Origin of the sequence: Herbaspirillum sp. 1173 (assembly GCF_031455335.1) — a bacterium.
In the GTDB taxonomy this organism is placed as follows: domain Bacteria; phylum Pseudomonadota; class Gammaproteobacteria; order Burkholderiales; family Burkholderiaceae_D; genus Herbaspirillum; species Herbaspirillum huttiense.
In genome coordinates, this window is sequence record NZ_JAVDSP010000010.1 from 114,403 (window position 1) to 170,133 (window position 55,731).

General features: G+C 62.2%; 53 protein-coding genes (2 of these 53 cut by a window edge). 26 read left to right on the plus strand and 27 right to left on the minus strand.

The annotated features are described in order from the left end of the window. Window positions 1-2,427: the 5' portion of an alpha-ketoglutarate dehydrogenase gene (gene mdeB / locus J2X56_RS23640; RefSeq protein ID WP_310163185.1), read on the minus strand. Its footprint begins 255 nt before the window's first position; only the first 2,427 of its 2,682 coding nucleotides appear in the window; the start codon lies at window positions 2,425-2,427; its stop codon lies beyond the left edge, outside the window. Window positions 2,428-2,734: 307 nt separating this feature from the next. Between mdeB and J2X56_RS23645 the strand changes: the two genes are divergently transcribed. Then, window positions 2,735-3,214, plus strand: a complete 480-nt coding sequence (locus J2X56_RS23645; RefSeq protein WP_006461679.1) for an Lrp/AsnC family transcriptional regulator — start codon at window positions 2,735-2,737, stop codon at window positions 3,212-3,214. Between the two features lie 96 nt (window positions 3,215-3,310). Here the strand turns inward: J2X56_RS23645 and J2X56_RS23650 are convergent, their stop codons facing one another. Then, on the minus strand, window positions 3,311-3,832 hold the full coding sequence (locus J2X56_RS23650) for a response regulator (protein ID WP_121045780.1): 522 nt from the start codon (window positions 3,830-3,832) through the stop codon (window positions 3,311-3,313). Window positions 3,833-4,068: 236 nt separating this feature from the next. Here J2X56_RS23650 and J2X56_RS23655 point away from each other — a divergent pair, with 236 nt between their 5' ends. Beyond that, entirely contained in the window at window positions 4,069-4,500 is a 432-nt protein-coding gene (locus J2X56_RS23655; protein ID WP_134134428.1) for a hypothetical protein, read from the plus strand. A gap of 26 nt (window positions 4,501-4,526) precedes the next feature. Here the strand turns inward: J2X56_RS23655 and J2X56_RS23660 are convergent, their stop codons facing one another. Beyond that, window positions 4,527-5,405 carry a GyrI-like domain-containing protein gene (locus J2X56_RS23660; protein WP_134134430.1) on the minus strand — a complete coding sequence of 293 codons (879 nt, stop codon included), beginning with the start codon at window positions 5,403-5,405 and terminating at the stop codon, window positions 4,527-4,529. A 145-nt stretch (window positions 5,406-5,550) separates the two neighbouring features. Between J2X56_RS23660 and J2X56_RS23665 the strand changes: the two genes are divergently transcribed. Further along, window positions 5,551-6,411, plus strand: a complete 861-nt coding sequence (locus J2X56_RS23665) for a CPBP family intramembrane glutamic endopeptidase (protein ID WP_310163192.1) — start codon at window positions 5,551-5,553, stop codon at window positions 6,409-6,411. A 12-nt stretch (window positions 6,412-6,423) separates the two neighbouring features. Here the strand turns inward: J2X56_RS23665 and J2X56_RS23670 are convergent, their stop codons facing one another. Beyond that, window positions 6,424-7,002, minus strand: coding sequence for a pyridoxamine 5'-phosphate oxidase family protein (locus J2X56_RS23670; RefSeq protein WP_227022555.1), 579 nt, complete (start codon window positions 7,000-7,002; stop codon window positions 6,424-6,426). Between the two features lie 216 nt (window positions 7,003-7,218). Between J2X56_RS23670 and J2X56_RS23675 the strand changes: the two genes are divergently transcribed. Next, window positions 7,219-7,539: a hypothetical protein gene (locus J2X56_RS23675; RefSeq protein WP_310163197.1), complete on the plus strand. Its 321-nt coding sequence runs from the start codon at window positions 7,219-7,221 to the stop codon at window positions 7,537-7,539. Window positions 7,540-7,594: 55 nt separating this feature from the next. Here J2X56_RS23675 and J2X56_RS23680 read toward each other — a convergent pair whose 3' ends face one another. Next, window positions 7,595-8,761, minus strand: coding sequence for a 4-hydroxybenzoate 3-monooxygenase (locus tag J2X56_RS23680; RefSeq protein WP_134134432.1), 1,167 nt, complete (start codon window positions 8,759-8,761; stop codon window positions 7,595-7,597). Window positions 8,762-8,980: 219 nt separating this feature from the next. On the opposite strand from J2X56_RS23680, the gene J2X56_RS23685 reads away from it, so the two are divergent. Further along, window positions 8,981-9,892, plus strand: coding sequence for a helix-turn-helix domain-containing protein (locus J2X56_RS23685; RefSeq protein WP_121045774.1), 912 nt, complete (start codon window positions 8,981-8,983; stop codon window positions 9,890-9,892). 75 nt (window positions 9,893-9,967) lie between these two features. Here the strand turns inward: J2X56_RS23685 and J2X56_RS23690 are convergent, their stop codons facing one another. Beyond that, window positions 9,968-10,765, minus strand: coding sequence for an IclR family transcriptional regulator C-terminal domain-containing protein (locus J2X56_RS23690; RefSeq protein ID WP_121045773.1), 798 nt, complete (start codon window positions 10,763-10,765; stop codon window positions 9,968-9,970). A 250-nt stretch (window positions 10,766-11,015) separates the two neighbouring features. Here J2X56_RS23690 and pcaH point away from each other — a divergent pair, with 250 nt between their 5' ends. From pcaH to pcaD, 4 genes are all read left to right on the plus strand, one after another. Continuing rightward, entirely contained in the window at window positions 11,016-11,708 is a 693-nt protein-coding gene (gene pcaH, locus J2X56_RS23695; RefSeq protein WP_034336159.1) for a protocatechuate 3,4-dioxygenase subunit beta, read from the plus strand. A 19-nt stretch (window positions 11,709-11,727) separates the two neighbouring features. Next, on the plus strand, window positions 11,728-12,240 hold the full coding sequence (locus J2X56_RS23700) for a protocatechuate 3,4-dioxygenase (RefSeq protein ID WP_209569256.1): 513 nt from the start codon (window positions 11,728-11,730) through the stop codon (window positions 12,238-12,240). A 100-nt stretch (window positions 12,241-12,340) separates the two neighbouring features. Further along, window positions 12,341-13,708 (plus strand): 3-carboxy-cis,cis-muconate cycloisomerase, encoded by a 1,368-nt coding sequence (gene pcaB, locus J2X56_RS23705; protein ID WP_252697557.1) that lies wholly within the window; start codon window positions 12,341-12,343, stop codon window positions 13,706-13,708. Between the two features lie 52 nt (window positions 13,709-13,760). Further along, complete coding sequence (pcaD, locus tag J2X56_RS23710; protein WP_204727114.1) at window positions 13,761-15,023, plus strand: 3-oxoadipate enol-lactonase; 1,263 nt, start codon at window positions 13,761-13,763, stop codon at window positions 15,021-15,023. Between the two features lie 352 nt (window positions 15,024-15,375). On the opposite strand, the gene J2X56_RS23715 is transcribed toward pcaD, so the two are convergent. The 4 genes from J2X56_RS23715 to J2X56_RS23730 form a co-directional block, all read right to left on the minus strand. Further along, complete coding sequence (locus J2X56_RS23715) at window positions 15,376-15,993, minus strand: hypothetical protein (RefSeq protein ID WP_310163206.1); 618 nt, start codon at window positions 15,991-15,993, stop codon at window positions 15,376-15,378. A 772-nt stretch (window positions 15,994-16,765) separates the two neighbouring features. Continuing rightward, a complete protein-coding gene (locus J2X56_RS23720) occupies window positions 16,766-17,953 on the minus strand; it encodes an ABC transporter substrate-binding protein (protein WP_409025226.1) in 1,188 nt (395 codons plus the stop codon). 62 nt (window positions 17,954-18,015) lie between these two features. Then, the gene (locus tag J2X56_RS23725) at window positions 18,016-18,972 is read right to left on the minus strand and encodes a PDR/VanB family oxidoreductase (protein ID WP_310163209.1); all 957 of its coding nucleotides are present in this window, start codon (window positions 18,970-18,972) and stop codon (window positions 18,016-18,018) included. A gap of 9 nt (window positions 18,973-18,981) precedes the next feature. After that, the gene (locus tag J2X56_RS23730; protein ID WP_310163212.1) at window positions 18,982-20,031 is read right to left on the minus strand and encodes an aromatic ring-hydroxylating dioxygenase subunit alpha; all 1,050 of its coding nucleotides are present in this window, start codon (window positions 20,029-20,031) and stop codon (window positions 18,982-18,984) included. 326 nt (window positions 20,032-20,357) lie between these two features. On the opposite strand from J2X56_RS23730, the gene J2X56_RS23735 reads away from it, so the two are divergent. Next, on the plus strand, window positions 20,358-20,867 hold the full coding sequence (locus J2X56_RS23735) for a MarR family transcriptional regulator (RefSeq protein ID WP_310163216.1): 510 nt from the start codon (window positions 20,358-20,360) through the stop codon (window positions 20,865-20,867). Between the two features lie 3 nt (window positions 20,868-20,870). Here the strand turns inward: J2X56_RS23735 and J2X56_RS23740 are convergent, their stop codons facing one another. The 7 genes from J2X56_RS23740 to J2X56_RS23770 form a co-directional block, all read right to left on the minus strand. After that, window positions 20,871-21,572 (minus strand): ABC transporter ATP-binding protein, encoded by a 702-nt coding sequence (locus J2X56_RS23740; RefSeq protein WP_310163219.1) that lies wholly within the window; start codon window positions 21,570-21,572, stop codon window positions 20,871-20,873. Then, entirely contained in the window at window positions 21,565-22,332 is a 768-nt protein-coding gene (locus J2X56_RS23745; protein WP_310163223.1) for an ABC transporter ATP-binding protein, read from the minus strand. The genes J2X56_RS23740 and J2X56_RS23745 overlap by 8 nt, the downstream gene beginning before the upstream one ends. Further along, the gene (locus J2X56_RS23750) at window positions 22,329-23,336 is read right to left on the minus strand and encodes a branched-chain amino acid ABC transporter permease (protein ID WP_310163226.1); all 1,008 of its coding nucleotides are present in this window, start codon (window positions 23,334-23,336) and stop codon (window positions 22,329-22,331) included. Before J2X56_RS23750 ends, J2X56_RS23745 begins: the two co-directional genes overlap by 4 nt. Next, on the minus strand, window positions 23,333-24,199 hold the full coding sequence (locus J2X56_RS23755; RefSeq protein WP_310163229.1) for a branched-chain amino acid ABC transporter permease: 867 nt from the start codon (window positions 24,197-24,199) through the stop codon (window positions 23,333-23,335). The genes J2X56_RS23750 and J2X56_RS23755 overlap by 4 nt, the downstream gene beginning before the upstream one ends. A gap of 253 nt (window positions 24,200-24,452) precedes the next feature. Beyond that, on the minus strand, window positions 24,453-25,655 hold the full coding sequence (pcaF, locus tag J2X56_RS23760; RefSeq protein WP_034336216.1) for a 3-oxoadipyl-CoA thiolase: 1,203 nt from the start codon (window positions 25,653-25,655) through the stop codon (window positions 24,453-24,455). Between the two features lie 40 nt (window positions 25,656-25,695). Continuing rightward, window positions 25,696-26,337, minus strand: coding sequence for a CoA transferase subunit B (locus tag J2X56_RS23765; protein ID WP_088756063.1), 642 nt, complete (start codon window positions 26,335-26,337; stop codon window positions 25,696-25,698). Further along, the gene (locus J2X56_RS23770) at window positions 26,334-27,008 is read right to left on the minus strand and encodes a 3-oxoacid CoA-transferase subunit A (protein WP_310163236.1); all 675 of its coding nucleotides are present in this window, start codon (window positions 27,006-27,008) and stop codon (window positions 26,334-26,336) included. Before J2X56_RS23770 ends, J2X56_RS23765 begins: the two co-directional genes overlap by 4 nt. 360 nt (window positions 27,009-27,368) lie before the next feature. Here J2X56_RS23770 and J2X56_RS23775 point away from each other — a divergent pair, with 360 nt between their 5' ends. Then, complete coding sequence (locus J2X56_RS23775) at window positions 27,369-28,310, plus strand: IclR family transcriptional regulator C-terminal domain-containing protein (protein ID WP_252696387.1); 942 nt, start codon at window positions 27,369-27,371, stop codon at window positions 28,308-28,310. A gap of 142 nt (window positions 28,311-28,452) precedes the next feature. On the opposite strand, the gene J2X56_RS23780 is transcribed toward J2X56_RS23775, so the two are convergent. After that, window positions 28,453-29,568, minus strand: a complete 1,116-nt coding sequence (locus J2X56_RS23780; RefSeq protein WP_121045760.1) for a porin — start codon at window positions 29,566-29,568, stop codon at window positions 28,453-28,455. Between the two features lie 32 nt (window positions 29,569-29,600). On the opposite strand from J2X56_RS23780, the gene J2X56_RS23785 reads away from it, so the two are divergent. The 14 genes from J2X56_RS23785 (at window position 29,601) to J2X56_RS23850 (ending at window position 44,664) form a co-directional block, all read left to right on the plus strand. Next, window positions 29,601-29,858, plus strand: coding sequence for a hypothetical protein (locus J2X56_RS23785; RefSeq protein ID WP_310163242.1), 258 nt, complete (start codon window positions 29,601-29,603; stop codon window positions 29,856-29,858). 271 nt (window positions 29,859-30,129) lie between these two features. Then, window positions 30,130-31,305: an ABC transporter substrate-binding protein gene (locus J2X56_RS23790; RefSeq protein WP_310163244.1), complete on the plus strand. Its 1,176-nt coding sequence runs from the start codon at window positions 30,130-30,132 to the stop codon at window positions 31,303-31,305. 304 nt (window positions 31,306-31,609) lie between these two features. Continuing rightward, window positions 31,610-32,389 (plus strand): crotonase/enoyl-CoA hydratase family protein, encoded by a 780-nt coding sequence (locus tag J2X56_RS23795; protein WP_121045758.1) that lies wholly within the window; start codon window positions 31,610-31,612, stop codon window positions 32,387-32,389. 154 nt (window positions 32,390-32,543) lie between these two features. Continuing rightward, window positions 32,544-34,406, plus strand: a complete 1,863-nt coding sequence (locus tag J2X56_RS23800; RefSeq protein ID WP_121045757.1) for a feruloyl-CoA synthase — start codon at window positions 32,544-32,546, stop codon at window positions 34,404-34,406. A 13-nt stretch (window positions 34,407-34,419) separates the two neighbouring features. After that, complete coding sequence (locus tag J2X56_RS23805) at window positions 34,420-35,673, plus strand: thiolase family protein (protein WP_310163248.1); 1,254 nt, start codon at window positions 34,420-34,422, stop codon at window positions 35,671-35,673. 27 nt (window positions 35,674-35,700) lie between these two features. After that, entirely contained in the window at window positions 35,701-36,465 is a 765-nt protein-coding gene (locus tag J2X56_RS23810) for an SDR family NAD(P)-dependent oxidoreductase (RefSeq protein ID WP_310163253.1), read from the plus strand. A gap of 16 nt (window positions 36,466-36,481) precedes the next feature. Continuing rightward, window positions 36,482-36,901: a thioesterase family protein gene (locus tag J2X56_RS23815; protein ID WP_039783928.1), complete on the plus strand. Its 420-nt coding sequence runs from the start codon at window positions 36,482-36,484 to the stop codon at window positions 36,899-36,901. 84 nt (window positions 36,902-36,985) lie between these two features. After that, window positions 36,986-38,131 carry an ABC transporter substrate-binding protein gene (locus tag J2X56_RS23820; protein ID WP_121045754.1) on the plus strand — a complete coding sequence of 382 codons (1,146 nt, stop codon included), beginning with the start codon at window positions 36,986-36,988 and terminating at the stop codon, window positions 38,129-38,131. 88 nt (window positions 38,132-38,219) lie between these two features. Next, window positions 38,220-39,260, plus strand: a complete 1,041-nt coding sequence (locus J2X56_RS23825) for a branched-chain amino acid ABC transporter permease (RefSeq protein WP_034334616.1) — start codon at window positions 38,220-38,222, stop codon at window positions 39,258-39,260. Further along, complete coding sequence (locus J2X56_RS23830; protein WP_121045752.1) at window positions 39,257-41,050, plus strand: ATP-binding cassette domain-containing protein; 1,794 nt, start codon at window positions 39,257-39,259, stop codon at window positions 41,048-41,050. Before J2X56_RS23825 ends, J2X56_RS23830 begins: the two co-directional genes overlap by 4 nt. Continuing rightward, complete coding sequence (locus tag J2X56_RS23835) at window positions 41,047-41,802, plus strand: ABC transporter ATP-binding protein (RefSeq protein WP_121045751.1); 756 nt, start codon at window positions 41,047-41,049, stop codon at window positions 41,800-41,802. The genes J2X56_RS23830 and J2X56_RS23835 overlap by 4 nt, the downstream gene beginning before the upstream one ends. A gap of 57 nt (window positions 41,803-41,859) precedes the next feature. Continuing rightward, complete coding sequence (locus J2X56_RS23840; RefSeq protein WP_121045750.1) at window positions 41,860-42,411, plus strand: DUF3237 domain-containing protein; 552 nt, start codon at window positions 41,860-41,862, stop codon at window positions 42,409-42,411. Between the two features lie 14 nt (window positions 42,412-42,425). Continuing rightward, entirely contained in the window at window positions 42,426-44,201 is a 1,776-nt protein-coding gene (locus J2X56_RS23845; protein ID WP_310163265.1) for an acyl-CoA dehydrogenase family protein, read from the plus strand. Continuing rightward, window positions 44,179-44,664 carry a MarR family winged helix-turn-helix transcriptional regulator gene (locus tag J2X56_RS23850; protein ID WP_034334628.1) on the plus strand — a complete coding sequence of 162 codons (486 nt, stop codon included), beginning with the start codon at window positions 44,179-44,181 and terminating at the stop codon, window positions 44,662-44,664. The genes J2X56_RS23845 and J2X56_RS23850 overlap by 23 nt, the downstream gene beginning before the upstream one ends. Window positions 44,665-44,685: 21 nt before the next feature. On the opposite strand, the gene J2X56_RS23855 is transcribed toward J2X56_RS23850, so the two are convergent. Beyond that, window positions 44,686-44,949: a DUF4148 domain-containing protein gene (locus tag J2X56_RS23855; RefSeq protein ID WP_204727124.1), complete on the minus strand. Its 264-nt coding sequence runs from the start codon at window positions 44,947-44,949 to the stop codon at window positions 44,686-44,688. Window positions 44,950-45,235: 286 nt separating this feature from the next. Between J2X56_RS23855 and J2X56_RS23860 the strand changes: the two genes are divergently transcribed. Then, on the plus strand, window positions 45,236-46,759 hold the full coding sequence (locus J2X56_RS23860) for a methyl-accepting chemotaxis protein (protein WP_121045747.1): 1,524 nt from the start codon (window positions 45,236-45,238) through the stop codon (window positions 46,757-46,759). Between the two features lie 93 nt (window positions 46,760-46,852). On the opposite strand, the gene J2X56_RS23865 is transcribed toward J2X56_RS23860, so the two are convergent. The 8 genes from J2X56_RS23865 to J2X56_RS23900 all read right to left on the minus strand — a co-directional run. Further along, entirely contained in the window at window positions 46,853-49,018 is a 2,166-nt protein-coding gene (locus tag J2X56_RS23865) for a DUF2235 domain-containing protein (RefSeq protein WP_121045746.1), read from the minus strand. Window positions 49,019-49,034: 16 nt separating this feature from the next. Then, window positions 49,035-49,523 (minus strand): DUF3304 domain-containing protein, encoded by a 489-nt coding sequence (locus tag J2X56_RS23870; RefSeq protein WP_121045745.1) that lies wholly within the window; start codon window positions 49,521-49,523, stop codon window positions 49,035-49,037. Between the two features lie 63 nt (window positions 49,524-49,586). Next, on the minus strand, window positions 49,587-50,030 hold the full coding sequence (locus J2X56_RS23875; RefSeq protein WP_121045850.1) for a hypothetical protein: 444 nt from the start codon (window positions 50,028-50,030) through the stop codon (window positions 49,587-49,589). Then, complete coding sequence (locus J2X56_RS23880) at window positions 50,020-50,949, minus strand: DUF4123 domain-containing protein (protein WP_209569275.1); 930 nt, start codon at window positions 50,947-50,949, stop codon at window positions 50,020-50,022. Before J2X56_RS23880 ends, J2X56_RS23875 begins: the two co-directional genes overlap by 11 nt. Window positions 50,950-50,960: 11 nt before the next feature. Beyond that, window positions 50,961-53,201, minus strand: a complete 2,241-nt coding sequence (locus tag J2X56_RS23885; protein ID WP_245202293.1) for a DUF2235 domain-containing protein — start codon at window positions 53,199-53,201, stop codon at window positions 50,961-50,963. After that, window positions 53,198-54,046: a hypothetical protein gene (locus J2X56_RS23890; protein WP_310163282.1), complete on the minus strand. Its 849-nt coding sequence runs from the start codon at window positions 54,044-54,046 to the stop codon at window positions 53,198-53,200. The genes J2X56_RS23885 and J2X56_RS23890 overlap by 4 nt, the downstream gene beginning before the upstream one ends. Before the next feature lie 24 nt (window positions 54,047-54,070). Beyond that, window positions 54,071-54,838, minus strand: coding sequence for a hypothetical protein (locus tag J2X56_RS23895; protein ID WP_209569277.1), 768 nt, complete (start codon window positions 54,836-54,838; stop codon window positions 54,071-54,073). After that, a protein-coding gene (locus J2X56_RS23900; RefSeq protein WP_121045741.1) for a DUF4123 domain-containing protein crosses the window boundary here: on the minus strand, window positions 54,835-55,731 show its 3' portion. It continues 54 nt past the right edge of the window; the window shows 897 of its 951 coding nt (coding positions 55-951); its start codon lies beyond the right edge, outside the window — the gene reads right to left on this strand; its stop codon occupies window positions 54,835-54,837. The genes J2X56_RS23895 and J2X56_RS23900 overlap by 4 nt, the downstream gene beginning before the upstream one ends.

Below are 55,731 nucleotides of genomic sequence, written 5' to 3' on the forward strand. Positions count from 1 at the left end.
AATCACGGGCGCCACACTGCCCTGCAATTGCGCTGTGACATAGGGCTGGCCATCGCTGCCCGACAAGCGCTGTGCGCGTTGTGCCGCCACGCCATCCCGCGCCAGTTCGGTATAGCTGGTCACGCTCCACACCTCGGCCTCGATCTGCCAGTGCTGCTGCAGCAGCGCAGCCGCCGTCACGGCTTCCTTGAGGATGGGGCCGGAACCCAGCAGCCGCACTGGCGCCCCGGGCTTGCGGCCGAGACAGTACATGCCGCGCAGGATGCCCTCCTGCACGCCGTCCGGAAGACTGGGCTGGGCCTCGTTCTCGTTGGTGACGGTGATGTAGTAGAAGACGTCATCGCCGCGTTCCATCATGCGCCGCATACCCTCATCCAGGATCACCGCCAGCTCATAGGCATAGGCCGGATCATAGGACACACAGTTGGGAATCGATGCGGCCGTCACCAGACTGTTGCCGTCCTGGTGCTGCAGTCCTTCGCCGCCCAAGGTCGTGCGGCCGGAGGTGGCACCGATCAGGAAGCCGCGCGCACGCTGGTCCGCCGCCGCCCAGATCAGGTCGCCGATGCGCTGGAAACCGAACATCGAGTAGTAGATGTAGAACGGCAACATCGGCGTGCCATGCACCGAATACGCGGTGGCCGCTGCCGTCCACGAGGAAATCGCTCCCGCCTCGGTGATGCCCTCTTCCAGAATCTGGCCATCCTTGGCCTCGCGATAGTAGAGGATGGAACCGATATCCTCCGGCTCATACAACTGCCCCTGCGAAGAATAGATGCCGACCTGGCGGAACAGGTTGGCCATGCCGAAGGTGCGCGCCTCATCGGCCACGATGGGCACCACATACTGGCCGAAGTCCTTGTCCTTCAACAGGTTGCCGAGCTGGCGTACCAGCGCCATGGTGGACGACATTTCCTTGCCGTCGGCTTCCAGCGCGAACCTGCTGTGCGCCTCCAGCGGCGGCACGGTACGCCGTGCATCGCCCGCATGGCGGCGCGGCAGGTAGCCGCCCAGTGCGGCACGGCGTGCATGCAGGTGCTTCATCTCCGGGCTGTCATCAGCCGGCTTGTAGAAAGCCAGCTCACGGCATTGCTCATCGCTCAGCGGCAGCTTGAATCGGTCACGGAATTGCAGCAGGCTTTCCTCATCGAGCTTCTTCTGCTGGTGCGTGGTCATCTTGCCCTCGCCCGCCGCGCCCATGCCGTACCCCTTCTTGGTCTGCGCCAGGATCACCGTGGGCTGGCCGCGATGGCTGGCCGCTGCCTGGTAGGCCGAGAAGATCTTCTTCATGTCGTGGCCGCCACGGCGCAGGCGATTGATTTCCTCATCGGTGAGGGTGGCACCGATGGCACGCGTGCCCGGTGTCTGGCCGAAGAAATGCTGGCGATTGAACGCACCGTCATTGGCGGCGAAGGTCTGCAATTGCCCATCCACCGTGCGGTTCAGGGCATCGACCAGTTCGCCGTCCTTGTCACGCGCAAACAGGCCATCCCAGTCCGAGCCCCACAGCAGCTTGATGACGTTCCAGCCGGCACCGGCAAACAGCGTTTCCAGTTCATCGACGATGTGGCCATTGCCGCGCACCGGACCATCGAGCCGCTGCAGGTTGCAGTTGACCACGAAGATCAGATTGTCCAGCTTCTCGCGCGAGGCCAGCGAGAGTGCGGCCAGTGACTCGGGCTCATCCATCTCGCCATCGCCGAACACGCCCCACACCTTGCGCCCCTGATCCTGCAGCAGGCCGCGATGCTCCATGTAGCGCAGGAAGCGCGCCTGGTAGATGGCATTGATGGGACCGATGCCCATGGAGCCGGTCGGGAACTGCCAGAAATGCGGCATCAGCCAGGGATGCGGATAGGACGACAGTCCCTGCCGTCCCACGCGCTTGGCCTCGATCTCGCGGCGATAGTAGGCCAGGTCTTCTTCGCTCAATGCACCTTCAAGAAACGCGCGCGCGTAGATACCCGGCGCGGAGTGCGGCTGGAAGTAGACCACGTCACCGGCAAACTGCGCATCGCGCGCACGGAAGAAATGATTGAAGCCGACCTCGAACAAGTCCGCCGCCGAGGCAAAGCTGGCGATGTGCCCGCCCAGCTCACCGTAGGCGCGATTGGCGCGTACCACCATGGCCAGCGCATTCCAGCGCATGATGCTGGCGATGCGTTCCTCGATGGCCTGCGCGTCCGACCCGCCGGGAAAAGGCGGCTCCTGTTCAGGCCGGATGGTGTTGACGTAGGGCGTATTGCGCGCATCGCGCCAGTTCACGCCCCATTGCTGGGCCGCCGCCGACAGCCGCGAGAGCAGAAAGCGCGCGCGTTCCGGGCCGGCTTCGGCCAGCACGCTCTGCAGCGCTTGCAGCCACTCTTGGGTTTCCTGGGCATCGAGGTCGATATCCTTGGGGATATCGCTGTCACTGGGGCGGGACATGTCCACTTCCTGTTCTCCTGTCTGGGCGCGCCGGGCCGCTCGCCTGCAGTCAGCACAAAACATGCCGGCACTGCAATCGCTGCTATGCAAAGAGACAAAAAGCCGGTAAAACACAGGCCGCGCCATCCGTCTCCCCGCGCCCGACGCCTTTTCGGTCTTGTTGTCGTTGAGGGCTAGCTGTGTGATGGAACCACCGGCTTACGATACGCCGGATGCCCCGGCATGAGTCACTTAAAATTGCAAGTTGCCGTACAATATTCAGCATCCAGTGCTGCGAAACTGAAACTGACAGAATTAAATTTCGATAATGGAACTCGATACCACCGATTTGCGCATCCTGAACATCCTGCAGGAGAACAGTTCGATCAGCAATCTGGAGCTGGCCAGCCGCATCAACCTCTCGCCCTCGCCGACTCTGGCCCGGGTGAAGCGCCTGGAAACCGAAGGCATCATCTCGCGCTATGTGGCGCTGGCCGATCCGCACCTGCTGGGCCTGAAGGTGAACGTGTTCGTCAAGGTGATCCTGGAGCGCCAGGGTGCCGAAGCACTGGCCCAGTTCGAAACGGCCGTGAGTGCCTTCGATGAAGTCATGGAAGTCTACCTGATGACCGGAGACGAGGATTATCTGCTGCGCATCGTGGTGCCGGACCTGCTGACGCTGGAGCACTTCATCGTCGACCACCTGACCAAGATCCCCGGCATCAAGAACATCCGCTCCAGCTTTGCGCTCAAGCAGATCAAGTACAAGACCGCCCTGCCCACGCCCAAGATCAAGACGCGGCGCTGAGCTGAGCTGAGCGCGAAATCGCGCCTGCGCTGCCATGGCGGAAAAAAGGGCCTTGCGGCCCTTTGTTTGTTTTTACGCCAAGCTGCAGCACGCAGTTCAGTGTGAGCGCCCGCCTTGCGGAGAGCCATCTTCCTGGCGCCGCTGCGGATGCCCGGGCAGACCGGCCAGCGCATCGCGCATCACGTCTGCGGACAACGGTGCCGCGGCCTCGCTGACATCACACCAGCGCTCCACCATCTCCACCACACACTGCGCATAGTGTTCGCCATCGACCGGCTTGGGCAGGTATTCGGTCGCGCCGGCGGCCAGCGCCTCGCGCTCGCCCTCGGTCTCGTAGGAAGGGAAGACCACCACCGGCGCTTCAGCCAGATGCTTGCTGGCGCGCAACTCGCGCAGCAGCTGCAGGCCCTCGCCGCATTCCATGTCGGACTCCAGCAGGATCAGGCTGGGTGCAATGTCATCGCCCTGGCGGCGTCCCTGCAGCAGGCAGCGACGCGCCGTGGCCAGGTCAGGACACGCACGGAAGGCGCAATGCAAGCCGGCACGCCACAAGGCGAAGCGCGCCAGTTCAGCGGCCTCCTGGCTGGGGTCGATCATGATGATGCTGGGAAAGCTCATGCTGCGGGGGACAGTCCTGTAAGAAGTGCACAAGCCACGGGATGGCTACAGCAAACGTTTTACAGGAGTGATGACCACTGCGGCATCGGGAAATTCCTGACCGCCGCCAATCTGCTGGCTGACGCGCCGTCAGGATTTCCCCGATCGCCAGCCCCGCACAGGATGGCTACAGTGACAACCTCAATGATCCGCTCCACCCGGATCCGCCCATCTCCGCACCAAGGAAGCCCCCGCCGATGCTGCCGTTTGCCAAAGTCCGAGTCCCTGTCCCCACTGCCTTGCTGGGCAAGGTCGAGCTGTATGTCAGCAGCTGCACCCGCATCATCACCGGGCGTTCCGATGCCATGCAGGACTGGGCGAGCCTCAACGCCAGTCCGCGCAAGGTACTGGAGTGGTTCGCCACGGCAGGTTTCGCAGCCAGCGGAGAAGCAGCGGCGCTGGCACCTTTCCAGCCGTGCGCTGCGCGCCTGGCCAGCCTGGACCAGCTCAAGCATCGCGTCCGCCCCGCGCTGGCGATCCCGCGCTTCTGGCAGCTCGACGGCAGCAACTATGGCTTCGATGCCAGCCCGCACCTGTCCTATTGGCTCGCTGTGAACGAAGCTTCCTTCGTCCCGCTGCTGGTGCCCACGCACCAGATGGCACACTTTTCGCGCGCTCTGGTGGCGTGAAGTTTCTTCCCGTTTTTTGAGCGGCCCTATTTCAAGGGCAGGTAGATATCCGTCAGCAGCTCGCCCGGCGGCGTATCGGGCAGCAGGTTGAGGTAGTGGAAGTACAGCGGGAAATCCCGCAGTTCCTCGCCGCTCTCCGGCAGCCACTGGCGATACAGCGGATAGATGCTCTCGCCCAGCCGGTCATGCGCGCCCGCATGCCGTACGCGCGCGCAGCGCCCGCCGGGAATCAGGAAGGCTTCCACGCCTTGCGGATTGTCCGGCACGTCCCCTTCCACCTCGCCGCAGATGCCGAAGCGGAATTGCTCCGGGGGCGTGGTATCGGGATTGTCCCAGGCCAGACCAAAGGTGCGACAGCGGTCCACCGGTGACAGGCCCGTGGCCTTGCGCCAGTCGATGAACTGCCCGACGGTGCCATTGAGCTGATTGACGGGACCGCGATGCGTAAGCATGGCGATGCGGATGGATTCGACGTTGACGATCTCGGCTTGCACGTCCACTTTCCTTTCAGGGATGCGGAAGACGAAACGCTCGTTCCAGGAGGGCCAGTCGGGTGTGCGCCGGAACTGCGAGGGCGACTGGCCGAAGGCACTCCTGAAAGCGCGCGTAAACGATTCCGGATTTTCGAAACCGGCTTCGAGGGCGATGTCGATGATGCGCCGCTGCGGCTGGAAGGCCAGTTGCAGGCTGGCATGCTTCAGGCGCATCAGCAGGATGTAACGCGCCACCCCGACGCCGGTGAAATCGGCAAATTGCCGCTGGAAATGGAACCGCGAAAAATGCGCGACGGCCGCCAGCTGCTCCATCTCCAGGGGCGTATGGAGATACGCCTCGATATGGTCGAGCACGCGCTCGAATCGGGCTTGATAGCGGGCCTGGCTGCTGGTTTTGCGGTCGTCGTTCATCGGTTCCTCGGTTCACGGGACGTACTGTGCAAGAAAGCGCGCCACAAATCCTGACCGAAATTGCGCATCGTCATCAGAACCTCTGGCAGTCTCGATGGCCGTCATGTTAAAACACGGGATTCGTCGCGTTCCGCCTTTTTATCCGATGCCTTCCGCTCTCCTCTTGATGCTGGCGATCTGCAGCGTCTGGTTGCCCGCCCTGCCCTTGCCTGCTGGCCGCCCCCTCGCGCCCTGGCTGCCGCTGCTGGTGCTGGCCCTCGCGCTGGGACTGCATGACGGCCAGCTCGATGCCATCGCCGTCGCGGGCATCGTCCTGTTGGGGTTCGCTGCCCGGGGCACGACCCATGCGCCACACGCATGGCAACGCCGCAGTCTGCTGGCGTTCACGCTGTTGCTCGCGCTGCTGCTGGCCTTGCATCGCTGGCCCGGTTTCCACAATGTGCTGGTGATCCCGTCAGCGGCCATCAGTGCGGATGCGCGGCCCTTCATGCTGTTCGCCAATCTCGACAAAGGGAGTGCCGGACTGCTGTTGCTGGCGCTGCTGGCCCCACGCTGCCATGCGTGGCGGGAATGGCGCGAGAGCATCGCCAGGACGCTGCTGCCGGGCCTCGCGACGATCGTGCTGGTGATGGGCGTGGGCTGGTTCACAGGTCTGGTCAAACCGGCACTGAAGTGGCCTGGCTTCACGGTGGAGTTCCTGGCCATCAACCTGCTGTTGACCGTGGTGGCCGAGGAAGCCTTCTTCCGCGGCGTGATCCAGCAGCGTCTGCAATCCGCCTTGCAGGGGATGCGTGGCGGTAGCGGACTGGCGCTGATGGCGTCGGCATTGCTCTTCGGAGCCGCGCATTTCGGGGGCGGCATGACCTATGCGGCGATTGCCGGGCTGGCCGGTCTCGGCTATGCGTGGGTGTTCCAGCGCAGCGGACGGATCGAGGCACCGATCCTGCTGCATTTCACGCTCAATGCGGTGCACTTCCTCGCGTTCACCTATCCGGCGCTGGCCTGAGTCGCGCTCGCCTCACGGCGCGATCCACTGCCCCTGCCATTGATCCTGCCCGCGCGCGAAGCGGGCACGGCGATGCTGGTCCGGCGTCAGGTCCAGCCATTCGATGCGCTCCAGCCGCACTTCCACCAGCGCAAAATTCTCGACACCATCGCTGCTGACGTGCGGCTGCACGTGAGCGTCTTCCGGTTGCACAACAGGCGTGCCGGGGGCATGCGGTGTCTTGTACAGGATCAGCGTGTGTGGCCGGGCCCCCGTCCACATGGCGCGCACGCGGGCCGCATCCTGCACCACCTGAGCCACGCCGTTGACGCGCAGTTGCAGATGGCGCTCGAGGTCCACCGCCAGCATGGCCACCCGCCCGTCGGCCCGAATCTCGGCCAGTTTGGGAGAGCGCAGATCGGTGTGAAAGCACAGCGACCCGGCAGTCGCATCGGCCTCGCGCAGGACAATGGAACGCAACTGGGGCGTGCCATCCAGGCCCAGCGTGGCCAGTTGCCAGATGGTAAACGGCGAGCGCGTCGGGCTGGCACCGCGACGCAGTTCGTCCCAGATCAGAGAGTGGAGTTCGGGCAAGTTCAGGTTGAAGTTCATGGCGCCATTGTAGGGCCTGGCGCATGCAATCGATTTCAGGGCAGCGCGAATCATGTGTCAATCGCGGGACGACATGCTCATGTCAGGCCGGCGTCAGTGCATTGTCAGAGCGCTGTGCCACCATGATTCTGCACCCGCATCACCCATCGCAGTCCGGATCGCAGTCCATCGCAGCACGTCAGCCCCGCAGCACGGCGGGAACACACGGAGCCTCGCATGAAACTCTCCTGGTCGCTCAAACAGATTGCCCTGCCCGCACCTCTTGATGCCGGGCAAGTCCGGCTCCAATTCCACGCACGCTCCTTGCGCCTGCAAGCTCACGCACGGACCTGGCTCATCCTGCTGGCCTGCGCCCTGCTGTCGGCACTGGCGCGCGCACTGGGCATGGGCTATCCCGGCAACATCGTCGCTACCTGGGCCGGTGGCTGTTGCTATGCCCGGGCCGCGCTCTACCTTGTGCGCGGTCATTGCCACCGCCTGCTTGCCCGCCGGCGCAATGAGGGGGCCGAGGCTGGCGATCTCACGCTCTCCCAATGACAACGCCCGCGTGCGCGGGCGTCATCGTTGCTTGCTGACAGCGGGCGGCGGTGAATCAGAATGCGCCGACGTAGTTCTCCGCCAGTGCCGTCGAGAGGGCGCGCGAGTTGACCACGTTCTCCAGTTCGGCGCGCTGGATCTGGCGCTGGAAGGGCGAGGCATCGTCGAAGGTATGCAGCATGCTGGTCATCCACCACGAGAAATACTCGGCACGCCAGATGCGCTTCAGGGCTTGCTCGGTGTAGGACGCGAGACCTTCCTCGCTGGCACTGCGATAGAAATCCTCGATGCCCTGGGCCAGGCGTTTCACGTCACCCACCGCCAGGTTCAAACCCTTCGCGCCAGTGGGCGGCACGATGTGCGCGGCATCACCGGCCAGGAACAGGCGGCCATGCTGCATCGGCGTAGAGACGAAACTGCGCATGCCGATGATGCCCTTCTGGAAGATCTTGCCTTCCTTGACGCGCCAGCCATCGCCGTTTTCCAGGCGGGTATGGAATTCATTCCAGATGCGGTCATCGCTCCAGTTGTCCACGCTGTCCTTGGGATCGCACTGGAAGTACATGCGCTGCACCGTTGGCGAACGGGTACTGATGAGCACGAAGCCGCGATCATGCTGTGCATAGATCAGTTCGTCCGAGGACGGCGGCGCTTCCACCAGCACGCCGAACCAGCCGAAGGGATAGATGCGCTGGTAATCCTGGCGCTTGCTCTCTGGAATGGCCGGACGCGAGACGCCATGGAAGCCGTCACAACCGGCGATGAAATCCGCCTCCAGCGTATGCTGCTCGCCCTCGTGCATGAAGCGCACGCGCGGCTTGCTGGTCTCGACGCCTTCGATGCTGGTGCCGCTCACACCGAACAGCAATTGCCCTTGCGCGGCCAGGCGTGCGGCCACCAGGTCCTTGATCACTTCGTGCTGGGCATAAACGGTGATGGCCTTGCCGGTCAGTTCAGTGAGATCGATGCGATGGCGGCGGCCACCGAAGGCCAGCTCGATGCCGTGATGCAGCGCGCCTTCGCGCTTCATGCGCTCGCCCACGCCGGTCTCGTTGAGGATGTCCATGGTGCCTTGCTCCAGCACGCCGGCACGGATGGTGGATTCGATGTCTTCGCGGGTGCGGGTTTCCAGCACGACCGATTCGATGCCCTTGAGGTGCAGCAGGTGGGACAGCAACAAACCGGCCGGGCCGGCGCCGATGATGGCGACTTGGGTACGCATGATGGAGGTCTCCGTGTAAAGGTCAGGCACCGTTTTCGTTCCCGGCACGCAATGGCGCGAGCCGAAGCGGGTGGCAGTTGATCTGTTCTTGTTCTTGGTGTGAGAAGAATCTTAGACGGTGGTGTTCTGATAAAAAATGGATGATCCCGCCAATTACTTGTACTATTTTTACAGAGCACAACCATGCCGCCCCCTCGCAACGCACAGGATGGAGACCCTATGCCCTTGCCCCGCAGCAAACCGCGCACCAGCGATGTACCGCAATTTTCCTTGTACGGCGAGGCTTCCCGGCCGGAAGATGCGGAGCCGGTGCACATCGAACTGATCGAGACGCGCAGCCGCGTGCATGACTGGCATATTGCACCGCACACCCATGCCGGACTTTTTCAGGTACTTTTTTTAATGTCCGGACACGTCAGTGCCTTGATGGAGGAAGAGGTCTGGGAAGTCGATGGTCCGGTGGTCATCACCATCCATCCGTCCCTGGTACATGGTTTCGATTTCTCGGAACAGGCCGTGGGATTCGTGCTGACGGTGGATCCGCACGTGGTGTTTTCGGCCGGCGGCAGCGAGGGGCACGGCGAATTGTTTTCGCCCTTGTTCCTGCGCCCGATGGCCATCGAACTGGGGCGCGTACCGGAATTGCGCGAGCGCATGGAGACGCTGCTGCGTCTGTTGATTGCCGAATCGGCCGCGCCGCGCACCGGCCACACGCTGATGCTGGAATGGCTGGCGCGCAGCGTCATGCTGTTGCTGGTGCGGCTGGAAGCGGATCATCGCTCGGCGGAATTGTCCGGACGCGGCGACTTTGAATTGTTCAGCCGTTTTCGCGCACTGGTGGAGCAGCATTTCAAGGAGCAATGGCAGGTGGCGGTCTATGCCGACAAGCTGCGCATCACGCCCAGCCGCCTCAATCGCCTGTGCCTGAAGCTGGCCGGGCATTCGGCCTTCGACCTGGCGCAGCAGCGATTGATCCTGGAGGCTTGCCGCAAGCTGACCTATGTGCCCTCAGGCATTTCGACGATTGCCTATGAACTGGGCTTTCAGGATCCGGCGTATTTCAGCCGGCTCTTCAAGCGGCACATGGGACTGACGCCCAAGGAATATCGGCGCACGCATGTGGAAGAATAAATGTGCCGGTGTGCCGTTTTCGACGTTGGCGCAAAAACGAAAATCCGTGCGCCATCTTCGAAAGTCAGCCACGCCTCACAATAGCGCTCCCAGCTCCACCTGAATCTTCAGCATGGCCGGCAGGCAGCGTTCCACCATGTCTTCCAGTTTCATGCGGGCCGCATGCACGCTGATGTTCATCGCCGCCACCACCTCGCCACGGAAGTTGCGCACCGGCACGGCCATGGTACGCAAGCCCAGTTCCAGTTCCTGGTCCACCAGCGCATAACCCTGTGCGCGGGCGCGCGCGATTTCCAGTCCCAATCGTTCGACGTCGGTGATGGTATGGGCCGTGATGGCCTCCGGCTGGGCACGCGCGAGAATGGCATCGAGCTGCGCCGGTGGCAGATTGGCCAGCAGGATGCGCCCATTGGCGGTGCAGTAGGCCGGCACACGCGTACCCGGCTGCAAGGTGGTCGATACCAGTTGCCCCGCGCTCACCGCCGCCACGCATACCAGCTGGTCATGATCAAGCACCCCGCAGGAGGCTGCCTCGCCCAGCGAATACGCCAGCCGGTACAGCAGCGGCTGCACGATGCGCGGCAGCCGCGCCGAATGCAGGTAGGACTGGCCCAGCCGCAGCACCAAGGGCGTGAGCGAGAAGGTCTTGTTGTCGTGCCGCATGTAGCCCAGGTGCGTGAGCGTGATGAGATAGCGGCGCGCGGCAGCGCGGGTCAGGCCCGTCAGTTGCGCCACCTCGGCGATGGTCAGGCGCGAGCGCTCCTGGTCAAACGCTTCGATCACCTGCAGGCCCTTTTCCAGACCGGCGACCAGGTCACGCTTGAGAGGACCGTCTGCGCCCTCCTCCACTTCTTCGATGTGTTCTTGCTGCATGTTTCCCTGCCCTGTGGATAAAACAAGCTGATGCGCACCGTCTTCCGTTCGCTGCAGAAAATCGGCCATTTGTGCGATTCTCGCACAAAGCGGGCGCAGGGCGGATATGCTGCGCTGCGTTGGCCTTGAGAGCGGGGATCGGCTTGCCTACTATCTGTCCACACCCAAGCACGGCGCGCCATTCGCCCATTCCGGCAGGCAAGGAATCCGAAGACGACGCCGCATTCACCCCGTCGACTGAGGAGACCTCATGCAATTCGATGCCATCGAACCCGGTGTCTATCCGGAACTGATCTATCCCCCGTACAAGTCCACCGCCAAGCGCGGCCCCACGCAAGCGCCGCTGCGCGTGCGCGACGAGACCGCCACCGGCACCAACCTGTTCGCCTCGCCCAAGCTGATCCTGCCGCACGACATGGACCTGACCGCGCAAGGCAAGGGCGAGCCGCTGGGCGAGAAGATCGTCGTCACCGGCCGCGTGCTCGATGAAGACGGCAAGCCGGTGCGCAATTCCCTGCTGGAAGTCTGGCAGTGCAATGCCGCCGGCCGCTACTTCCACAAGAAGGACCAGCACGATGCACCGCTGGACCCGAACTTCACCGGCTTCGGCAAGATGCTTACCGATGACAATGGCCGCTATCGCTTCGTCTCCATCAAGCCCGGCCCGTATCCCTGGGGCAATCACCACAAGGCCTGGCGTCCGGCGCACATCCACTTCTCGCTGTTCGGCAACGTCTATGCGCAGCGCCTGGTGACGCAGATGTATTTCCCCAATGATCCGCTGTTCGCCTATGACCCGATCTTCCAGAGCATCCCTGACGAAGCCGCCCGCCAGCGCCTGATTTCGCGCTTCTCGCTGGAGGAGACGGTGGACGACAAGATGCTGGGCTATGAATTCGACATCGTCCTGCGCGGCCGCAACGCCACGCCCATGGGCATCTGAACACAAGGCAGGAGACCACATGAGCAACATCACCACTTCGCAAACCATCGGCCCCTTCCCGCACGAAGCCTGGGCCTGGGCCGTGGAACTGACTTCGCGCGTGGAAAGCAGCGCGCCGCAGGTCAAGATCAAGGGCGCCATCATCGATGGCGACGGCGTCCCCGTCAACGACGCCTGGGCCGAAGCCTGGCTGCCGGGCAGCGCTGCGGCAGAAACTTCACATGCCATTCCCGGATATCGCCGCGTGCCCACCAATGAAGAGGGCGGGTTCACTTTTTCGATTTCGCAGCCGCAGGCGCCGGCCGGCAAGCCGGTGGCTTATGTGACCGTGTTTGCACGCGGGCTGGTCAAGCACCAGTTCACGGCCGTCTTCCTGGAAGATGATCCGGCGTTGGCGCAATCGGCCCTGCTGGAGCAGGTCCCGGCTGACCGCCGCCACACCCTGATCGCCCGCAAGCAAGCCGATGGCAGCTACCTGTGGAATATTCACATGCAGGGCGCGAGCGAGACGGTATTCTTCGACTACACCTGAACGCCCGTTACGGCGTGACGCGCGAGGGGATCCGCAGGCTTTGGCCTGCCGGATCCCGTTTGCGTTGGATCGCGCCGGACGGGCAAGCAATGGAGACTTCATGAGCGTTTCGATCTTCGACAGCTTCCTCACCACATCCGACATGATTGCGGTGTTCGACGACCAGGCGGTGGTGCAAGCCATGCTGCGCTTCGAACAAGTCCTGGCCGAGGCCGAAGCCGCCGAGGGCATCATCCCCGAGGCCGCCGCGCGCGCCATCGCCAGCGTATGCCGCGCCCCGCTCTACGACATCAACGCGCTCATCGTCGCCGGCCGCCGTGCCGGTGCGCTGGCCATTCCTCTGGTCAAGGAATTGCAGCGCACGGTCGCCCTCTACAGCGAGGAAGCCGCCACCCATGTGCACTGGGGCAGTACCAGCCAGGACGTGCTGGATACGGCCATGGTACTGGTTACGCGTGAGGCCCTGCGACTGGTCGATGGCGAACTGGGCCAGCTGGCGCAGCGCCTGCTGGACTTGTCGCAATCCCATCTGGATACGCCGGTGCTGGCGCGCACGCTGATGCAACCGGCGCAAGTCACCAGCCTGGGCTTGAAGTTCTGCAACTGGGCCGCCCCCCTGCTGCGCTCGCGCGCGCAACTGCAGGCGCTGGCCGAACGCGCCCTGCAGCTGCAACTGGGCGGCGCAGTAGGCACGCTGGCCGTACTCGGTGAGAAGGGGCCGGCCGTGGCCGCACGGATGGCTGCGGCGCTCGGCTTGAAGACACCCGATGCGGCGTGGCATACCCAGCGCGACGAATGGATACGGCTGGGTACCGAGATGGCCGTGCTGGCGGGCAGCCTGGGCAAGATCGCGACTGACCTGTCGCTGATGGCGCAGGGTGAAATTGCCGAACTGGCCGAGCCTTCCGGCAATGGCCGGGGCGGATCATCGGCGATGCCGCACAAGCGCAATCCGGTGTCGTCCATGATCGCCCTGGCCGCTGCCACCCGTGCGCCGCAGCAGGCCGCTGCGCTGCTGGGGGCGATGTCGCAGCAGCACGAACGCGGGCTGGGCAACTGGCAGGCCGAACTGGCCGAATGGCCGGGCTTGTTCCTGGGCGTGCACGGGGCCTTGCGTGCGCTCAATGATGCGTTTGCCGCACTGGTCATTGACGAGGCGCGCATGTTGCGCAACATCGATGCGCTGCAGGGATTGGTGTTTGCCGAATCCGCATCGATTGCACTGGCGGGCGTGATCGGCCGTCCGCGTGCGCACAGTCTGCTGGAGCAGCTCACGCGCAAGGCCGTGGCCGATGGCGCGCAACTGGTCGATGTGCTGGTCGATGCCGTACAGGCCGATGCGCAGCTGGGCAAGGAGATCGACCTGGCCATGTTGCGCGGGCTGTTCGATCCGGTGCAGGCGACGCGGCCTGCGCGCCGCATTGCTGAAGGGCAGCTTGAACATTTGCGCACGATGCTGGCGCGCTGAACCACTGATTTCTCCACCATCCTCCACATCACGAGACAAAAGAGAACACCTCATGAGCTACGATCCGCTGGACCATGATTTCGAGCGCGGCATGCGCAATCGCCGCAGTGTGCTGGGCGACCAATGGGTTGACCGTTCGGTGGCCAACGCCACCAATTTCAATGCCGATTTCCAGAACCTGATCACGCGCTTTGCCTGGAATGAAATCTGGGGCCGTCCCGGGCTGGACCACAAGACCCGGCGCATCATCGTGTTGGCCATCACCATTGCGCTGGGACGCTGGGAAGAATTTGAACTGCACGTGCGCGCCGGGCTGACTGCCGATCCGGCTACGCGGTTGACGCCGGATGAGATGAAGGAAGTGATGATCCAGGCTTCGGTTTATGCGGGTGTGCCGGCGGGCAATACGGCGTTCACGCATGCGCAGAAGATCCTGCGTGAAGTGGGTGAGCAGATCGGTTACGCGGTGGTGCCGCAGGCGCCTGCTGCCAGCGTGCATCCTGGGGTGGGGCGTGAGGGGCGCACTTCTTCTTCACCGGCGCTGCATTACACCTTGCGGGAGCCGCGCAATGGCAAGGCGCCGCGGCATACGGTGGTGCTGTCGCATGCGCTGGGCACCGACCTGATGATGTGGGACGGACTGGCCAATCTGCTGGCGGCCGATTGCCGGGTGATCGCTTACGATCATCGCGGGCATGGCAGTTCGGAGAAGGTCGACGGGCTCTACAGCATGGCGGACCTGGCTGATGATGCTGCGCGCTTGTTGCGGGAGCTGGATACGGGGCCGGTGGTGTGGGTGGGCTTGTCCATGGGGGGCATGGTGGGGCAGGAGCTGGCCTTGCGCCATCCGGGGCTGGTGCGGGCACTGGTGCTGGCCAACACCACCTCCGCCTATCCTGATGCGGCGCGCGAGGTTTGGCAGCAGCGGATTGCTACCGTGCGGGATCAAGGGATCGAGGTGATTGCGGATGCGGTCATGGGGCGGTATTTCCATGAGGGGTTCCGTGCTGCTCAGGCGGCTACCGTGGCGCGCTATCGGCAGCGGCTGGTCACTACCGATGCGGTGGGGTATGCGGGGTGCTGTCATGCTGTCGGGACTGTTGATACTTCGTCCCGGTTGGGGGCCATTCTTGTCCCTACGCTGGTGATCGCAGGAGAGCTGGATCAGGGGACGCCGGTTGCCATGGCTCAGGCATTGGTGGACGGTATCGCTGGCTCTCGGCTTGAGGTCATTGCCGATGCCTCTCATGTCAGTGCTGTTGAGCAGCCTGTTGCGTTTGCTGAATTGGTTCTTGGGTTTATCGGCGGGCTTTGATGGTGTTAGGTTTTTGGGCGTAGTCTGCACGGAATTTCTTCCTGCGCTCTAGCTTAATTCTTATCTCTCTCCGGTCGGGAGAACGCGCCGGGGGCGGCCCGGCAGCCGCTCACTTTTCTTGTCTCGCCAAGAAAAGTAAGCAAAAGAAGGCGACCGCAACTCCGCCGCCCTCCTTCGGAGGGTCCCCGCTTCAGTACCCAATAAAACGGGAAAAATAAAGTCGCTTCGCTCCGATTATTTTTCTGATCCGTTTTATTGGGTACCGAAGCGGCGGCGCAGATGCGGACAGCCTGCCCGGCTCGCCTTCGGCATCGCGACGGACACTACTCGCCTTCGGCTTCGGACTTTCTCACTATAGTCCTTCGAGAGCCCCCTCCAAATTCTTTCTCGCTGTTGCCTCATAGCGGTCGAAAAAGGTCTTCGTTCGGTATATCCACGGACGATTCAAGAACCCTTGCAGAATCTTCTTCCGCTCTTGCATGAACAACGCTAGCGGAACATAGTCGTATTCCGCACGAATCTGCCGTTCGTATTCTTCAAAACGATCCGGTGGCGCGGCCAATATCGACAAGTCCACATCCACCAATAACGACGCGTCACCCTCCACGCTGGGCTGATGGTGCCGGGTTGCCATCACCAGTGCATGCACGCGCTGTGCAATCTCTTCCGATGCGCCGGCATCCTGCAGACAACGCCGCGCCCACTCCGCGCTCTTTTCTTCGTTGTCGTGACGTTTGACGTCATAGATGACGTCATGAAACCAGAGTGCCAGTTCAACTTCGCCAGGGTGGGAGGACTCGGTGTGCAGCTCTTCCCACTTTGCAAAGCATTCATCGAGGTGTTGAAGGGTGTGATAGTGGCGATGGGGTTCGCGGTAGTGTGAGAGGACCGAGTCAAACAAGTGCGTATCGGGGCAAACCAGACCCAATTTTTTCCAGGTGAGATCCCAGCGTTGGGTGGTCAGGGTCATGATTGGGTCTTTCGAAAAGAGGGGAGGAAAGATTATCTGTCGATATCCATCTCAATGCGAGAGAAGCATACCAACCCCGACCAAAGCCGAAGGCGAGTAGGAGACGAGGCGAGGCCGCAGGCGAGCCCGTGGGGGGGTGCCGTCCCCATAGAGCCAGCCGCCGCAGCGGAGCGAAAAGTGGATCAGAAGGATAGTCGGAGCGAAGCGACTCTATCCTTCCCACTTTTCGCTCTGCTGCGGCGGGGACCCTCCGAAGGAGGGCTGGCTCTTTGGGGTCGCCTTCTTTTGCTTACTTTTCTTGGCGAGACAAGAAAAGTGAGCGGCTGCCGGGCCGCCCCCGGCGCTCCGTTCCGACCGGAGAGGGAAAAGAATTAAGCTAGAGCGCAGGAAAGATTTCCGTGCAGACTCCCCCAAACAGCAAACCCAACCAAAGCCGAAGGCGAGTAGGAGACCCCGCGAGGCCGAAGGCGAGCCCGTCGGGGGTGCCGTCCCCATAGAGCCAGCCGTCGCAGCGGAGCGAAAAGTGGATCAGAAGGATAGTGGGAGCGAAGCGACTCTATCCTTCCCACTTTTCGCTTCGCTGCGGCGGGGACCCTCCGAAGGAGGGCTGGCTCTTTGGGGTCGCCTTCTTTTGCTTACTTTTCTTGGCGAGACAAGAAAAGTGAGCGGCTGCCGGGCCGCTCCCGGCGCGTTCTCCCGACCGGAGAATGATAAGAATTAAGCTAGAGCGCAGGAAAGAAATCCGTGCAGACTACGCCAAAACCAAAGACAATCAAACCCCAGGATCTCGCACCTTCTCCACCTGATCAAACTCCACGTTATAGAACTCAGCCCCGCGCAACTCAGCCTTGCGCATATAAACCGTCTGCACGATATCGCGAGTAGAAGCATCGATGGAAACCGGCCCCCGCACGCTCTCCCAGCTCATCCCTTTCATGGCAGCCAGCAGCTTCTCACCGTCCGCATCGCCCCCGGTCTTCTTGAGCGATTCATAGAGCAGATGCATTCCGTCATAGGCTCCAACGGAATGGAAGTTGGCGCGCATTCCCTTGTTGGCCTTGGCCATGGCATCGACATATTCCTTGTTGGCTGCAGAGGGATGCGCCGCCGAATAATGATGACTGCTCACCACATCCTTGGCAGCTGCGCCAATCCCGGCCATCAGGTCATCATCGAGCACATCGCCGGTGCAGATCAGACGAATCCCTGCCGCCGCCAATCCCCGCTCGGTGAACTGCTTCAACACGGCAGCGCCTTCCCCGGAAGGTACAAAAACGAACAAAGCCTGCGGCTTGGCGTCTTTCACCCGCTGCAGGAAGGGCGCGTAGTCCGGATTACGCAAGGGCACGCGCACGCTTTCCACGACCTTGCCACCGGCCTCGGAAAAAGTCTTCACGAACACTTTCTCAGCATCCAGCCCCGGCCCGTAATCGGAAACAAAGGTCACTACACTCTTGATGCCGTTCTTGGCAGCCCAAGAGGCCAGCGGCGAAGTCACCTGCGCCAGCGTAAAGCCAGTGCGCACGATATAAGGCGAGCGCTGCGGAATGATCGACGTTGCCGCTGCCGTCACGATCATCGGCACCTTGGCCTGCGTCGCAATGGGCGCGGCCGCCAGCGCCAAGGGCGTCAACCCGAATCCCATCAGGACCTGCGCCTTGTCCCGCGCCACCAGCTCCTGCGCCAGCCGCTTGGTCACATCCGGAGAAACGCCGCCATCATCCTTCAACAGGATCTCCACCTTGCGCCCGGCCACGCTGTCGCCGAACTTCTGCTGATACAGCTTCACCGCTGCCTCGATCTGCCGCCCGGTCGAAGCAAACGGCCCCGACATCGGCACGATCAGCCCGACCTTCAACACCTCCGCTGCTCGCGCGACCAGAGGTGCGCCCATCGCAGCCAGTGCGGTTCCGGCCAGCACCAGGTGGCGGCGCCGGGTATCGATCATCTCGCTCATCATGTCTCCTCAGGTTTTAATTTGTATAAATGATTTACGACGCAGGACAATACTGCTTCAGAACATTACAGATCCAGCACCAGCAACGAACTGCGAGCCCGGGAACAGCAAGGCGTGAACTGATCATTGGCCGCCCTTTCCTCATCGGTCAGGTACTGATCACGGTGATCCGGCTCACCCTCCAGCACACGCGTGAGACAGGTCCCGCAGATGCCCTGCTCGCAGGACACCGGCACATCCACACCGTGTTCGCACAAAACCTGGATCACCGTGCGGTCGGCGGGAATGGTGTAGACCTGCCCGCTGCTGGCCAGCTTCACGTCAAACGCGCCATTGCCATCGGCTGTTACCGGCGCCGCACCAAAGTATTCGAAATGAACCTGCGACTCCGGCCAGCCGCGCGCCCGGGCAGTCTTCACCACATGCGCGATGAAGCCGGCAGGACCGCAGACGTAAAGATGGGTAGCCGGATCAGACTGTGACAGCAAGGCCTCCAGATCAAGCTTCTGCGCGGCATCACCATCGTCATAGTGATGCACCACGCGGTCCGCAAATCCTGACCCGGCAATGCGCTCGCGAAACGCCTGGCGTGCAGGCGAACGGGCGCAGTAATGCATTTCGAAAGACGCCCCGGAAGCCGCCAGCGCCTCGGCCATGCACAGAATGGGCGTCACACCGATGCCACCCGCCAGCAGCAGGCTGTGCTGCGCCGGCACCAGCGCAAACTGGTTGCGCGGCACGCCGATAGTGAGCAGATCACCGACCTTCAACGCATCGTGCACCGCCACCGAACCACCGCGCGAATTGGCATCGCGCAATACACCGATCTGGTAGCGATGCTGCTCATGCGGCGCATTGCACAGCGAATACTGGCGCAGCAAGCCGCCCGGCAGATGCACGTCGATATGCGCACCGGCGGTAAAACCCGGCAAGCGCGAACCATCCACCGAGACCAGCTCCAGTCCGACGATGCTGTCGGCTTCCTCGCGGCGCGCCGCAACCTTGACCTGCAATGTCGTCATCGTCACTCCTCAGGCTGCTGCAGCCTTGCCGGAATCGGCTTCGCGCGCCAGCCACTTGTCCAGCACCTTGCGCGACTGCACGCCACCGGCATCGATGTTGAGCGCCAGCAGGCGGCGCTCGGGATACTTCAGCAGATTGGCCTGCTGCAGCTCCAGCATCTCGCGGTCCTCGCCGAAGATCTTGCCCTGCCCTTCGCGGATGGTATTGGTCAGCTCCTTGTCCTCAGGACGGAAGTGCCGCGCCATGCCCCAGAAATACCAGTGCGACGTTTCGGTCTCGGGCGTGATGAAATCCACCACGATGGAAGAAGCCTTGTGCTCCGGTCCGGCCTCGTAACCGCCCTTGCCTGCATGCGCCACGCCCACTTCAATCATCACGTGGCTGGGCGGCGAGAAGCGGCAGATCTGCCAGCGATCCACCGGCACCTCATCGGCCAATCCATTGCCTCGCAAGGCCATGCGCCAGAACGGCGGCGGCATGATGTTCTCCATGAAGCGGCTGGTGATGACCTGTTCACCCTCCACCCGCGTATTGACCGGCGCTTCGTCAATCTCCTTCTGGCCGATGCTGGAGGCGTGCACATAAGTCTCGTGCGTGAGGTCCATGAGGTTGTCGATCATCAGGCGGTAGTCGCAGTTGATGTGATACAAGCCACCTCCATAGGCCCACTCCGGATTCTCAGCCCATTCCAGATGATGGATCTGCGCCGGATCGGCCTGCTCCTTGTCACCGGGCCATACCCAGATGAAGCCGTAACGCTCCACTACAGGGAAGCTGCGAATGCAGGGGAAGCCGCGCACGCGCTGGCCCGGCATGCTGCGCGTATGTCCATCACAACCCATCTCCAGGCCGTGATAGCCGCATACCAGCTGCCCTTCCCGCACGAAGCCCAGCGACAGCGGCGCACCGCGATGCGGACAGAAATCCTCAACGGCGGCGACCTTGCCTTCGGCGCCACGATAGAACACGATCTTCTCGCCGCAGATCTGGCGGCCCAGGGGCTTGCTTTCGATTTCGTCGGGCGTGCAGGCGACGTACCAGGCATTCTTGGGGAACATGACGGTCTCCTTGGGTGAATTCCTCAACCGGCACCGGCCTTCCAAGGCCAGTGCCATTCTTGATGGACTGCTCCAGCTTGTTCTTTTCCGCAGGCGGCTTGATCCAGATCCTGTCGGGTCTCGCATTTATCTGTTTTAATATTCAGTACACTGAATGTTAGAAAAGTATCCGCCAATCCGCAGCGCAAGTAAACGCGCTGGCGGACTTTTTTCGTTGCGCGTTGCATCAATTGATTGAGGGAAAACCTTGCGGACCGTACACTGCCGCATCGCCGTCATCACCCTGCAGCTCATCCATTACCTGATTGCATCCGACCTCATCCGCCATGCCACAGACCACGCCACCCAAGGACGAAAGCCAGCTCATCGATCTCTACGAGCACCCCGGCCACCTGTTGCGGCGGGCGCAGCAGATTTCGGTGTCGATCTTCCATGACGAAACCGGCGGCATCATTACCCCGGTGCAATACGCCATCCTGCGCATGCTGTCGAACCATCCCGGCATCGACCAGGTGAGCTTGTCAGGACTGGTCGCCATCGACACTTCCACCGGTGCCACGGTCTGCGCCCGGCTGGAAGAAAAGGGATTGCTGGTGCGCGAAGTCATTCCGCACAACCGCCGCCAGCGCGCATTGCGCATCACGCAGGCCGGCGAAGCCCTGCTGGAAGAACTGATCCCCGGCCTGCAGCGCCTGCGCAAGCGCATCCTGGCGCCCCTTGATGCAGCCGAGCAGCAACAGTTCATGCTGCTGCTGGACAAGCTGGTGCACGAGAACAATCCGCAGAGCCGTGCGCCGCTCGCGCGCTTGCGCGACCCGGATTGCCAGGAAGACTGAGCCTCAGGCTACCGCTACCAGCCTATCCAATGTCTGGCCATCGTCCAGCAGGCTCTGGCTGTCCGAGGCATGCACGATGCGGCCGCGATCGAGCACGATGGCCCGCTGCGTCAGCGACAGCGCCATGCGTGCATGCTGCTCCACCACGATCACCGACATCCCTTCTTCACTGACCAGGCGGCGGATCACCTTCAGCAGTTCCTGCACGATGATCGGGGCCAGCCCTTCCATCGGTTCATCCAGCAAGAGGATGCTGGGGCTCACCATCAGCGCGCGCGCAATGGCCAGCATCTGCTGCTCGCCCCCGGAGAGCTGGTTGCCCATGTTGTGGCGGCGCTCATGCAGGCGGGGAAAAATCGAATAAATCTTCTGCAAGTTCCATTTTCCGCCACGCTCCACCACCGTCAGGTGTTCCTCCACCGACAGCGAAGGAAACATGAAACGCTCCTGCGGCACCCAGCCCAGCCCGGCGTGCGCGCGCTTGTGGGTCGGCACGCGCGCAATGTTGCTGCCACGCCAGTGAATGCTGCCGCCATGCAGGCGCGTCAGTCCCATGAGCGTGATCAACAGACTGGTCTTCCCCACGCCATTGCGCCCCAGCAGGGCCAGGCTCTCGCCTTCCTGCATCGAGAAGGACACCTCTTCCAGGACGATGGAGTCGCCATAACCGGCGCTCACCTTGTCCAGTGCCAGCAGATCAGGCATGTTCGGCCTCCCCCAGATAGACTTCCTTGACGCGCTGGTCAGCCGCAATCTCCGCCGGCGTGCCCTCCACCAGCACCTTGCCGCCGACCAGCACCGTGATGCGCTCGGCGAAGCGGAACACCAGCCCCATGTCATGTTCGATGAAGACGATGGTCACCTCGCGTGGCAGCTGCGCAATCACTTCGAAGAGTTCACGGCTTTCCGCCGAGGGAATGCCGGCGGCTGGCTCGTCCAGCAACAGCACCTTGGGCTGAGTCGCCAGGGCCAATGCAATCTCCACCAGCCGCTGCTTGCCATAGGCCAGGCTGCGCGTGATGCTGTTGGCTTCCTGCGCCAGCTTGAGGGACTCCAGCAAGGCCATGGCTTCATCGACAACGTCGGTCTGGCTGGCCACGGTCTGGTACCACTTGTATTGCAGGCCGCGCCGCTCCTGGATCGCCAGGATCACCGACTCCAGCACCGTGAGTCCGGCAAAAAGCGTATTGATCTGGAAGGTGCGGGTCATGCCGCGCTTGACGCGTTCATGCTGGGCCAAGGCGGTGATATCCTCGCCACCGAACCATACCTTGCCCCCGCTGGGCGCAAAGCCGCCCGTGAGCAGATTGATGAAGGTGGTCTTGCCGGCGCCATTGGGACCGATCAAGGCGTGGCGCGCGCCGGGTGTGAAGGTCAGCGAGATATCGCTGTTGGCCACGAAGCTGCCCCAGCGTTTGCTCAGGCCTTCGGTGCGCAAGGTGGTATCGGCTGGATGCGGGCTCATGCTCGGCCTCCCTTGAAGAACTTGTCACGCAGCACCGCCAGCCCGCCGAGCAGGCCACCGCGCGCGAAGAGAACGATGACGATCAGCAGCAGGCCGATCCAGAATTGCCAGTAGGCCGGATTGAGTCCGGACAGGTAATCCTGCGCCAGCATGTAGACCAGCGCACCAACCAGTCCGCCATAGAGGCGGCCGGTACCGCCCAGCACCAGGATGATGAGCAGCTCTGCCGACCGCGGGAAACCCAGCACATCCAGCCCGACAAACTGCGTGGTCTGCGCCAGCAGGGCACCGGCCACACCGGCCACCGCAGCGGCCACGGTGAAGATGACGACCAGGCGGCGATTGACATCGGCACCGATGGCCGGCATGCGGCGGCCACCTTCGCGGATGCCGCGCAAGCCCAGCCCGAAGGGTGAATTCACCATCCGCCGCAGCACCACGAACAGCAGCAACAGCACCGCGAAACTGTAGCCATAAGCCACGCGTCCGTTGAGGTCGAACTCGAAGACACCGAAGATCTTGCCCATCACCATGCCGGACAAGCCATCCACACCACCGGTGATGAAGGCCGCCTTGTTGGCCGCCTCGAACAGCATCAGTCCTATGCCCAGCGTGACCATCAGACGCGTGAGGTCCGCTCCGCGCACCACCAGGAAGCTCACCAGAAAACCGGCGACAGCCGCCACGATGGCCGCCAGCAACAGCCCCGTGATCGGCTCGCCCCAGCCATGCACGGCCAGCAGCCCGGCCGTGTAGGCCCCCAGGCCGAAGAAGGCGGCATGCCCCAGCGAAACGATGCCGGCATAGCCCAGGATCAGATCCAGCGAGACGGCGAACAGGCCCACGATCATGATCTGGCTGATCAGCACCAGGTAATCGGGGAAGAGGAAATAGGCCGCCATCGGCAGCAGCCAGAAGAGGATCTCCAAGGGAGTCCAGCGATCATTGGGCAGGCGCAGGACCGGCTTGGCGGCCGCTCGGGTTGAATTGCTGGTGCTGCTCATCCGCGCCTCCGCATCAGTCCGGCCGGGAACAGGATCAGCAACACCACCATCAGGCCATAGATGACGAAGGCGCCGATCTCCGGCACATAATATTTTCCGGCGACGTCGAACACGCCCAGGATCAGCGCGGCCAGCAGCGGCCCCTTGATGGTGCCCGCCCCGCCCACGGCCACCACCAGCAGGAAGTAGACCATGTATTTGACCGGGAAGGTCGGGTCCAGCCCCAGCACGTCAATGCCCAGGCCGCCACCGAGACCGGCCAGGCCCGACCCCAGTGCAAAGGTCAGGCTGAACACGCGGCTGACGTTGATGCCCAGCCCCGCTGCCGCCACCTGGTTGTCGACCGAGGCGCGGATCTGTGCACCAAAGCGGGTACGCTCGATCAGGAGGCCCAGCGCCACCGTCACGATCACCACCACGCCGATCAGGAAGACGCGATACGCCCCCACATCCAGCCCCAGCAACGAGACCTGTCCGCGCAGCCAATCCGGCAGCACCACAGGCTGCTGGGTCGGCCCCCATTGCCAGGTGGCCCCGGCCACGGCCATGAAGGTCAGGCCGATGGAAAACAGCACCTGGTCGAGGTGGCTGGCCTTGTAGAGACGGCGATAGAGGGAACGTTCGAGGATCAGACCGACCGCGGCGGCCGCGATGAAGGCCAGTGGCAAGGTCGCCAGGAAAGGAACGCCGATGCGATTGAGCAGCGTCACGCAGACATACCCGCCCAGCATGGCAAAGGCGCCGTGGGCGAGGTTGATGAAGTTCATCATCCCCATCGTCACCGACAGGCCCACGCTGATGAGAAACAGGAGGCTGCCGTAGGCAATGCCATCGAAGAGCACGCCAAGGAAGTTGCCTAGCATGGCACACCTCCCCGGCAAGGACGAGCGGGCGCAGCCGAACGCGGCGCGCAGTCATGATGCGAATGCATGATGCGGTTGGTCTCCTCTTCTGGCCTGCGGCTCTGTTTTTTTGTGGCCGCTTGGAAATCGATATAAATTATTTTTCTATTGTGCTGCGCCTGCCTCAATTCATGCTTGATCAATTTTCACGAAGACCCTTGCGATCTTCATGGATGGCGCGACACGGCTGCCCGGCCGCGCCATCCCGAACGCATCACACGCGCTCGATCACCATCGCGATCCCCTGCCCCACGCCGATGCACATGGTGCACAGCGCATAACGGCCACCGGTGCGTTCCAGCTGGTAGGTGGCAGTGGTCACCAGGCGCGCACCGCTCATGCCCAGCGGATGGCCGAGGGCGATGGCACCGCCGTTCGGATTGACGCGTGCGTCATCATCGGCCACGCCCAGTTCGCGCAACACGGCCAGCCCTTGCGAGGCGAAGGCTTCGTTGAGTTCGATCACGTCCATCTGATCAATCGTCATGCCCAGTTGCGCCAGCACTTTCTTGCTGGCCGGGGCCGGGCCCATGCCCATGATGCGCGGTGCGACGCCGGCCGTGGCCATGCCCAGGATGCGGGCGCGCGGCTTGAGCTGGTACTTCTCGACGGCATCGGCACTGGCCAGCAGCAAGGCGCAGGCGCCATCGTTGACGCCGGACGCATTGCCGGCCGTGACCGTGCCGTCGGGCCTGACCACGCCCTTCAGGCGGGCCAGCGCTTCCATGCTGGTCGCACGCGGATGTTCATCCTGGGTCACGGTGATCGGGTCGCCCTTCTTCTGCGGGATCACCACCGGCACGATTTCCTGTGCCAGGTTGCCATTGGCTTGCGCGGCGGCGGCCTTGGCCTGGCTGCGCACGGCGAACTGATCCTGGTCTTCGCGGCTGACCTTGAAATCGACGGCGACATTCTCGGCCGTCTCCGGCATGGCGTCCACGCCATACTTCTGCTTCATCAGCGCATTGACGAAACGCCAGCCGATGGTGGTGTCCTGGATCGCCGCCTGGCGCGAGAAGGCACTGTCGGCCTTGCCCATCACGAAGGGCGCGCGGGTCATCGATTCGACGCCACCGGCAATCATCAACTGCGTTTCACCGGACTTGATGGCGCGCGCAGCCGTACCCAGCGCATCCATACCCGAGCCGCACAGGCGGTTGATGGTGCTGCCCGGCACTTCCTGCGGCAGGCCCGCCAGCAGCAGCGACATGCGTGCCACATTGCGGTTGTCTTCGCCGGCCTGGTTGGCGCAGCCATAGATCACGTCATCGACCGCCTTCCAGTCCACCTGCGGGTTGCGCTCCATGAGCGCGCGCAGCGGCACTGCACCCAGGTCGTCGGCGCGCACGTCCTTGAGCGCGCCGCCATAGCGGCCGATGGGGGTGCGGATGGCGTCACAGATAAATACGTCTTTCATGCATTCCTCACAGCGAAAACTGCAAACAAGTTAAGCGGAATCAGGCGGCCGGGCGCAGCGGTGCGCCGGTCAGTTCCTGCAATTGCGCAAAGGACAGGCCCTCGACAATCTCGCGCACCTGCAGGCCTTGCGGGGTCACGTCGATGACGGCCAGGTCGGTGTAGATGCGGTTGACGCAGCCGATGCCGGTGAGCGGATAGGAGCAGGCCTCCACCAGCTTGCTTTCGCCGGTCTTGGTCTGGTGGTCCATCATCACGAAGACCTGCTTGGCACCGATGGCCAGGTCCATCGCACCGCCCACGGCGGGGATGGCATCCGGTGCGCCGGTGTGCCAGTTGGCCAGGTCACCCTTGGCCGAGACCTGGAAGGCACCCAGCACGCAGATGTCCAGGTGGCCCCCGCGCATCATCGAGAACGAATCCGCGTGATGGAAGTAGGAACCGCCGGTCAGGAGCGTCACCGGCTGCTTGCCGGCATTGATGAGGTCTTCGTCTTCTTCGCCGGGGGCCGGGGCCGGGCCCATGCCCAGTACGCCGTTTTCGCTGTGCAGGAAAATTTCCTTGTCGGCCGGCAGGTAGTTGGCGACCTTGGTCGGCAGGCCGATACCCAGGTTCACGTAGGCGCCCTCGGGGATGTCCTGCGCCACGCGGGCGGCGATCTCTTCACGGGTAAAGCGCTTCATTGCTGTGCCTCCTTGGTTTGCACGATCCGCTGCACGAAGATGCCGGGCGTGATGATGTTTTCCGGATCGAGCTGGCCCAGTTCCACCACCTCGGTGACTTGCGCAATGGTGACCTTGGCCGCCATCGCCATGATGGGACCGAAGTTGCGCGCCGTCTTGCGATACACCAGGTTGCCCCAGCGGTCGCCGCGCAGCGCCTTGATGAGCGCGAAGTCGGCATGGATGGGTGACTCCAGCACGTAGTGCTTGCCATCGATGAGGCGGGTTTCCTTGCCTTCGGCCAGCATGGTGCCGTAGCCGGTCGGGCTGAAGAAACCGCCGATGCCGGCACCGGCGGCGCGGATGCGCTCGGCCAGGTTGCCTTGCGGAGTCAGTTCCAGTTCGATTTCACCGGCGCGATAGAGCGCATCGAAGACGTGGGAATCAGTCTGGCGCGGGAAGGAACAGATGATCTTCTTGACGCGCTTGGTCTTGAGCAGCGCCGCCAGACCCGTATCGCCGTTGCCGGCATTGTTGTTGACGATGGTCAGGTCGCGCGCGCCCTGGGCGATCAGCACATCGATCAGGGCCGAGGGCATGCCGGCATTGCCGAAACCACCGATCATGATGGTGGCGCCATCATGGATGTCAGCCACCGCCTGCTCCAAAGAGTCAGAAATTTTATTGATCACGTTGCTCTCACTGTAGATGCGGCGCTTCCAGCTGCGCCTGCGGATTGCCTCGCTGACCTTGTTCTTGCCGTTCAGCCAGGCGGTTGGGACTCGTCTCTGCCGGTGTGGACGGGCATTCCGGAGGTATTTGCAGCGTGACGTTTTCTGCACCAGAATGTTCGATCACCGAACTAATGTTTGATTTTCGCACAAAAAGAGTTTAGCGATCCGGCTTGACGGCCGTCAAGAAAAACCCGCAGGATGTGTTCGCTTGCCGCACAAAACGTTAAAATCCTGACGCACTGAGGTATGGCGGGAAATCCGAGCTGCCCCGCTGATGCATCGTCCTGAACCATCCGACCAGAGAGTCCATTCGCGCCCATGTCCACCGCCCCTGCTGCCAAGACCCGCAAGACCGCCGCCAAGAGCACCGCTGCCGTCAAGGACGCCAAGCCGCTCAAACCCGCCCCGGCCGCCAGCCGGCGCAGCAAGGCGAGGGACCAGGAGCCGGCGGCCAGCGCGCCCGAGGCTGAACGCGAGCTGACCATCGCCGAAGAAATCGATGCCCTCACCGACCCCAGCTTCATGACCTCGCTGGCCCGGGGCCTGGCGGTGATCCGTGCCTTCAGCGATTCGCGCCGCAGCCTGACCATCGCCCAGATCAGCCAGAAGACCGGCATCCCGCGCGCTGCCGTGCGGCGCTGCCTGCATACCCTGAAGCAACTCGGCTATGCCGATTCGGACGTCAACAATTTTTCGCTGCGCCCCAAGATCCTGACGCTGGGCTACTCCTATTTGTCGTCCACCCCGCTGACCGTTTCTGCACAGCCCTACCTGAACAACATCAGCCGCACGCTCGGCGAGTCCTGCTCGCTGGCCGTGCTGGACGACAATGAAGTGCTCTACGTCGCTCGCTCGGCCACTTCGCGCGTGATGTCGGTGGCACTCAATACCGGCAGTCGCCTGCCCGCCTACTGCACTTCGCTGGGCCGCGCCATGCTGGCGCACCTGCCGGATGATCAGCTCAAAGCCTACTTCGAGAAGGTCAAGCTGCGCGCCCTGACCGACAAGACCGTGGTGTCGCAAAAGCGTCTGCGCGACATCCTGGCCGGTGTGCGTGCGCAGGGCTATGCGGTCATCGATGAAGAACTGGAAGTCGGCCTGCGCTCCATCGCCGTACCGGTACGCGGCGCCTCCGGCAATGTGCTGGCCGCACTGAACGTGGGCGCACAGGCCGCGCGCGTGTCGGTGGCACAGATGGAAGAAGAGATCCTGCCGGTGCTGCTGCGTGGCGCACAGGAATTGTCCGTGCTGCTGCCGTAAAAAACAGGTCCGCACTCCCCACCGGGGAGGCGGACCGAAGACAAAAACAGACCCTGCCTTTGCCATGCTGCGGATGTCGGCGCCCCTCGGATATCCGGGTGCGCCATCCTCCTCAAGACTGCTTTTCCATCACCGATCAGAATCAGAAGGTGTGACGAATGCCCGACATCACACCCAGCTGGTTCTTGCCCGCACCCACCGACCCGCCGGCATCGACGGCCACGGCCGACGTACCGCCGTTCTTGATGTAGCCCAGCGAAGTGTAGAGCGCCGTGCGCTTGGACAGGTTGTAGGTGAGGCGTGCCACTGACAGGGTGACATCGTTCGGGCTGTTCTTCACGTCCAGGCGCGAGACCTGCGCATCCAGCACCAGTGCGGTGGTCAACGGATAGCTCACGCCCAGGTAGTAGAGATCGGAATCGGTATTGGTGTTGTTGGCTGCGCGGGTACGGCGATCGACCACGCCGCCGCCGATCTTGACATCACCGATCATGAAGTAACCGTTCAAGGTGATGCGCTGATCGCTGTTGTCGCTGCTGGTGAGGCCACCGGAGGCGCCGGTGTTGCCATACAGGATGTCATAGGAGGAAGTCACGCCCCAGCCCTTGCCATCGTAGCCCAGCAAGCCCGTAACCTGGCGGCAGGCCTTGCTGTTGCCGGCCACTTCGCCGGCACAGTTGGTGGCAGCCGGACCGCCGGTGGCCGAGCTGTCGCGTCCGAAGCTGTAGGTCGCGCCCAGCGTAAAGCCGCTGAAGCTGCCGAGGTAGCCGATGGAATTGTCGCTGCGGGCATTGGGCAGATACGGGTCGATGCTGCCGATGGCGAAGATGTTGGGACCCATCACGTCCGTCTTGAGCTGCGAGATGTAGGTCATGTTGATCTGGCGGCCCAGGGTGACCTGGCCCCAATCGCTCTTCAGGCCCACATACGACTGGCGCCCGAAGATGCGGTTACCCTGTCCCATGGCGCCGGTGTCGGGAGCAAAGCCGCTTTCCAGCACGAATATTGCCTGCAGTCCGCCGCCCAGATCTTCCGTACCACGGAAGCCGATGCGCGACGGGAAGCTGCCCGTCAGCGACGGCATCTTGAAGACCGAATTGCCGTTGGCATTGGCGTTGGTGGTGTAGACCACGCCGGTATCGATGATGCCGTAAATGGTCACCGAACTCTGCGCCATGGCCGAGCCCGCCGCACCCGCGGTCATTGCACATGCGGCAGCGGCCAGGGCCACTGCACGCAGGGTGGTTGTTCTTGTCATTGCCATCTCCTCCTGATTTCATTGAATGGTGAATGGCCGGCTCGCTGCCGGCGCACGCCCTCCTCCAGGCGCACGCCAGCGATTCGCTGCTCGCCGGCCGGGTGACTTCCCTTGATGTCAGTCCCTTCGATTACCTCAACTGCCTCTTGCGAATTCCCGTCGCCGACGCGGCATCTTCCGGAAGCGCGGGCAAAAACGCCCCCTGCCCCATGGTCAACGCCATCGGCATGCGTGTTGCTGCGGCGTTTTCCACGCCACTTTGTAAATGCGAGTTGGTCGATGCCGACTAGCGGACATCGCAGAATGAAGCGTCTCGTCTCTGGCTTGTTTCTTATTTTTTATAACTTTTATTAGCCGTTCGGTAACCGCACATCGGTTTGTTTACCGAACGGATGGTGCGATACTATTGTCGGCACCGACGCTTTGTCAACAAGGCGAGCCAAGGAAGGGAAAACGATACGTCGTCCGTCCGCAACAGTCGGACCGGCGATGCGACAATCAGGACGGCAGCAGAACCGCCCGCGCAGCATCGCTCACTACAATCACAAAGGAGACTGAAAAATGAGGTTGAAAAAACTCGCAGGATTGGCCGTGATCACGGCCTCCGTCAGCTTGCTGACATCGCCGGCGCACGCTCAGGAAACCATCAAGGTCGGCCTGATCGCCGCCTTCTCCGGACCCTTCGCCGATTACGGCAAGCAGATGGAAGGCGGCATCAAGGCCTACATGGCGCAGCATGGCGACACGGTCGCCGGCAAGAAAATCCAGGTCATCATCAAGGACACCACCGGTCCCTCGCCCGAGATCGCCAAGCGCCTGGCACAGGAACTGGTGGTGCGCGACAAGGTGGATTTCCTGGCCGGCTTCGGCCTTACGCCCGAGGCGCTGGCGGTAGCGCCCATCGCTGAACAAGCGAAGAAGCCGATGATCGTCATGAACGCGGCCAGCTCCGTCATCACCACCAAGTCCAGCTACATCGCGCGCTTTTCGATGACGCTGCCGCAGGTCTCGGGCCCCATGGCGACCTGGGCGCTGAAGAACGGCATCAAGCGCGTAGTCACGCTGGTAGCCGATTACGGGCCGGGCATCGATGCCGAGACCGCCTTCAAGACCAACCTGCTGGGCGGTGGCGGCCAGGTCCTGGAATCGATCCGGGTGCCGCTGCGCAATCCTGAGTTCGCGCCCTACATCCAGCGCATCAAGGATGCCAAACCGGAGGCGGTGTTCATCTTCGTGCCGGCGGGCGAACAGGGCATCGCCTTCATGAAGGGCTATCGCGAACGCGGACTGGCCGAGGCCGGCATCAAGGTCATCGCCACCGGCGACCTGACCGACGACCACGTGCTGCCCGCCATGGGCGACTCGACGCTGGGCGTGATCACCACCTTCCACTATTCGGCCGCGCATGATTCGCCGGAGAACAAGGCCTTCCTCAAGAGCTTTGCTGCCGCCAATCCGGGGGCAGGCCGTCCCAACTTCATGGCGGTGGCGGCTTACGACGGCATGAACGCCATCTACGAGGTCAGCAAAAAGCTGAACGGCAAGATCGATGGCGACCGTGCCATGGCCATTCTCAAGAACATGAAGTTCACCAGCCCGCGCGGCCCCATCGCCATCGACCCGGCCACGCGCGATATCGTGCAGACGGTCTACGTCCGCAAGGTGGAGAAGGTCGGCAGCGAGGTCTACAACGTCGAATTCGACAAGTTCGAAAACATGAAGGACACCGGCAAATAATCGCCTGTCGATACTCCATGGAAACGCCGGTGATGCAGTGCACACCGGCGTTTTTCTTTGAGCCGCCGGCAGCCATGCAGGTTGGCGCGCCATCGGTCACCGACACGTCATCGTTGCGACGCGATGCAGCAATTCCTGCTGCATGCCTCGACACATTTTTCGTTCGTTAATCGCCCGCTTTTACTTTGTTCGCACAACACGGAAGTCACATGGGGCTTGCGTTTACCTCCACTTTACTTATACTGAATAAACGTTATAACTTATAACTAATTTAAACGCCGACCACGGCATGACCAGAGACAGCATGAACCAGCCCAGCGACCTCCTCGACATCCAAGTACATGGCGCGATCGCCGAGATCGCGCTCAACCGCGCCGCCAAACGCAATGCCCTCAACGATCCGCTGGTGCGCGCCATCCGCGACTGCTTCCAGGATCTGCCGGAGGGCGTGAAGGTGGCCATCATCCACGGCATCGGCGAACACTTCTGCGCTGGCCTTGACCTCTCCGAACTGCGCGAGCGCGACACCACCGAATCCCTGCATCACTCACGCATGTGGCATGCGGCCTTCGAGCAGATCGCCTTCGGCCGCGTACCGGTGATCGCGGTACTGCATGGCGCGGTCATCGGCGGCGGACTGGAGCTGGCTTCGGCGGCCCACATCCGCGTGGCCGAACCGAGCGCCTTCTACGGCTTGCCGGAAGGACAGCGCGGCCTCTTCGTCGGCGGCGGTGGCTCGGTGCGCATCTCGCGCCTGATCGGCGTGGCCCGCATGGCGGACATGATGCTGACCGGCCGCGTGCTGACGGCCGAAGAAGGCCACCAGGCCGGCATCTCGCAATACAGCGTGGCCGCCGGCACCGGTCTGGACAAGGCCCGTGAGCTGGCCGAACGCATCGCCCGCAATGCGCCAATGACCAACTACGGGATCATGCACGTGCTGCCGCGCATCCATGACCAGTCGATCCAGGATGGGCTGATGACCGAATCGCTCATGGCCGCCGTGGCCGGCAGCGATCCCGATACCAAGGGCCGCCTGGCGGCTTTCCTCGATCACAAGCAGAACAAGGTCAAGCCGACCTGAGCACGGCCGCAACGAACAAAGCAACGCAGAAGAATCGGCCCTGCATGGCCGGACAAGAGCCACTACAGCGGCCAGCAAGTCAGTAATACAGCGCAAGACCACAACAACACAGCTGCCCGGCCACGACCGGGCAGGTGACACAACAGAGACATGTATGAACACTCCTCCTCGCTATCGCAGCTTCAGGTTCGGCATCGGCGGCGTTGACGTCGTGCCGGGTGCTGAGGGCATCTCCATCGTCAAGACCCGGCAGCCGCTGGGCGACTATCCCGCGCGCCTGACCGACAAGCTGATCCACTGGGCCACCGTCGATCCCGACCGCACCTACATGGCCCGCCGCGACAAGGATGGCCAATGGCGCCGCATCAGCTATGGCCAGGCCCTGCAAAGCGCACGCCGCATCGGCCAGGCGCTGCTGCAGCGCGGACTCTCGGCCGAGCGCCCGCTGCTGATCCTGTCCGAAAACGACCTCGAGCACGCCATGCTGGTGCTGGGCTGCCACTATGCAGGCGTGCCTTATGCGCCGGTATCGTCGGCCTATTCGCTGCTCTCCAAGGATTACGCCAAGCTGCGCCATGCGGTGCAGTTGCTCACGCCCGGCCTGATCTTCGCCGCCCATGGCGAGAAGTTTGCCGCGGCCGTCAATGCGGTGGCACCCGATATCGAATTCGTGGTCACCGAAGCACCGCCTGCCGGACGCGAATGCACGCTGTATGCGGAACTGGAAGCCACCCGCGCAGGCGATGAAGTCGAGCGTGCCTACGCCGCCACCGGTCCGGACACCATCGTCAAGTTCCTCTTCACCTCGGGCTCGACCAAGATGCCCAAGGCGGTCGTCAACACCCAGCGCATGATGTGCAGCAACCTGCAGATGATCGTGCAGACCTTCCCCTTCCTGGCCGAAGAGCCGCCCATCCTGATCGACTGGCTGCCCTGGAACCACACTTTCGGTGCCAACCACAACGTGGGCATCGTGATCTACAACGGCGGCACCATGTACATCGACGAGGGCAAGCCCACGCCGCAAGGACTGGCCACCACCCTGGCCAACCTGCACGAGATTTCGCCGACCGTGTATTTCAACGTGCCGGTGGGCTGGGAAGGCATCGCCCACGCGCTGGAGAAAGACCAGGCCCTGCGCGAAAAATTCTACAGTCGCCTGCGCATGCAGTTCTATGCCGGTGCCGCCCTGGCGCAACCGGTGTGGGACAAGCTGCACGCCACCGCCGAAGCCACCTGTGGCGAACGCATCGTGATGTGCTGCGGCCTGGGCATGACCGAGACCTCGCCTTCGGCGCTCTTCGTGGCCGACCTGGAAGTGCAGGCCGGACAGATCGGCATCCCCACGCCGGGCATGGAAATCAAGCTGGTCCCCAATGGCGACAAGATCGAGATCCGCTATCGCGGCCCCAACGTTACCCCGGGTTACTGGCGCGCGCCGGAACAGACGGCCGAGGCCTTCGATGAAGAGGGCTACTTCCGCTCGGGCGATGCAGTGCGCTGGCTGGACCCGGCCCATCCGGATCGCGGCTTCATGTTCGATGGCCGCGTGGCCGAGGACTTCAAGCTCTACACCGGCACCTGGGTCAGCGTCGGCCCGCTGCGCGCGCTGATTGCGCATGAAGGTGCACCCTATCTGCAGGATGCCGTCATCACCGGCCAGGACCGCAATGAAGTGGGCATGCTGATCGTGCCCAACATCGAGCGCTGCCGCCAGCTGGCGCGCCTGCCTGCGGAGGCCTCGCGGGCCGACGTGCTCAATGCGGCACCGGTACGCGATTTCTTCCAAGGTCTGCTGGAACGCCTGCAAACCCATGCCACCGGCAGTTCAACCCGCGTGGCGCGCGCGCTGGTCCTGATCGATCCGCCGTCCTTCGACCGTGGCGAAATCACCGACAAGGGTTCGATCAATCAACGTGCGGTGCTGACTCACCGCGCCGCCCTGGTGGAGGCGCTCTACGCCGGCACCGACCCGGCCGTGCTGACCGCACAGGCCGCGCTCTCCCCCGCTCACTGAGGAAGCAACAGACATGGCACAAGCAGCGTTCTATTCCAGCTTCAAGGACATCTGGCTCGTCGGCGGCGTGCGTACGCCCATGGTGGATTACTGCACCAGCTTCAGCCAGCTCTCGCCCACCGACATGGGCATCAAGGTGGCGCGCGAAGTACTGGCCCGTACCGGCATCGCCGCGACCGACATCGGCTCGGTGGTGGCCGGCAACATGGCGCCGGGCGATGCCTACCAGTACATGCTGCCGCGTCACATCGGCCTGTATGCAGGCGTGCCGATCACTACGCCGGCCATCATGGTCCAGCGCATCTGCGGCACCGGCTTCGAACTGATCCGCCAGGCCGGTGACCAGATCGAGCGTGGCTACACCGAGACCGCGCTGATCGTGGGCAGCGAATCGATGACGCGCAATCCGATTGCCGCCTTCGGCCATCGCACCGGTTTCAAGCTGGGCGCACCGGTGGAATTCCAGGACTACATGTGGGAAGCGCTGGTCGATCCGGCCCCCGGCATCACCATGCCGCAGACCGCCGAGAACCTGGCGAAAAAATATGGCATCACCCGCGCCGAGGTCGATGAATACGCCGCGTATTCCTTCGAGCGCGCGCTCAAGGCACAGGCGGCCGGCTTCCACGCGGGCGAGATCGTTCCGGTCGTCAACGAGACTTTCCGCCTGGATGGCTACCACGATCGTCACATCAAGCTGCAGGGCAAGACCAGCGAAGCCGCCACCGACACCCATCCGCGTCCGTCGCCGGTGGAGGTGCTGGCCAAGCTGCGCACGCTCTACCCGGATGGCGTACAGACCGGTGGCAACTCCTCGGCGCTGGTCGATGCAGCGGCCGCCACCATCGTCGCCTCGGGCGATTACGTACGCCGCCATGACAAGCAGCCGCTGGCGCGCGTCGTCGCAGCCGCTGTGGCCGGTGTGCCGCCGGAGATCATGGGCATCGGCCCGGTGCCGGCCATCCGCACCCTGCTCGAACGCAATGGCCTGACGGTGGCCGACATCGGCTGCTTCGAGATCAACGAGGCGCAAGGTGCACAGATCGTGGCGGTGGAACGTGAGCTGGGCATCGATCGCGACAAGCTCAACGTCAACGGCGGTGCCATCGCCCTGGGCCATCCGCTGGCCGCGACCGGCGTGCGCCTGTCGATCACGGCCGCGCGCGAGATGAATCGCCGGGGTGCGCGCTACTGCGTGGCATCGGCCTGCATCGGCGGCGGCCAGGGCATCGCCCTGCTGCTGGAAAATCCTTCGGCCTCCCGCTGATCCGCTCATTCGACAAGGACACATCTCATGCAACTGCAAGGACAAGCCGCCCTGGTGACGGGCGGCGCCTCCGGACTCGGTGCCGAGACCGCGCGCCAGCTGGTCCAGGCCGGGGCCCGCGTTTCCATTCTGGACGTCAACATGGAAGCTGCCCAGGCTTTGGCCGATGAACTGCGCTGCCACGCCGCACGCTGCGACATCACCGACACCGCGTCGGTGACAGCAGCCCTCGATGCCGCACAGGAAGCCAACGGCGCACCACGCATCCTCATCAACTGCGCCGGCATCGGCGGTGCCAAGCGCATGGTCGGCAAAGATGGCAGCCCGATGCCGCTGGAAGATTTCAGCCGCATCGTCAACGTCAACCTGATCGGCACCTTCAATGTCATCCGTCTGACTGCCGCCCGCATGGCCGCGGCCGAGCCGCTGGCCGAGGGCGAGCGCGGCGTGATCGTGGCGACCGCCTCGGTCGCGGCTTTTGACGGGCAAGTCGGGCAAGCCGGCTATGCGGCGTCCAAGGGCGGCATCACGTCCATGACCCTGCCGCTGGCACGTGATCTGGCGCAACACGGCATCCGCGTGGTGACCATTGCACCGGGGCTGTTCCTCACGCCCCTGCTCTACAAGCTGCCGGAAGAAGTGCAGCAATCGCTGGCCTCGTCCATCCCCTTCCCCAAGCGCCTGGGCAAGGCCGAGGAATATGCGCAGCTGGCCTTGCATATCGCCACCAATCTTTCGCTCAATGGCGAAGTGATCCGGCTCGATGGCGCATTGCGCCTGGCACCGCGTTGAGCACCGAGGAGAACGCATGAGCAAGACCATCATTCATCCGGTGCGCGTGGAATTCGGCGATTGCGATCCGGCCGGCATCGTGTATTTCCCCAATTTCTTCCGCTGGTATGACGCGGCCTCGCGCAACTTCTTCCATGAATGCGGCGTGCCGCCCTGGCGTGATACGGAAAAGACACGCGGCATCATCGGCACGCCCGTGGTGGACATCAGTTCGCGCTTCGTGCGCCCGGCCACCTATGGCGACCGCATCGAAGTGCATTCCACCATCGTCGAATGGAATGACAAGACCTTCGTCATGAAGCACGAGATCAAGCGCGATGGCGAACTGCTGTGCGAAGGCCGCGACGTGCGCGTCTTCGCCATTCGCCATCCGGAGGATCCGGCGCGCATCAAGGCCATCCCCATTCCGGAAGACATCAGGGAGATGTGCAGTTAAGCAATACGGCAGCAAGCGAGAGGCGGCAACAAGCCGCATCCGCCCACATCGAGCATTCGAACCATAACTACAAAGGAGACGGAGATGAAAACCAAACTGGCAATCAAGGCAGGGGTACTGGCAGCGATGCTGGCCTGTGCAGGAGCCGCCCAGGCCGAGCTGACCATCGGCGTGGTGATGTCGCTGACCGGTCCGGGCTCGGGCCTGGGCATTCCGGCCAAGAATGGCTTTGCCCTGTGGCCGGAGACCATCGGCGGCGAGAAGGTCAAGCTGATCATCCTCGACGATGCCACCGATCCCACCCAGGCCAGCAAGAATGCGCGCCGCCTGGTGGCCGAGGACAAGGTCGACCTGCTCATCGGTTCGGCCGCGGTGCCGCCCACGCTGGCCGTAGCCGACGTGGCGCTGGAATCGCAGACGGTGCAGCTGGCCATCTCCCCTATCGAGACCGCTGAAGGAAAAGACGCCTGGACCTTCCGCCTGCCGCAATCCACGGCCGTCATGGCCGGTGGCGTGGTGGAGCAGATGAAGAAGATGGGCGTGAAGACCATCGGCTTCCTCGGCTACTCCGACTCCTACGGTGAAAACTGGCTCAAGGAAGTGCAGCGCCTGGCCACCGCCGCCGGCATGAAGATGGGCACGGTGGAACGCTTCTCGCGGGCCGACACCAGCGTGACGGCGCAAGCGCTGCGCGTGGTCAGTTCCAATCCGGATGCGGTGCTGGTGGTGGCCTCGGGCAGCGGTGCGGCCATGCCGCACAAGGCGCTCATCGAGCGCGGCTACAAGGGCAAGATCTTCCAGACCCACAGTGCCGCCTCGCGCGACCTGATCCGTCTGGGCGGCAAGGATGTGGAAGGTTCCTACGTCATCTCCGGCCCGGCCGTGGTGCCGGAGGCGCTGCCTGACAGCAATCCTTCCAAGAAACTGGCGATGGATTTCGTCACGCGCTACGAGAAGCAGTTTGGCGCAGGTACCCGCAACCTCTTCGCGGCCCATACCTATGACGCGCAGCTGGTGCTGCAGAAGGTGGTCCCGGAAGCGCTGAAGAAAGCCAAACCCGGCACCCCCGCCTTCCGCGCCGCCTTGAAGGAGGCGCTGGAAACCTCCGGCCCGATCCAGATCTCGCAGGGCACGCTGAACTACTCGGCCAAGGATCACTTCGGACTGGGTGACGATGCGCGCATCATGCTGACCATCCAGAACGGCAACTGGAAGGCGGTCAATCCGTAATCCGCCTGTCCTGTCCGCGCGGCGGCGCGAGGTCTCCAGCTTGCGCCGCCGTTTTCCAGCCTGACGTTTTCTGCACCACACCCGAAACATGGACTCCTCCATTGCCGCCATCCTGACCCTGGATGGCCTGACCAACGGCATCGTCTATGGCTTGATCGCCATTGCCCTGGTGCTGGTCTTCACGGTCACCCGCATCCTCTTCATCCCGCAGGGAGAATTCGTCGCCTATGGCGCGCTCACCCTGGCCATGCTGCAACAAGGCCAGCGCCCCGGTCCGCTGTGGCTGCTGCTGGTGCTGGCCGTGTGCGCGGCCGGCATGCAGGCCGCGCAGCTCTTGCGCGCAGGCCAGGCTGCGCTGTTGCCGCGCACCCTGCTGGGCACGCTGGGCGTGCCGCTGGCCATTGCCGCCCTCGTCTGGTGGGCCGCGCCCCAGCAATTCGCGCTGCCGGTGCAGGTGCTGCTGACCCTGCTGCTCATTACCGCACTCGGACCGCTGATGTACCAGGTGGTCTATGAATCGATGGCCGATGCCAGCGTGCTGCAACTGCTGATCGTCTCGGTCGGTATCCACCTGGCCATGACCGGACTGGGGCTGGTGTTCTTCGGGGCCGAAGGTTTCCGCACCCCGGCCTTCTGGGATGAACGCTGGAATCTGGCCGCGCTCACCCTGAGTGCCCAGACCGTGGTGGTGGTGGTGGCCGCTGCCGCGCTGCTGGTGGCACTGTGGCTGTTCTCCGGGCGCACGCTGTATGGCAAGGCGCTGCGCGCCACGGCGGTCAATCGCCTGGGCGCACGGCTGATGGGAATCTCCACGACGCTGGCGGGCAAATTGTCGTTTGCCGTCGCGGCGTTTATCGGTGCTCTGTCGGGCGTATTGATCGGCCCGATGAGCACCATTTTTTATGACTCGGGTTTCCTGATCGGTTTGAAGGGTTTCGTCGCCGCCACCATCGGTGCGCTGGCGAGCTTCCCCGCCGCCGCAGGGGGCGCGCTGCTGGTGGGCCTGCTGGAGTCCTTCAGCTCCTTCTGGGCCAGTGACTTCAAGGAGGTGATCGTGTTCCTGGCGCTGTTGCCGATTCTGCTGTGGCGCTCGCTGGTCACGCCCGCGCATGACGAGGACGAGGAATGATGATGAACAAACGACTCCCTCTCTATGCGCTGCTGGCCGTGCTGGCGCTGTTCCCGATCCTGCCCACGCCGCAGTTCTGGGTGATCCAGGCCAACTACATCGGCCTGTATGCGCTGGTGGCCATCGGCCTGGTGCTGCTGACCGGCATCGGCGGCATGACCTCGTTCGGGCAGGCGGCCTTCGTCGGCATGGGTGCCTACACCACCTCGTATTTGACCACCGTGCATGCCGTGTCCCCTTGGCTGACGCTGCCGATCGGCCTCTTCATCACGGGGGTCTCGGCCTACGTGCTGGGCCGCATCACGCTGCGCATGTCCGGCCACTACCTGCCGCTGGCCACCATCGCCTGGGGCATCAGCCTGTACTTCCTGTTCGGCAAGGTGGACTTCCTCGGCAAGTATGACGGCATCTCCGGCATCCCCGCGCTGCAACTGGCGGGGTTGGACCTGGCCAAGGAACGCCACCTGTATTACCTGATCTGGGCCATCGTGCTGGCCGCCGCATGGGTCTCGCTGAACCTGCTGGATTCGCGCGCGGGACGTGCCATCCGCGCCCTCAAGGGCGGACGTTCGATGGCCGAGGCCATGGGCGTGGATACGGGGCGCTACAAGATCCTCATCTTCGTCTTTGCCGCGCTGCTGGCCTCGGTGTCGGGATGGCTCTTTGCGCACATGCAGCGCACCGTCAATCCCTCGCCCTTCAGCCTGGCGATGGGCATCGAATATCTCTTCATCGTGGTGGTCGGCGGCATTGCCCATATCTGGGGTGCGCTGCTGGGCGCGGGGGTATTGAAACTGCTGTCGGACCAGTTGCAGGTGCTGCTGCCAGCACTGCTGGGCGATGGCGGCAGTTATGAAAGCATCGTCTTCGGCCTGATCCTGATCCTGTTGCTCAAATACGCACGCGGCGGCCTGTGGCCCTGGGTACGCGCGCTGTGGCTGCGTGCCTTCCCGGCCGCCCCGGCACCGCTGCGCGTGGCGACCGCCGCGCCGATGGACAAGCGCAACGGTCCGGCGCGTGGTGCACCGCTGCTGGAGGTGGACCAGATCAACAAGCGCTTCGGCGGGCTGGTGGCGGTCAATGACGTGTCCTTCAAGGTCAAGGCAGGTGAGATCGTGGGCCTGATCGGTCCCAATGGCGCGGGCAAATCCACCACCTTCAATCTGGTCACGGGCCTGCTGCATGCCAGCGGCGGACGCGTCAGCTTCAACGGGCGCGACATCGCCGGCCTGCCGGCGCGTGCCATCGCACGGCTGGGCATTGCCCGCACCTTCCAGCACGTGCGCCTGCTGCCGGGCATGACGGTGCTGGAGAACGTGGCCCTGGGTGCGCACATGCGCAGCCGGCAAAGCTTCCTCAGCAATACGGTCAATGCCATGCTGCATCTGGAACGCGCCGAAGAGCAGGCGCTGCTCGATGAAGCCGCGCGCGCCCTGCATCGCGTCGGCCTGCAGCACCTGATGCATGAGCAGGCGGGCAACCTGGCACTGGGCCAGCAGCGCATCCTGGAGATCGCCCGCGCCCTGTGCTGCGATCCGCTGCTGCTGTTGCTCGATGAACCGGCCGCAGGCCTGCGCCATCTGGAAAAGCAGGCGCTCTCCAAGGTACTGCAGGAACTGCGCGCCGATGGCATGAGCATCCTGCTGGTGGAACATGACATGGAATTCGTCATGGAACTGACCGACCACATCGTGGTGATGGAATTCGGCACCAAGATTGCCGAAGGCACACCGCAAGAGATCCAGCGGCATCCCGCCGTGATCGAAGCCTACCTGGGTGGAATCGAATGAGTGAACTGGTCCTCGACGTCGCGCAACTGCGCGCAAGCTATGGCAAGGTGCAGGCGCTGCACGACATCAACCTGAAGCTGGAACGCGGCAGCATCGCCACCGTGATCGGCCCCAATGGCGCGGGCAAGTCCACGCTGCTCAACGCCATCATGGGTGTGCTGCCGGCGCAGGGCACGGTGCGTTATCAAGGCAAGCCGGTGGAACGCTGGAGCCTGGAACAACGCGTGATGGCCGGCATCGCCCTGGTGCCGGAGCGGCGCGAACTGTTCTCCACCATGAGCGTGGAAGACAACCTGCTGCTGGGGGGATTTCGCCGTCTGCGCTTGCGCCAGGCACAGCCGCTGGATCAGCTGGCGACCGTCTTCGAGCTGTTCCCGCGCTTGAAGGAACGCCGCGCCCAGCAGGCCGGTACGCTCTCGGGCGGCGAGCGCCAGATGCTGGCCATCGGCCGCGCCATGATGGCCAAGCCGGAACTGCTGATGCTGGATGAACCCAGCCTCGGCCTGGCACCGCGCATCGTCAAGGAAATCCTGCATATCGTTTCCGAACTGCGCACGGCCGGCATCTCGGTGCTGCTGGTGGAACAGAATGCGCGCGCGGCCTTGCAGACGGCCGACTATGGCTACGTGCTGGAACTGGGCAAGGTGACCATGCAGGGCGAGTCCGCGAAACTGGCGGGCGATCCGCAGGTGATCCAGGCCTACCTGGGATTTGGCAAGAAGGCGGAAGCCGAGGTGGTGGCGGCTTCCTGAGGCTTGACGTTTTCTGCACCACGGTATGTCAAAAACACATAGAACGAGGAGACCGACATGAAAAAGATTTTCCTGCTGCTGGCGGCCCTGACGCTGTCCTTCCAGGTGCATGCGGCCAGTGACGCCGACAACACCACGCTGGTGCCGCCGCAACCGAAGCTGGCCTTCCTGGCACGCTTCTCGGTGGATCTGGTGGCGCCGATCTGGGAACTGGGGAAGACTTCCGACCTGGGCCGCCGCCGCATCATCCCCATCACCGGCGGCAGTTTCAAGGGACCGCTCATCAATGGCGAGATCCTCAACAACGGTGCCGACTGGCAGACCGTGACCGCCGATGGCCTGGCCATCATCGATACCCGCTACCTGCTCAAGCTCGATGACGGCGAGCTGGTCTACCTGCAAACCCGTGGCGTGCGCTACGGTCCGCCGGAAGTGATGGCCGAGGTCGCCAAGGGCAAGCCGGTCGATCCTTCGCGCTATACCTTCCGCCTGTTCATGAACTTCGAGACCGCCTCCAAGAAATACGACTGGCTCAACCGCGCCATGGGCGTGGGCTACGCCATGCGCCTGGGCAATGCGGTGGTGTATGACGCCTACCTGCTCAACTGAGATGGACGGAGCCGATGACGATGCACTACACGCCCCCGCTGCGCGACTTCGCCTTTGTCCTCGATGAAGTGCTGCAGGCCCCGCAGGTCTTGCGGGCCTTGCCTGCGCACGCCGAGATCGATGGCGAACTGATGATGCAGGTACTGGAAGAAGCCGGACGCTTCGCCGCTGACGTGGTCGCGCCCTTGAACGGTATCGGCGATCGCGAGGGTTGCCGTCTCGAAAATGGAACGGTCACCACGCCGCCCGGATTCGAGCGCGCCTATGCGCAATTCTGCGCGGGCGGCTGGCCGGCCCTGGCCTGTGCGCCCGAGCACGGCGGCCAGGGCTTGCCACATGTGCTGGACTGCGCGCTCTATGAAATGCTGAGCGCGGCCAATCATGGCTGGACCATGTATCCCGGCTTGCTGCACGGGGCCTATGCCTGCCTGGCGGCGCACGGCTCGCCTGAGCTGCAGGCGCGCTATCTGGAAAAGATCGCCAGCGGCCAATGGCTGGCCACCATGTGCCTGACGGAAGCGCAGGCCGGCAGCGACCTGGGGCAGTTGCGCACACGCGCCGTGCCGCAGGAGGACGGCAGCTATCGCCTCAGCGGCGACAAGATTTTCATCTCAGGGGGCGAACACGACCTGACGCCCAACATCGTGCACCTGGTACTGGCCCGATTGCCGGATGCGCTGCCGGGCAGCAAGGGGCTGTCGCTGTTCCTGGCGCCGCGCGTGCTGGACGATGGCAGCCGCAATGGCGTGCACTGCACCGGCATCGAACACAAGATGGGCATTCATGGCAGCGCCACGTGCAGTCTGCATTTCGAGCAGGCGCAGGCGTGGCTGGTCGGTGAAGCGGGACGCGGACTGGCGGCGATGTTCGTGATGATGAATGCGGCGCGCCTGCATGTGGGCGCGCAGGGGCTGGGGCTGGCTGAAGCGGCCTGGCAGCGCGCCAGCGCTTATGCGCGTGAACGTCGCCAGTCGCGCGCACCGGGCTCATCCGGCAACGACCTGATCGTGCGCCATCCTGCCGTGCAGAAGCTGTTGATGGAACAGCGCTGCCGCATCGAGGGGGCGCGGCTGCTGACTTGCTGGGCCGGGCTCTTGCTGGATCTGGCCGAGCATGATCCGGATGCGGCCCAGCGCCGCCGTCATCATGAACGGCTGGAATTCATCACGCCGGTCATCAAGGCCTTCCTGACCGACCAGGGATTCCAGTGCGCCAGCCGTGCGCTGCAGGTCTTCGGCGGACACGGCTATGTGGTCGAAACCGGCATCGAACAATTCATGCGCGATGCCCGCATCACCATGATCTATGAGGGGACCAACGAAATACAGGCGATCGACTTCCTGATGCGCAAGGTGCTGGGAGATGAAGGGAGGCGGCTGGATGATTTCCTCACGCTGGTGCGTGCGGACATCGAGGAGGGAACCCTGCTTGGCGATCAGGCCCGATTGCTGGCAAATGCTGTGGATAAATTAAAAGGATTCGCCCAGCGCATCGCCACGGCGGCAGTGCAATCACCCTCACTGCCCTACTACGTGGCCGATGAAATGCTGCGCCTGACCGGCCATGTGGCGCTGGGCTGGATGTGGCTGCGCGCCGGCCGCCGGGCGCTCTCGGCCATGGCCTCGGACGCGGCCTGGTACGGCGGCAAGCGGGATGCCGCGTGCTATCATTTCGCCTTTGTGTTTGCGGAAGTCCACCAGTTGTCCAGCGTGATCGAAGGCTGCCTGGCGACCGGGCTGCCGCCCCTTCCTACCGACCTGGACCACCATGCTGCCCAAGAAGCCGGCTGATTTCGATTCCGACGACGATGCAGCGCCAAGCGCGCCGCTGGACCAGCAACTGCTGCTGAGCCTGGTCGGCTACAACTGCCGCCGTGCCTACATCACCATCATGCCCTTGTTCGAAAAACGGATGGCGAAGTTCGAATTGCGGCCAGTGGATTTCACGGTGCTGAGCCTGCTGAAGGCCAATCCCAACATCAACCAGAAGCGCCTGTCCAAGGCGATCAACGTCTCCCCGCCCAACCTGGCGACCTTGCTGGACAAGCTGGAGCAGCGCGGCCTGGTAGTACGACAGCGCAATCCGCAGGATCGCCGTTCACAGGTGCTGGCGCTCACGCCGGCCGGCATGCGCATGTGCACCAAGGCCGAACAGACCGCCATCGAGCTGGAGCTCAAGGCCACCGAGATGCTTTCGGACGGCGAACGCGCTCAGCTCATCGGCTTGTTGCAGAAGATGTTCCTGCCGCAGTAAGCGGCATTTCTGATTCCATTCTCAACGCAGGAACACCAGCTCGGCGTAGCTGGGGTTGGCGTGCGCGCGCTGGTATTGCTTGAGGTCTTCGATGACCTGGGCGCGGGTCAGGCCTTGATGTTGCTGCTGATCGGCAGCGGCGGTGCGCGTTTGCTGCGCCGGAATGCTGATGGTCGAGGCGGGCTCGGCCTTGGCCGGTTCGGCGGCATAGGCTGCCTGTGCCGAGATGGCGGCTACGGCCAGCGTGGCGGCCAGGACGCGTTGGCGTGTGAAGATCTTGTTCATGTTCTGCTCCCTGGAATGCAAGCGGATGCTGCACGATGCGTATCGCTTATGGATGCTTCATTCCCATGCACACATTCTATTGTTTCCATTCCGATGGAAAAACCGGTGATCCGGCAATGCTCTGTTGCGGCCGCTGAAAGAATGCTTTCAGGCATCTTGCCGATTTGCCAGCACTGGTATGACAAATGATGAGTTGCACGGCTTTTACCCGCCTCCATCGGGCTTTCCCCGCGACCAGCCACCCTCAGAATTGGTAAATCTTATAAATAATTTTCAGGGAACAGGCATGAAAATCGGTACCCGTCTTGGTGGCTCCTTCCTGCTGGTCACGTTGCTGGCTTGCTTACTCATTACGGCGTCTCTGCTCACGCTGACCCGGATCGGCCAGCACTGGGGTGATTTTTCCGGCACGGTGCTGACCAAGCAGGACTACGCCACCCAGGGCTACATCAAGCTGGGCGACGGCGTACAGAACTTCAAGAACTACGTGGTGCGCGGCAAGGACTATGACAAGCACTTCCTGGCGGATATGGATGCCATTGCCCGCCTCATGAGCGACTACCGCAAGCTGGGCGTGGACAACCCCAAGGAAGAAGAGCTGCTGCAGAAGATCAGCACGGGCGAACGCAATTACCGTGAAGCCGTGGCCAAGGCGCAGGGGATGAAGGCGGCCGGGGCCTCGGTCAACGAGATCGATGCGTCCATCAGTGGTGCAGACAAGGTTCTGGGAGCAGGTTTTGCGGGCCTGCTGGCGATTGCGCGCGAGAACGCCAATGGCACTGGCCAGGAAATCTCCGGCGCCATCCGCAACGGCGAAGTGGTCGAGTTGGGCGTAGGCGCGGTGGTGGTGATGCTGGCCGCGCTGCTGGCGCTGCTCGCCACCCGCTCGATTACGCGCCCCATCGGCGAAGCGGTGACCATCGCCAAGACGGTGGCGGCAGGCGACCTGGGCAGCCGCATCGAGGTCACGCGCAAGGATGAGACCGGCGAGCTGCTGCAGGCCTTGAAGGACATGAACAGCAGCCTGCAGCGCGTGGTCGGCGGCGTGCGCACCGGCAGCGATACCATCGTGACGGCCTCGACCCAGATCGCCGGCGGCAACCTGGACCTGTCGGCGCGCACGGAACAACAGGCCAGTTCGCTGGAAGAGACGGCGGCAGCGATGGAGCAGATCACCTCCACCGTGCGCCGCAATGCCGATCATGCGCGCCAGGCCAATGCGATGGCGGGCTCGGTGTCGGAAGTGGCCTCGCGCAGCGGGCTGGTGGTATCGGACGTGGTGAGCACCATGGAAGAGATCCAGGCTTCTGCTCGCGAGATTGCGGACATCATCAGCGTGATCGACGGCATCGCCTTCCAGACCAATATCCTCGCGCTCAATGCGGCGGTGGAAGCGGCGCGTGCCGGCGAGCAGGGGCGCGGCTTTGCGGTGGTAGCGTCGGAAGTGCGCAGCCTGGCCCAGCGTTCGGCGACGGCGGCCAAGGAGATCAAGGATCTGATCGGCAACTCGGTGGAGAAGGTGGAAGCGGGCAGCCAGCTGGTCAGGAATGCCGGCGCGACCATCGAGGAACTAGTGGTGAGCGTGCGCAGCGTAACGCAGATCATGAGCGAGATCTCGGCCGCCAGCGGCGAACAGGAAGCCGGCATCGAACAGGTCAACCAGGCCATTGCACAGATGGATACGGTGACGCAGCAGAATGCGGCGCTGGTGGAAGAAGCCGCGGCGGCCACCGAGGCGCTCAAGGAACAGGCGCGCAGGCTGGCGGAGTCGGTGAGTGTGTTCCGGTTGGGGGTGGGGAGGATGGCTTGAAGGGGGAAAGATGCATCGTGCAACTATCGGTGGTAACCTGGCACGGGTTCGCTTTCAGGCGCTTGAAGGCAATCAATCCGACCTCCGCGCTGCTCAATCCATGATGCTGTGCCACATCGCGCCCAGCTCCTCATACTTCTTCATGACGTGGCGCTGGGCGGCGTCATAGATACGCTGTGCCTCGTCGGCTTCGCGCTTGATCTCGGCCATGGTTTTCTTTTTCAATGCGCTGGCCTGGTCTCTTGCCGCCTCGGCAGCAGCCTGCAATTTCTTCCTCGCCGCTTCAGCCTGTTCCTGAATCTCCCGCTTGGCAGCTTGCGCCTTGTCCTCAACTTCGCGTTTGGCGCGCACGGCCGCATCCTCGACGGCATGGTAACCGCTGACGATGCGATCGCGGGCGCGATCATAGGTACGCACCGTGTAATCCTTGATGTCACGCGCGTCTTCAGCCATATCCGCAGCACGTTCTCCCATCTTGCGCTCGACCAGTTCCCCGATCTTGCGCGTGGCTGAGTCGCCCTCGCCCTGCAGAAATACCTGACGGAAGCGGGCATAGCCACCGGTGATGAAAATCGGTTCGTGCTTGCCCGCCACCCGGAAGCCGGCGCGGGAATCATGGATATAGTCATCGAAGAGCGTTACCGACGCGGCCGGCGGCACCGGGCCTGCGCACATGATGTCGTAGAATTTTTTCTCTTCCGCAGTCAGGCGCTCCTTGGCCGCATCCGTCAGGACGCCCGCCAGCGGCGAAACACGGCGCACATACTTCCGGGCCATCTGCCCCATGCGCTGATCCAGATCCAGATTGCCACGCTCACGCCAGTCACGGATCATTTTCCCGAGTTCGACATCGGCCTCCAGCAGATCCTTCTTGTCGGAGGTCCCGGCATCCCGATAGAAGCGCTTGCTCAACAGCAAGCCGCCCTTCCCCTCATGCAGAGATCCTCTCCACCGAAGATACTGACGGGTATGGGCCTGCGTAAATTCGCGAATGCTGCCGGCCTTGATGCCGTTACCTGCCAGCCAGTCGTTGTAGGCCTTGACCAGGCGCGCATCGGTGGCGAAGCCCCGGGCGCTGGCAGGATCTTTGGCCAGCTCGGTCAGTGTCAGCAAAGGCACGCCGCCTTTGAGTGCGGCAAAGTGCATGTCAATGAGGGGAATCTGCGAAAGCTGTGGTGACAAGCCCCAATCAGGCATGGATTTGCCCTGCTCTCCCGGCAGATAGCCGCCACCCACGTCAGAGTGCATGCCGGGATAGCCGACATTCTTCCACCCTGTGGAGGACTCCAGCGGAAAACTGGCGCGTTGTTCGTGCAGCGCCACGAAATGCGCGCACTCTTCAACCGCAGGCAGAATGGATTGCGTATTGTGCGCCCAGGCCATGTGGCCGAAGGTGATCGGCGTTACATCTCCGATCCCGACCGAGGCGACCGTATCGAAGATACCGAGGAAACCGATGCGAATTGGCACACCGGCGATTTCGAAGGCGCCGCCGGAAGGCGTGAAGAGTTCGTGCAGCCAATGCGTGAACGCACGAGCCTCAGCCGCTCCTCGGGAAAAGCCGAATACCGAAACGTTGATCTGCACGATCTTGCGCTGGCTGGATTTGACCGCGGCCGCCAGCTTGTCGATGATCTGCTTGTAGATGTCGGCGCGGCGCATCTGCTCCGGTGCGTTCAGCAGATAGCCGGGGATATTCCACTGTCCGACTTTCATGTCCGCCGTCGCTGCATAGGCGTTGCCACCCGCCAGCATGGAAGAACTCATGAAGTTGACGAGTTCGCGTCGTTGCCCGTTACCGCTGAAGAGACCGCTTCCTGTCAGATAGTTGTGGATTGCATCAAGCAGATAAGTGACGCCCCAATTGATACGGTCAGCGCCCATGAAGCCAAATGCGTTCCCGCCGATATCCGTTCCCAACTTGCTGGCATCGCCGATCTCTGCAAACGGGGTTCCGACGCCTTGCATGTAGATCTTGTAAAAGCCGTTGCTGGTATCACCGATGTAAGCGTCATAGAGGCGCGCGACATTGCTGTGCTTGTTGCGCTCTCGCTGCGTCTTGGTCTGCTTGTCTTCGACCCACTTGTCGTTATTGCCGGTGCCATCGAAGAACAAACCGACGAATACCTGTCCCTTGCACGCGGTGCTACCTGGCGCACGCAAACAGGCCAGTGCCTTGGCACGCTGCGAAGCCTCCCTGGCGGAGAATTTGCGTTTGCCATCCGATGGCACGGCCTTTCCTGTGTACAGCATGCTCATGATCAGTTTCCTTGGACTAGCTGGTCGCGGGCTTCATTTGGGCCTCTTCGCCCTTGAGGGGATAGTCGGGATGCCATGGGGCCAAATTCGTCACGAAGACCTTGACCTGCCCGCTCCGAAGAAAATGCACCGCAAAGTGACCGGCATTCTCCGGTGTGTATTGCGGGACCGGCACAGTCCAGGACGGCTCCTGCTTTTCTCCGGCACTGTTGTAAGTGCGGACATGGATGGTCGCCATGAGACCCGGCTTCCAGTCATGCGGCACACTGATGCAGCAAACTGCACCGCCACCTGATCCGGCAGCAATATAACCGCCACCAGAACGCATCCCGGGGATGACGGTGACATCAAAGTCTTCAATTCCGTGAGCGGTATGGTTGTAGGCCTGCATATCCATCGCCTCTGTGCGTTCCGGCGGCTCTCCGCATCCATTGAGAAGAAGCAGCAGAGCAAGGAACATGGGGCGTACAAAAGAGCCCAGGGGCATTCTGAAAAGATATTTCATTTAAATTATTTATCAATATCCAAGTAATTCACGGCTCATGCAAAAGACGTTCGCAGTCAATCTTCATCGAGCCCGCGCATCCGCAGCGTTCTCCCACAACGGCTGCCCGCTATCGTACACACGTTGCGGAAGCCCGATGAGAGCATCGCTGAATGCATCCGACGAAGCCGGCGGATGCGCCATCACCTGCTTGAACTCGGGCTGTTCGAGACCCTTGCCCGAGGTGTACAAGGCCAGCAGCACGTAGGCGGTCTGGCGATCGATATCCTTCAGGCCTGCAGAAACCGCACGCTTCTGGTATTGCGCGACGAAGCGTTCCAGTTTTTTCGGTTCCACCAATGCCGTTTCATCGGGAATGACGAACTTAAGATGGGCCACCAGGGCCTTCAGATCGTCATTCGTCTGGGCATGCGCGCGCGGGCAGGACATGGCGAGCAGGAACACCATTCCCAGTACCAGTGCCCACTGCGGAAAAACAATCCGCTTCTGCCAGTGCTCATGCGACATGCTCATTCTCCCAAAGAGGTGGCCCCGCTTCCCAGACTTCCTCAGGCATGGCCTGCAAGGCATCGAAATAGCCTGTCAGGGAAGCAGGCGGATTCTGCATCAAAGCCTTCACGGCCGGATGCTCAACGCCAGCGCCGCTGGTGTAGAGCGCCAGCAATACGTACTGCGTCTGCCGATCGATATCATCCAGGCCAGCTTCGCGCGCACGCTGCTGATAGGCGGCGACGAATTCCACCAGCGTGCGCGGCGGCAATGCATTCGTCTCATCAGGGATCACGAAACGCAAATGCGTGAGCAGGGCATCGAGATCTCCGGCATCCACCAGCAGACCGAACTGACGGTCATCCAGCGTCACCAGCGGTGCGTCCAACGGCAAAGCCCGGCTGGGCGGCTGCACCTGCTCGCTCTGATAGAGCGTCCGGGCTTCGCCGAAACGGTCCACGAAAGCCAGGCTGAGCATGCCGCCGGTAAAGAGCGCCAGTTGATCCTTGGTCAACGCCTGCATCCAGATCGGCAGGATACGCGTGTCATACCAGCGCATCATCATGGCCTGTCCATCGCTCAGGCCCGCGTGATGGAAGTTGCGCAGATGCGCTGCAAAGTCATGCAGGCCAAGCGTACTTTCATACCAGCTCAGGCAGGGTGCGGCAAAGCCCAGCTGCGAAACCCAGCGCACAAGCACAAGCGCGCGCTGCTCATCCAGTCCGGAGAGGGGAAGCAGCAGAGGCGCAATCTCAGGCAGGGCTTCTTCGCGCTTGCCCTCGAACAGCGAGGCATAAGGGATGTGCATGGACTGCAGCTTGAGATGACTCGCCTCGGCCTGCGCCGTATCGAGCAGAAGGAAGGCATGGCGACCGCGTTCACGACATGCCTGCGCCCAATGCAACAGCGCCAGCGGATCATCAGGCATATCACTCATGGCATCAGTCCCTAGTTCGGGACAACAAGCGCATTGCCCTGCAACCGCCGTACCGCTGCGGCATTCATGTCGTCGCTCTTCCTGGTCTCCTCTTCCTTCTTGGCATCGGTCTTGCCGAAGGTATCGATGGCGCGCGTCTGGAAATACAAGGTGGCAGAGAGAACATGGTCGTGCCAGCTGGTGAGCATGGTGTCATGGACCAGCAGATCGAACAGGGCCATCACTTTGTCCGGTAGCGGGTTCTTGCCATTGGTGGCATTGATCCAGGCATCGGCCAGCGTGAGCTCGCCGGGCGACATCAACGGACGTGCCGGCTTGTAGGTCGGTTTCTGGCCCGATGTGTCCATGAACACGGCCGGATGCTCGTCAACGTACTTCTGCCATATCATCTTGCGCTTGGGTTCGTCATCCTGCTGCTTCTGATAGCGGGCCCGCTGCGCAATGACCTCCTGCGCTTCCTTGTCCAGACGCTCCCAGACGCTGACAAAGGGGCGATGCACTTCCAGGACGGTGTTAGGCATGTTGCGGGTTTCATCATCCTGCGCCGCGAACAACTCGGCCATCGCCCGGCCATAGCCTTCGCGGTCGGTCGATGCGGTGCGGCGCGCCTCTGCGAACGCCTTCTCCGCACGCTCACGCCGCTGGCGCCGTTGATCCTGGGCGTCACGCACGGCGTCTGCATGGGTGGTCACGGATTCGCGGAATTCCTTGGACTGGTAGCGTACCGCCAGCCAGGAGATGAAGACGCTCATGTGCTTGAGAAAATCCAGGCCTGGCGCGCGCGGGACGACGGCGCGATAGGCGTTGACCAGTTCCATCATGCGGTAGCTGGATTGGTCGTCGACGATGGGGGCCGCCAGGGAGAATTTTTGAAATGTCTCAGTCTTGTAAATTGCAAGATCCTCCATGCGGTCCATCATGACGCCCGAAATCAGAGCCTCATGGAGCATGTCCCGGAGAGGAACTCGTTGCAATTCCCCACGGAAGTTGAGCGTTCCATCCGGGGAACCACCTGTGACGTCTTCGCTGGTACCCGGATAAAGATATTGTTCTCCGCGAGTTTTTTCCAAGCTGTCGAGGCGTTGATAGAAACGTAGTTCATGAGCCGCCGCGAAATGTACGCAACGCTGTACGGCCGGCGGTATTGCCAAAGCACGATCGCCGTAGTTTTGCTTGATCACACCGACCAGCGGCAGAAAACCGATGAGTTTGTTTTCCTCCATGATCGAAGCGACACTATCCAGCAACCCGACGAACTTGATTTCGATGAGGCTACCGTCGATGGCCAAGTCCTGCTCATTGGCGCGCTTGTAGATGCGAGCGAGTTCATTGACGAATGCTCGCGCGATGACACATCCCCGGTCGGCACCAAACACACTGACCTGCATACGTTGAATCTTGGGGATCTTGCCCTTGGCATCCGCGTAGGCGGCCTTGAACTGGTCCAAGGCCGCACTGAGCCTCACGTCAACGCCGGTTCCGAAGAGACTGGCACTGGCGGCACTATCGCGGACCATGGGAATGGAATCGGCCACCACATCGGCCATCAATACCTTGGCAGCAGACCAACTTGCTTTCAAGGGATTTTTCTTGAGGTCATACAGGAAACCTCGCAACGAAGCCTTGCCACGCATGACCCAACGATCACCGCTGGCCATGGTCAGCATGCGCCGCGCATTACCGGGCAAGGCCTTGGTTTCCTTGATCACGTCCTTGTAAGCCTTGACCACAGGACGGAAAGACATCTCAGTCAACGAGTTCTTCAATACCTTGCCGCCCAGCTTCATCGGATCCGCAACACCAGTTACTGTCTTTACGGACTTTTCCACACGATCGTAGCCTGCAATCTTGCTCGCCGCAGACAGGGCGGCGCCACCGGCGTTCTTCGCAATCTTGGTAGCGGCGCGGACGAGATCACGATTAGCTGCATCCTTGTTCAGAGGCGTCCCTAATCCTGAGTAATAGAAGCTATACCAGAACTGATTGTCTGGCCGACGAACATCTTCGTTATCTCTGTGCGCTTCCCACAGACGGCAGATATTTGAATAACGGGATGTCTGTGGATCATCCATATCTCGATTTCTGCCGAAGCCGTCAAAAAAGAATCCGACGTGTATATCAGCTTGGCAGGCAAGTTTCTCTGCCTCTTTCTGCTTGGCCCTCGCACCTGCCATTTTTATAGCAAGGTCCGGCGGGGAACGGTCTTCCAGACTTGGTTTCGAAGCATCTCTTTCTCCGGTAGTGCGAGTCATGGGTACTGCTCCTTGCCACTGACAGAAAAAGTCTTAATTTGATTTACAACGGCCTCTGGAAGCCTATTCATCTCTCTACCGAAATCACCCGGTTTTCCCTGTGTGTCTTTTAGAATCTCCTGCACCTGCGGAAATCGGTCAAAGTCGGGGTTAACCAATAAATAGAACTTAACAAACTGCACCAAATCCTCGGAGTCCGTAAGACGATATTTTTTCCATGCTTCACTGGCAATCCGTGCCGTCCGCCTGAATAATTCGGCTTCATTCAGTTTTCCGGCCGGATCAATTTTTTTCCCATACTGTTGCAGAAGCGTTCGATGAACGGTTCGGTAACTGATCCGAGATACTCCCAAATCACTCCTGAATTCAGGCTCGACATGCGCATCCGGGTAAAAATGTAATCCTAATATTCTGGTGCCTGCGTTTCCTTCCAACTTAGTCGGAGGAAGATGGATATTTTCCTTAAAACTAATATATTGAATTGGCTTGTAAAGATCCTTGGAGGCGACATCTGCGTCATACATCTTCCACTCAACGCTAAATTCCGTGCCTTGCAATTGATAGCAACAGCTAAGTCTGCCCGCACCAGAACCCGGCATCAAATCTCCGCCGCCGCTGGCCTGATTTCCATACTTGTCGGTAATAACAAATCTGGATAGGTTATAGGACGTGTAATTGAAGGCCTCAAGACTCAAGCCGCTATAGGTGGGTTCGGAGGAAAGGCCATCACACCCTACCAACGCCACCACCATAGCAACCGCACTGAACAGGGCGCTGCCAATTTTTTTCATCCCATCTCCTGTTATCTCAATTTCGTGCTCACGCTCTTCAGCGGGAACCTTCATGATCAATCCGGCCTGCAATTTCCGCTAGGGGATCTGGCGTATCTCGGCAATAGCCGAGGCAGGCAATTGTTTCATCTCCGTCGCAAAAGCGCCTGGCTTTCCCTGTGTTTCTTGCAAGATCTTCTTCACCTGCGGATGTTCATCAAAGTTCTTGTTTACCAGCAGAGTGAAATACACATACTGCTCCAGGTCTGCGTCATCTATCAGGCGATACTTGATCCAGCCCTGTCCTGCGATACGGGCCGTGCGCCTGAAAACTTCAAAGAGGTTCATCTGACCATCGGGATTCATCTGATCGCCGTATTTCGTCACCAAGCGTTGGTCAATTGCGCCAAAGTTGAATCGAGATCCGCCGAGGTCATTCCTGAATTCAGGCTCGATATGACCGTCCGGATAGAAATGTAAACCCAGAATCCTGGCACCTGATCCTCCTCTGATATTGGTCGGAGAAATATGTACCTTTGCAGTCGACTTGATCATCTTGATCGGCGCATAAATATCACGTGAAGCGATATCAGCGTCATACGCATCCCATTCCACTTCGAACTCCGTCCCCTTTAATTCATGGCAGCAGGACAAGCTCCCTTCTCCCGAACCAGGTGGCAAATCTCCACCACCTGAACCTTTGTTTCCATATTTATCCTTGATCACAAAGCGGTCCAGGTTATAGGGCGTGTAATTGAACGCCTCAAGACTCAAGCCACTATAGGTCGGTTCGGAAGAGAGTCGATCACATCCCGCCAGCACTACCAGCAGCGCACCAACAGCAATTTTGATTACCACTACGTTCATGCAGCCGCATCCTGTCCGCCAACAAGCTCTTCCTTCTCCCACAGGGGAAGATCACCCGCATAGATCTCATCGGGAAGCGCCTGAATCGTCGCAGCGAAGGCCTTGAACCCGGCAGGCGGAGCTTGCAGCAAGGAGGCGAAGGCAGGGTGCAGCCAGGCAGCACCCGAGGTGTACAAGGCTGGCAAGAGACATTGAAGCTGACACTCGGTATCGTCTATCCCCGCAGCACAGAGCTGGTCGACATGGGCCTGCAAGAACGCAGCCAATCGTCCGCGCGCCACACGCGCGAGCTCCGGGGCAATCAGCAACTGCAGACGATTGATCAGGATATCGACCTGGGAGGCATGCATCAGCTGCAAAAATTGCCGGTCATCGAGTTGCACCAATGATCTGCCCAATGGAGGTTCGGACAGGGGCGCAATACGCTCTGCCTGGCGGCCCTGGAAAAATGTCTGCACACGCGCCGTTCGGTCCAGGCAAGACAGGCTGAGCAGCGGTGCGCAGAACTGCGCATGTTGCTGCGGCGTCAGGCAGCCCAGCCATTGCGGAAGAATGCGGGTATCGTACCAACGCAACAGCATGGTTTGTCCCTCACTCAGATCCACCGTATGGAACAGCCGCAGATGGGCTGCCAGCGCATCAAGCGGCAAGGGTGATGCCATCCAGGACAGGCAAGGATGCTCAAGCCCCATCGACCAGAGCCATTCACACAGAGGCTGCAAGCTGCCGCCCTGGGCACTCTCCAGATCGATCAGCAAGGGGGCGATCTCGGGAAGGACGGCTTCCTGTCGTCCTTCGAACAATGAGGCAAAACGCTGGCCCTGCAAGGGCCGCTGTCGGAACGCGCCTTCCACCGGTGCGCTGTCGAGCAGAGCAAAGCGATGAAGCCGAGC

What these genes read in the sequence shown, in the direction of transcription:
- J2X56_RS23645 (WP_006461679.1), top strand. Translation starts at nt 2,735, where the DNA reads ATGGAACTCGATACCACCGATTTGCGCATCCTGAACATCCTGCAGGAG.
- J2X56_RS23650 (WP_121045780.1), bottom strand. Translation starts at nt 3,832, where the DNA reads ATGAGCTTTCCCAGCATCATCATGATCGACCCCAGCCAGGAGGCCGCT.
- J2X56_RS23655 (WP_134134428.1), top strand. Translation starts at nt 4,069, where the DNA reads ATGCTGCCGTTTGCCAAAGTCCGAGTCCCTGTCCCCACTGCCTTGCTG.
- J2X56_RS23660 (WP_134134430.1), bottom strand. Translation starts at nt 5,405, where the DNA reads ATGAACGACGACCGCAAAACCAGCAGCCAGGCCCGCTATCAAGCCCGA.
- J2X56_RS23665 (WP_310163192.1), top strand. Translation starts at nt 5,551, where the DNA reads ATGCCTTCCGCTCTCCTCTTGATGCTGGCGATCTGCAGCGTCTGGTTG.
- J2X56_RS23670 (WP_227022555.1), bottom strand. Translation starts at nt 7,002, where the DNA reads ATGAACTTCAACCTGAACTTGCCCGAACTCCACTCTCTGATCTGGGAC.
- J2X56_RS23675 (WP_310163197.1), top strand. Translation starts at nt 7,219, where the DNA reads ATGAAACTCTCCTGGTCGCTCAAACAGATTGCCCTGCCCGCACCTCTT.
- J2X56_RS23680 (WP_134134432.1), bottom strand. Translation starts at nt 8,761, where the DNA reads ATGCGTACCCAAGTCGCCATCATCGGCGCCGGCCCGGCCGGTTTGTTG.
- J2X56_RS23685 (WP_121045774.1), top strand. Translation starts at nt 8,981, where the DNA reads ATGCCCTTGCCCCGCAGCAAACCGCGCACCAGCGATGTACCGCAATTT.
- J2X56_RS23690 (WP_121045773.1), bottom strand. Translation starts at nt 10,765, where the DNA reads ATGCAGCAAGAACACATCGAAGAAGTGGAGGAGGGCGCAGACGGTCCT.
- pcaH (WP_034336159.1), top strand. Translation starts at nt 11,016, where the DNA reads ATGCAATTCGATGCCATCGAACCCGGTGTCTATCCGGAACTGATCTAT.
- J2X56_RS23700 (WP_209569256.1), top strand. Translation starts at nt 11,728, where the DNA reads ATGAGCAACATCACCACTTCGCAAACCATCGGCCCCTTCCCGCACGAA.
- pcaB (WP_252697557.1), top strand. Translation starts at nt 12,341, where the DNA reads ATGAGCGTTTCGATCTTCGACAGCTTCCTCACCACATCCGACATGATT.
- pcaD (WP_204727114.1), top strand. Translation starts at nt 13,761, where the DNA reads ATGAGCTACGATCCGCTGGACCATGATTTCGAGCGCGGCATGCGCAAT.
- J2X56_RS23715 (WP_310163206.1), bottom strand. Translation starts at nt 15,993, where the DNA reads ATGACCCTGACCACCCAACGCTGGGATCTCACCTGGAAAAAATTGGGT.
- J2X56_RS23720 (WP_409025226.1), bottom strand. Translation starts at nt 17,953, where the DNA reads ATGATGAGCGAGATGATCGATACCCGGCGCCGCCACCTGGTGCTGGCC.
- J2X56_RS23725 (WP_310163209.1), bottom strand. Translation starts at nt 18,972, where the DNA reads ATGACGACATTGCAGGTCAAGGTTGCGGCGCGCCGCGAGGAAGCCGAC.
- J2X56_RS23730 (WP_310163212.1), bottom strand. Translation starts at nt 20,031, where the DNA reads ATGTTCCCCAAGAATGCCTGGTACGTCGCCTGCACGCCCGACGAAATC.
- J2X56_RS23735 (WP_310163216.1), top strand. Translation starts at nt 20,358, where the DNA reads ATGCCACAGACCACGCCACCCAAGGACGAAAGCCAGCTCATCGATCTC.
- J2X56_RS23740 (WP_310163219.1), bottom strand. Translation starts at nt 21,572, where the DNA reads ATGCCTGATCTGCTGGCACTGGACAAGGTGAGCGCCGGTTATGGCGAC.
- J2X56_RS23745 (WP_310163223.1), bottom strand. Translation starts at nt 22,332, where the DNA reads ATGAGCCCGCATCCAGCCGATACCACCTTGCGCACCGAAGGCCTGAGC.
- J2X56_RS23750 (WP_310163226.1), bottom strand. Translation starts at nt 23,336, where the DNA reads ATGAGCAGCACCAGCAATTCAACCCGAGCGGCCGCCAAGCCGGTCCTG.
- J2X56_RS23755 (WP_310163229.1), bottom strand. Translation starts at nt 24,199, where the DNA reads ATGCTAGGCAACTTCCTTGGCGTGCTCTTCGATGGCATTGCCTACGGC.
- pcaF (WP_034336216.1), bottom strand. Translation starts at nt 25,655, where the DNA reads ATGAAAGACGTATTTATCTGTGACGCCATCCGCACCCCCATCGGCCGC.
- J2X56_RS23765 (WP_088756063.1), bottom strand. Translation starts at nt 26,337, where the DNA reads ATGAAGCGCTTTACCCGTGAAGAGATCGCCGCCCGCGTGGCGCAGGAC.
- J2X56_RS23775 (WP_252696387.1), top strand. Translation starts at nt 27,369, where the DNA reads ATGTCCACCGCCCCTGCTGCCAAGACCCGCAAGACCGCCGCCAAGAGC.
- J2X56_RS23780 (WP_121045760.1), bottom strand. Translation starts at nt 29,568, where the DNA reads ATGACAAGAACAACCACCCTGCGTGCAGTGGCCCTGGCCGCTGCCGCA.
- J2X56_RS23785 (WP_310163242.1), top strand. Translation starts at nt 29,601, where the DNA reads ATGGCCGGCTCGCTGCCGGCGCACGCCCTCCTCCAGGCGCACGCCAGC.
- J2X56_RS23790 (WP_310163244.1), top strand. Translation starts at nt 30,130, where the DNA reads ATGAGGTTGAAAAAACTCGCAGGATTGGCCGTGATCACGGCCTCCGTC.
- J2X56_RS23795 (WP_121045758.1), top strand. Translation starts at nt 31,610, where the DNA reads ATGAACCAGCCCAGCGACCTCCTCGACATCCAAGTACATGGCGCGATC.
- J2X56_RS23800 (WP_121045757.1), top strand. Translation starts at nt 32,544, where the DNA reads ATGAACACTCCTCCTCGCTATCGCAGCTTCAGGTTCGGCATCGGCGGC.
- J2X56_RS23805 (WP_310163248.1), top strand. Translation starts at nt 34,420, where the DNA reads ATGGCACAAGCAGCGTTCTATTCCAGCTTCAAGGACATCTGGCTCGTC.
- J2X56_RS23810 (WP_310163253.1), top strand. Translation starts at nt 35,701, where the DNA reads ATGCAACTGCAAGGACAAGCCGCCCTGGTGACGGGCGGCGCCTCCGGA.
- J2X56_RS23815 (WP_039783928.1), top strand. Translation starts at nt 36,482, where the DNA reads ATGAGCAAGACCATCATTCATCCGGTGCGCGTGGAATTCGGCGATTGC.
- J2X56_RS23820 (WP_121045754.1), top strand. Translation starts at nt 36,986, where the DNA reads ATGAAAACCAAACTGGCAATCAAGGCAGGGGTACTGGCAGCGATGCTG.
- J2X56_RS23825 (WP_034334616.1), top strand. Translation starts at nt 38,220, where the DNA reads ATGGACTCCTCCATTGCCGCCATCCTGACCCTGGATGGCCTGACCAAC.
- J2X56_RS23830 (WP_121045752.1), top strand. Translation starts at nt 39,257, where the DNA reads ATGATGATGAACAAACGACTCCCTCTCTATGCGCTGCTGGCCGTGCTG.
- J2X56_RS23835 (WP_121045751.1), top strand. Translation starts at nt 41,047, where the DNA reads ATGAGTGAACTGGTCCTCGACGTCGCGCAACTGCGCGCAAGCTATGGC.
- J2X56_RS23840 (WP_121045750.1), top strand. Translation starts at nt 41,860, where the DNA reads ATGAAAAAGATTTTCCTGCTGCTGGCGGCCCTGACGCTGTCCTTCCAG.
- J2X56_RS23845 (WP_310163265.1), top strand. Translation starts at nt 42,426, where the DNA reads ATGACGATGCACTACACGCCCCCGCTGCGCGACTTCGCCTTTGTCCTC.
- J2X56_RS23850 (WP_034334628.1), top strand. Translation starts at nt 44,179, where the DNA reads ATGCTGCCCAAGAAGCCGGCTGATTTCGATTCCGACGACGATGCAGCG.
- J2X56_RS23855 (WP_204727124.1), bottom strand. Translation starts at nt 44,949, where the DNA reads ATGAACAAGATCTTCACACGCCAACGCGTCCTGGCCGCCACGCTGGCC.
- J2X56_RS23860 (WP_121045747.1), top strand. Translation starts at nt 45,236, where the DNA reads ATGAAAATCGGTACCCGTCTTGGTGGCTCCTTCCTGCTGGTCACGTTG.
- J2X56_RS23865 (WP_121045746.1), bottom strand. Translation starts at nt 49,018, where the DNA reads ATGAGCATGCTGTACACAGGAAAGGCCGTGCCATCGGATGGCAAACGC.
- J2X56_RS23870 (WP_121045745.1), bottom strand. Translation starts at nt 49,523, where the DNA reads ATGAAATATCTTTTCAGAATGCCCCTGGGCTCTTTTGTACGCCCCATG.
- J2X56_RS23875 (WP_121045850.1), bottom strand. Translation starts at nt 50,030, where the DNA reads ATGTCGCATGAGCACTGGCAGAAGCGGATTGTTTTTCCGCAGTGGGCA.
- J2X56_RS23880 (WP_209569275.1), bottom strand. Translation starts at nt 50,949, where the DNA reads ATGAGTGATATGCCTGATGATCCGCTGGCGCTGTTGCATTGGGCGCAG.
- J2X56_RS23885 (WP_245202293.1), bottom strand. Translation starts at nt 53,201, where the DNA reads ATGACTCGCACTACCGGAGAAAGAGATGCTTCGAAACCAAGTCTGGAA.
- J2X56_RS23890 (WP_310163282.1), bottom strand. Translation starts at nt 54,046, where the DNA reads ATGAAGGTTCCCGCTGAAGAGCGTGAGCACGAAATTGAGATAACAGGA.
- J2X56_RS23895 (WP_209569277.1), bottom strand. Translation starts at nt 54,838, where the DNA reads ATGAACGTAGTGGTAATCAAAATTGCTGTTGGTGCGCTGCTGGTAGTG.